Here is a 46,667-nt window from a genome sequence, read left to right on the forward strand (position 1 = left end):
ATAGCAGACGATAAAAATAATCTATTAAAAAAGGTTCCAAGCAAAATTTTATTGCTTGGAACCTTTTTGAGACTGGTTATGTCCCAGCCTCTTTTCGCAAGTGTATCGTTATTGAGCTGCAGGATATACGCTCACTTTCTTCTTGTCACGACCTAAGCGTTCGAAACGAACAACGCCGTCAACTTTTGCGAATAAAGTGTCGTCACCACCGCGTCCAACGTTTTCACCAGGGAAGATTTTTGTTCCACGTTGACGATAAAGGATAGAACCGCCAGTTACGAACTGACCATCTGCACGCTTTGCTCCAAGACGCTTGGCTTCAGAGTCACGGCCGTTCTTTGTAGAACCAACCCCTTTTTTGGATGCGAAAAATTGAAGGTCTAATCTTAGCATGAGTGTCACCTCCTATGAATGAAAATTAATGCTAATGTATTTGCTATATTCCCGTTCAATCGTCTGCAAGGAAATGACCATTCCTTCGAGAAGAAGCTGTACTTTCTCGTCAATGCCTTCCGGAAGATCTTCCGGCACATAGCAGCGGAGAAAGCCGCCCTCCTCCTCCTGTTCGATGCCAATTCTAGCTTCAGTTAAGGATAGAATGGCATTGAGAGTACCGAAGGAAACAGCCGTTGCTCCTGCACACACGAGATCTTTTCCATGTTCAGCAAATTCTGCGTGTCCATCCATTGTGAAAGAAGAGATTCTTCCGGATGGCTCTCTTACTATATCTACCTGAATCATGAGATCATCGCCTTATGCGTTGATTTTTTCGATAACCACTTTAGTGTATGGTTGACGATGGCCTTGCTTTCTGCGGTAGTTTTTCTTAGCTTTGAATTTGAAAACAGTAATTTTCTTTTGACGGCCTTGCTTTTCAACTTTACCTGTAACTGTAGCGCCTTCTACGATTGGGCTTCCTACTTTTACATTGTCACCGCCAACAAACAATACTTGATCAAATGTAACAGAATCGCCTTCTGCTGCATCCAATTTCTCAATGTAAATTGCTTGTCCTTCTTCTACTTTCACTTGCTTTCCGCCAGTTTCAATAATTGCGTACATTTCTGCACCTCCTTGATTACTAAGACTCGCCATTTCAGGTGGTTCATTGAACACTTAAAAACCTGGTATGTGCGGTTGTAGCACGGGTGCTACAAACAATAACATTAAAATCTTATCACCTACACTTGCACCTGTCAACTTCTTTTTTCTAGCTGATTACTTTCCAATTCTTTAGAGGAACCTGCTCGGACTACTCGTCCTCTTGGTATATCTGACTGTATGACCCGATAGATCATCCTTTTACTGATAAGGGCTTCAAGCTTATTATGATATTCTCTCTGTTCACCTGCAAAGATCTCAATGACCTCGGGGGTCGCTTCAATCAAAATCGCTTCTTCACTGCTTCGTTCATATGCTAACACTTCTCTCTCTAAACGGAATGCAGCAGTCTCGGGACTCACCATCCGGCCTGTCCCGCCACATGTCTGACACGGTACCGTTAACGTTTCTAGCAGGGACGTTTTTGTTTTCTTGCGCGTGATTTCCATAAGTCCTAAAGCTGTAAATCCCCGAATAGAGAGCTGCTTTACATCTTTTTTCGCTTCCTGTACAAGAAGTGCCTCGACTTTCCTCCGATCCTCTTCACTGAACATATCAATAAAGTCAATCAAAATAATTCCACTGATGTCTCGGAGCCTCGCTTGCCGCAGACTTTCTATAGCCGCTTCCTTGTTAATCAGCAGCACGGTCTGCCTCTGGCTGCTCTTACCGGTGAATTTCCCTGTGTTCACATCAATCACTGTCATTGCTTCTGTTCGCTGAATGACAATGAACCCCCCGCTTGGAAGCCAAACGACCTGTTTGAGAGCCGTTTGAAGTGCATCTGGCACTTGATAAGCAGCAAACACTTCCTCCCGCCCTGTATAAAGAACAGGGCTCCATCGTTTGCTTTCAAATCGCGGATCTTTTTTTATATCTGAAAGAACCTTTGCTTCATCACACACAAGCTCCCCTTCCTGAAGCTCTTGCATGCGCGTAAAGACGGTCTCCTTTAGAAGCTCTCTCTCTATAAGAAGCGCAGGCGCTTTTTCCTGCCGGGCTTTTTGTAACAAATTTTTATGCTCTTCTCTCAGCTTTTCCCATTCAGCCAAAAACTCCTCTTTTGACTGCTGAAAAGCCGCTGTACGCAGGATCACGCCTTCTCCTTCACTCTTCTGTTCTTCTATCCAGTTTATCCACTCACGCCTTTGTCCTTCATTCGCCACCTTCTTTGAAACAGCCGTATACCCCCCTTGCGGCAAATAAACGAGTCGTTTCCCCGGCCACTCTATGACAGCTGAAAGACGAGCACCTTTCATTTCAGACGCATCCTTCGTTACCTGCACAATCACTTTCTGCCCTTGATGCACCAGTTCACTAATTGACCTATTTTGATGGTTCGGCCAATCGCTACGGTGCAAATACCCCTTTCGTTCTAGTCCAATATCAACAAAGCAAGCATCCATTCCTTTTTCTACTTTTGTCACTACTCCATAATAAATAAAGCCGACACGAGAGAGATGTGACGGCTGAAAAATATGAATCTGGTCCACAGTACCGCTTTTGATCACAGCTAGACGCTGCTCTCTGCCTTTCGAGCTGACAATCAACGCATTCATATAAAACCCGCTTTCTTATTTTTGTTTTCACTTTACTGTGCGTCCGCGTTTTCGTCAATCAATTGGCAGCAGGTCACCTAAGCGGGCATTCGTTCTCTTCTCAGCAAAGTAAGCATACAACAGCTCATTTTCGTCTAATCTAAATTGCCTTTCTCCTGTCACATAAATAATGTGCTTTGCATTCCTCTGAAAGCGTTCCAATACATCTAGTACCGGCTCGCCCGCTAAGGCGGGAAGCGGCTTTAAGGAAGCGGCTTCTCCCTTGTTTCCATAGTGCCTTTCAAGCAAGAAACGCATAAAGGCATACCGCTTTTCTTTCCATGTCCGCCAAAGAGACCAAGCTAAGTAAGCGAATAAGGCCCAGGCTTGCAAATGAAAAGGGAAGAATAGGAAAACAATTGCTTGGAGAAGAATCAGCAGAAAGCCCGAGCACAAAATGGCCCAGCGGAAAGCAAACAAATACGGCTTGCGCCAAGAGAGCAGCAGCAATAAAATCTTTCCGCCATCTAAAGGGTACACAGGCAGCAAGTTAAAAAGCAGAATGGCGGCATTCAACTCAAAGAACAGTGTATATAAGTGATCAGGAACCCATCCTGCAAGGCTTAACAGCCAGGCGACAGCAAACAGCCAAACATGCTGCAGTGGACCAGCGAGAACAACAAAGACCTCTTCCTTTATCGGCCGGTTTCCATGCTCATCCATCTCGGCTACTCCTCCAAAGGGCAGGAAGGAGATTTTTCGAATGCGCCAATCAAAAAACTTTGCCGCCAGAACATGTCCGAATTCATGAATCGCAATAATCAAAAAAACAAGAAGCAGGTGCAGAAAAAAGCCGGTTAAGAGACAAACGGCTACAACTGTCCACATCAACGGATGAATATGAACCTTCCTCATCAAGCTAGTCAAATGGAATCACCTGGTTTGGATCGATAAATACACCATCCTGTTTAATCGCGAGATAAAACTGACCTTCCTCCGACTGATCGACCATTTTTGCTTCTGCCAGGGTATCTCCAGCTTTCACCTTGGTATATGGGAGGACACTGACAGAAGCAAGGTGCCCATACCACGATTCACTGTTATCAGCATGCTGCACGACCACCGTTTTCCCGATGCCTTCTTTCTCCCCATTGAAAATAACCGTTCCATCCTTAACAGCCCTTACCTTCTCACCTGCTCCTATTTCTACAAGGATCCCCCGGCCGTTTGTTTGAAAATCCTCTAAAATATGGCCGGATGCCGGCAGGGCAACTTGTGGCATGTCCTGTGCCTGTTCATCCGCTGGTGACCAGTTCTCTGCCGTAAAAGGCAGCGGAGCGCCAAGGGCGTTCTCATACCATTCTGCCGCCTTAGCAAAAGGAAACTCCCTTTCCATCGTTTCCCTTACCCACCTCTCTCCCTCTTCCAAAGCAGGTGATGGCTGCTTAAATATAATAGCAATAATTAATACGAGACTAATAGACGCCAGGCACTTGAACAGGAAACGGTTCCAGTTGAACAAGGGATGTAATTCTTTTTTCTCCTCTATCAGCGGGCTTAGCTCCTTCTCTTCTTTCACCGACCTTCCCTCCTCAACACAGGTTTGTACACTATATGTCAGACAAGCTTAATTAAGAAGAGAAATTACCAAAGAAATGTGATTCTCCTCTCCTTCAGAATTAAAAAGAAAAAAGCAACAAGCCCTGTGAGGAGAGCTTGCTGCTTTTTCTTGCTGATTAAGATGAACGAGCACCGAAGAACTTCTTCAGCTTCGTTAAAAATCCGTCCTTTGGGTCTTCTAAGTGCTGAAGGGGAACAGATTCGCCTAATATTCTTCTAGCGATATTCCTATAAGCAATAGACACTTTGCTATTTGGATTATGCGCGATCGGATGTCCTTGATGAGAGGATTTGATTACCTCGTCATCATCTGCTACAATCCCTATCAATTCAATAGATAAGTGAGTAGCTACTTCATCGACATCGAGCATATCTCCCTCTTTCATCATATGATTGCGAATACGGTTAACGATGAGCTTAGGAGGCTCCACACCTTCCTCTTTCTCTAAAAGCCCGATAACACGGTCCGCATCACGTACCGCCGACCTTTCAGGCGTTGTTACTACAATTGCCTTATCTGCTCCTGCTACGGCATTTTTATAACCTTGCTCAATGCCGGCCGGGCTATCAATTAAAATATAATCAAAGTCTTGTTTCAGTTCATCAACCAGCTTCTTCATCTGCTCTGGATGAACGGCTGATTTATCTGTTGTCTGGGCCGCCGGCAATAAATACAATAAATCATTAAAGCGCTTGTCCTTTACAAGTGCTTGATGAATTTTGCACCGGCCTTCGACTACATCTACCAGGTCATAAATAATGCGATTTTCAAGACCCATTACCACATCTAAATTTCTAAGGCCTATGTCAGTGTCTACTAGACAGACCTTCTTTTCCTGCAATGCAAGTGCGGTACCTAAATTGGCTGAAGTCGTTGTTTTTCCGACTCCTCCTTTTCCTGATGTAATGACTATAGCCTCACCCACTGTAGTTTCCCCCTTTAAACGTAGAAATATCCGGTCTTAGATGCTGCAATACTTGCAAACGATCAATAACGATCTGGTTGGATGCATCTATATAAGCACACTCTGCTTCATAGCTCTCCTCTTCCTCATAACGGTCGGGTGCCCGGTTCAAGTAATGGGCAATGCGAAGCTGAGAAGGCATCATACGGCCAGCCGCTATTACCGCCTGCTCATCTCCATAACAGCCGGCGTGGGCAATCCCTTTTAGAAGGCCTACTATAAAAATGTTCCTCCCAGCCTTTACCGTCCCGCCGGGATTCACATCACCAATAAGCAGCAAGTCCCCCGGAACTTCAAGCACCTGTCCAGAGCGAATCCTGCCAGTGTAAGAAACAATCTCGCCAGCTTCCTTCCAGCGAACCGCTTCTTCCATTGTCATAACGTTGGACTTCACTCCTACTACGATCAAATGCCTGCGCTGACTGATTAAATTTTTTATTACCTCTATATCTTCTTCCAGCAAGTATCGATTTCCTGCCTGAACGGTTACCTTAATGGCTGACCCATGCTCCTGGCCGCCAACTACATCCATCTTCTCAGCCAGCTCGACCAACAGCTCATCAAATGAGCATCTATCATTCAAATGCAGGGTCAGTCCATCTTTGGTTCCTTTAATGACCACATTTTGTTTTGTTCTCATAGCGCGTAATTCACCTCGGTTGTCCAATTAATTCGACAAGTCTTCTCCTGATTCCTCTTTTGCTTATCACAGCTTACTCATTCTATATGCGCGGCAGCTTTTCAAAAGCGTTCTTTAAAGGTACTGCCAGCAGCGCATAAATAACGAAATTCAACAGCAAAGTTGGCCCTAGACGGGTCGTCATGAATTGAGCGGCCGTCATTTCCGTCCGTTCAACAAGCACATTTAATTGGAACATAATCAGCTCCAGCAGAAATACGCTAAACAAAACGATAAAACAGAAAACGAATAGATGGTTTTCCAGCACTTTGACAAGCTTAGAAGAAATGTACACAATGAGCGGCAGAAAAAACATGTAAGCTCCTAATATACCTGTATAAAAAATATCAAAGAAGAACCCAAACAAGAAACTGTATTTGAGTGCTGTATTGCGATCGAGAAAGGCAGCCATAAATAACAAGCCTATTAGAAACAAACGAGAAACAGCCACCTGTTCATCACCAAATAAACTTTCCGGAAAAACAAGGTGAATCACACTATCACTATAGAATAACACAATGACGAGCAGCGGAAGAAGGAGACGCTTCACAGGTCTCCCCCCTCAACAAGAACCTGCCCCTGCTCTTCCTCTTCAGGCAAAACAGTAGTCATTCCACGCTTGGTTACCATGACATGCTCAAAGCCGTCAAAAGAAGCAGCTGGCTCAATGAGAGCGGTCTGCGTTAAGCCGAATTCATCCGGGGTCATCTCCTTGACCTTCCCGATAACCAGTCCTTCCGGGAATACGCCCCCCATTCCGGACGTTGTTACAAGCATGCCTTCTTTGACCTTAGCATCGTACGGAATCTTCGTCATGGATAACGCCTTTTTCTGCTTGTCGTAGCCTTCTATCAAACCAAAAATATTCTCATCACCTTGAATCACTGCCGACACTCTGCTTCTGGAATCGTGTGCACTTAAGAGCTGGACAGTAGAGGTAAATTTCGAAGCTGTCTTTACTTTCCCAACCAACCCTTCAGCCGTAATGACAGCCATATTAGGCTGAACACCAGATGCTTCTCCTTGATCAATTGTAATGACATCGTACCAGCGATCCGGATTACGGGCGATCACCGTTGCCTGTATAGGCTCGTAATCTGCTAAACTCTCTCTTTTTCCGAGTACGGTTCTCAATTCTTCGTTATCTCGCTTAAGACGTTCCACTTCGCTTTCCAGCTGGGCCGTTTGTTGAATGCGCTCCTTTAGCTTCTTGTTTTCTTCATATGTATGGCGCAGGTTCTCAATATCATCAAAAAAACCTGCAACACCTTGAGCAGGTTTAGATACAACTGCTTGTCCTAAACCGATCACATCGTTAATAAATTGCTCAGGCCAGGATAAATGCTCTCTATCACGAAGAGAAAAGCCAATCAAAGCCACAAGAACAATGATGCTTCCTAGAAGAATAATCAGGCGCTTGTTTGTAAAAAGTTGTGGCATATACTCCACCTCTATTTATTTGCATTAAATAACCATCGGGCAGGTTTCCATCTGTCACTGCCGAATGGAACAGAAGCTGAGGGCACTGATACGGCCAGCATAAGCTGACCGTCTTTCTCATTAATTTGCCCGCTGCATGGGCCTTGCCGCCTCTTGCTTCTGATGCCATCAGGTCCCGCCTGAAGCGGCCCGCGTTTCTAACCACCAGAAAAGGATAGAAAACGAACGCATCTGTATCCTGAGTGTTATAGCTTATTTTCTTTTATTTTTGAATAAGTCAATATGGTCAAGAGCCATACCCGTTCCGATAGCCACACAGTCTAGCGGGTTTTCAGCAACAATGACCGGTATATTCGTTTCTTCACTCATGACTTTATCTAAATTGCGAAGCAGCCCGCCGCCGCCTGTCAAAACAATCCCGCGATCCATTACATCAGCCGCAAGCTCTGGCGGTGTACGTTCTAGCGTGCTTCGTACTGTATCGATAATAGCCTCTACTGTATCCTTCAGAGCGCCTGCAATCTCTTCGGAAGAGATTTCTACCGTCTTTGGATAACCTGTTAAAAGATCACGACCGCGAATTTCCATTGTCTTCTCTTCTTCCAAGCCGCCCGCTGAACCAATCTCGACTTTGATTGCTTCCGCAGTCCGGTCACCAATTAACAGGTTGTACTGCTTGCGGACGTAAGTAATGATCGCGGAATCCAACTCGTCACCAGCTACACGCAAGGATTGGCTTGTCACGATATCACCAAGAGAAATGATCGCCACTTCCGTGGTCCCGCCACCTATATCAACTACCATGCTGCCAGTCGGCTCCCATACAGGAAGGTTCGCCCCAATGGCGGCAGCAAAGGGCTCCTCAATTGTAAAGGCATCCTTGGCGCCTGCCTGGCGAGCCGCATCGATTACTGCTCTCTCTTCTACCGCAGTAATGCCTGAAGGGACGCAGATCATGACATAAGGCTTGCTGAAAAGCAGTCCTTTACCATTTTGCTGTGTCGCTTGCTTTAAATAATATTTAATCATGATCGCTGTTGTTTCATAGTCAGCAATGACCCCGTCCTTCATTGGCCGGGTTGCCACTATATTCCCTGGTGTACGGCCGATCATTTTCTTGGCATCGTTCCCTACCGCTATGATTTGCTTCGTATCCGTTTGAAGCGCCACAACCGATGGTTCACGCACCACAATTCCTTTGCCGTTCGCGTACACAAGCGTATTGGCCGTCCCTAGGTCTATTCCGAAATCACGGCTTCTCATTCCAAACATACAAGTATCTCCCTCTCTAGGTCTGTTACTTCTATCGTGATTGATTTAATATTGTTTTTATTATTTCGACAGGGCTTTGTTAATAAAAACCATAACTCATATTATAACCGAATAAAAAAGAAAATCCTAGCGTTATAGATAGCCTTTTTCTTTTAAGCTGACGTATTTCTTCTCGCCGATAATCAAGTGATCAAGCAGTTCAATGCCAAGTATCTTTCCGCACTCGGCGAGCCGTTTGGTTACTTCGATATCTTCCTGGCTTGGCCTGGGGTCTCCACTGGGGTGATTATGGATGCATATGAGGGAAGCCGCTGAGCGGCGAAGAGCTTCCTTGAACACTTCGCGAGGGTGGACAATGGAGGCATTTAGGCTGCCAATGAAAATGGTCTGTTTATGCAGCACCTGGTTTTTCGTGTTTAAATAAAGGGCGACAAAATGCTCCTGTGTAAGAAATCTCATTTCCTCCATGACATAATTCGCGCCGTCTTCTGGTGAACGGATCACATAGCGATTGCAGAATGTCAGCTGGTTCACTCGCCGGCCAAGCTCTAAGGCTGACATGATCTGAACTGCTTTGGCCTTGCCGATTCCTTTCACAGAGGTAAGTTCTTCAAGAGAGGCATCCTTTAGCAGACTTAGGCCCTCGAAGGTCGTTAAGAGGCGAGCAGCTAGCTGAAGGACCGATTCATCTTTCGTTCCGTTGCGAAGAAGAATAGCGAGGAGTTCATGATTGGATAAACTGGATGCCCCTCTGGCAATCAGCCGCTCCCGCGGACGGTCTTCTAGCGGAACATCATGGATCATCAAGACGTCTTTGTTCATTTTTTCTCTCCTTTTCCACTTTTTTAAGAGAGGGAAGAGAAAATAGCACCTGGCCAGCCGAGCTGTTTGAGATGTCTATACAGAGAAGAGACAGGCAGTCCGACCACTGAGAAGTAATCGCCTTCAAGGTGCTTTACGAAAACGGCTCCAGCTCCTTGAATGCCATAGGCACCTGCTTTATCAAACGGCTCGCCTAAGTCCACGTACCGATCAATTTCCTCTTCTGAGAGCTCCCAAAAAGTAACGTTCGTTTTTTCAACAAAAGTGTGTTCTTTTTCTCCACGCCGAATGGCTACACCTGTGTATACAGCATGGGTGCGTCCAGAAAGACGCTGAAGCATAGATTTCGCTTCCTGTTGATCGCTCGGCTTGCCTAAAATTTGTTCACCAAGCGCAACAACGGTATCAGCACCAATCACAAAATCAGCCGGGTAATCCCTGGCGACAGCAGCCGCTTTAACAGAGGCTAAGTGACTGACTGCTTCTGCCGGAGAAAGCTCCAAGGGAATGGTTTCATCAGCGTGGCTGACAACTACAGTAAAGCTTAAACCAATTTGTTCAAGAAGTTCTTTTCTACGAGGAGAGCCAGAGGCCAAAATCAGCTTTGTCAAGATCAATCACCTTTCCTTTGAGAAATACGGGAGATACGAGAATATCTTACCAGAAACAAGAACAGGCGACAATCTTCTCTAAGAAAGCAGCAAATAAGCCTGCTCTGTCTATGCGGAGCAGGCTTATTCAGCAGTTACTGACTATAAATCGATAAAAAGGCCAAAAGTTTTTCTTGCGCAGCTTTAGCATCCTGCGGCTGATTGCCTTTTAATTCATCCAAGGATGCCGTTAACAGCTGTTTTAACTCTGCGGCAGCCTGATCACCTTCAGGCACCTTCACTTCCCTCAGCTCCTTCTCTAAGGCTGACAGCTCAGCCGAGTCTACATCTCTGCCTGCTGCTCTCCTGCCGCTTGCTTCTGCAACTTTCGGAAATAGACTAGCCAGCTCAGCCGCAGAAGACTGAAGTTCAGATGAAGGAGAGATGGAGGCCTGCTTAGCGTAGACCGCTGCTCCACCTTCCTCGTAAGCTTCTCCAATCATTTTTGCCGTATCTAAAGTAGCGGCAACAGCGAGCCAGACGATATACTGTCCGTCCTGAAGAATAACTTCAGCTGGTATATCTTTTGCGGTTATTTCGCTTTTCATGGCGGCAGCCGCTTCTTCTGTAGAAAATATTCCTCCCTGAACAACTGATGCTTCGATTGGTGACAGAGATTGAGCAGCTGGTTTTTCTGCAGCCGGCACATCGGCAGACGATGAACCGTCTGAGGCATTCTCCTCCTTCAGCACGGCTTGGGGCTGCTCTCCCCTTTCCTGTATCACTACCTTGAGCATCGTATATCCAAGCAACAAACCAATTAGAACAGCGCTAGCTATAATAATGATCCACTTGGCGATTCCGCGTCGGGAACTCGTGCTTTGTTTCGGAACATATTGCGTGATGGCCTCTTCCTTCTGTTCCACCTCTTCGGGAAAAATCCACTCGAATTCATCCTCATCCTTTTCCGGCTCAGCGGCGGCGGCGCTTTCGACAGACCCCTTTTCCCATTCCTTTATCTCGAGCTCTTTCCGTTCCTGTTTTTTCTGTTTGTCGCCAATGGTGACAGAAATGCTTGGTCGTTTTTTTGGCTTGTCCAACTCTATTCACCCTTCCGATTGCGTCCAAGTTGCCTTCATGCTAACATAGCAGCACAGAAAAAGAAGAAGATTCTTGTCGGCCATTTCTAGAAAAATTTCGGCAAATGATGTTCTATTTCGTCTAGCATGATAGAGATTTACTGAAAGAGAGCCAAGTAAGTATGAATAAGAAAATCGCCATAAAATAAGGTTAAAAGGGATGCAACAGCGATGAAGGGGCCAAAGGGAAAAGGTTGTCCCCTCTTTATTTTGCCGGCGGCCAGCCCTATGCTGCCAGCAGCACCAGCCAGCCAGACTGAAAGGGTAAAGAGAAGAAGAAAGCTCTCCCATCCAAATATGAAGCCAAGCAGAAGAAACAGCTTGATATCTCCGCCTCCTATTCCTCCAGCGAAGCATATAGCAACAGGGACAAGCACGAAAGTACTGAGCGCTGCCCCAGCTAAAGCATCTGCTTTAAGCGGGCCCGGAAGGAAAAACCAAATAGCTATGTAAACACCCCCAAATGCGATCAATACTTTATTTGGAATGACCATATAAGCTATATCAGAAACAATAATGATCATGAGCAAAGCAATAGTTATCCAAGCAGTAATAAGGGATAGAAGGTCATTGAAGATCGAGAAAGCAGCGGCAAATAAGAGGGCCGTAGAAAGCTCAATGAGGGGATAGAGGGGAGAAATAGGTGTGTGGCAGGTTCTGCAGGTCCCCTTCAAGCAGATGTAGGAAATAACAGGGATAAGCTCTAGAAGCGATAATGGACGAGAGCAGACAGAGCATTGGCTTCTCGGCACAATAATAGACTGCCTGGCCGGCACGCGGAGGCCAACAACATTTAAAAAAGAACCAATGACGAGTCCAAAAATAAAAACAGTCCCGCTCATTATATTCCTCCTTTGCAAAGCATGCATATATTTGTTTTTGATTGTCTCATTCTCTTTCCTCCTTTTGTTTGGTATATACAACCTTTTCCAATGTACCATGTTTTCGATCCCAAAAAAACCGTTCTTTTTTAAGAACGGTTCAAGTAGGCTTTCACTTCAGAAATAAAGTAAAGTGAGCCTGTCACAACCAGCATATCGTCTTCCTTTGCAGAATGCTTGAATTCATTAATGGCCTTTCTCCAATCCTCTTCCCATTGACAGCCGTCAGGCAGGATAGCAAACTCTTCCTTTCCAGCCGCTCTCGGATAGTCGAACGTAGTAAAGATAATAGAGTCTACTGCTGTTTTCATTAAATCTGCCATAGTATTCAACTGCTTATCCCTCATGCCTGCAAATAGAGCTGTAATGTTTTTATCCTGATGACGGGCATTTAAAGAAGTGACTAGCGCTTCCATCCCTTCTGGGTTATGGGCTCCGTCAAGCAGAATAAGCGGCTGGTCCGATACTTTTTCCATTCTTCCCGGCCAGCTTACACTCTTCAGCCCCTTTCGGATATGCTCCTCATCTACAAGAAACGCATAAAAGGCACGTAAATACAGAATAGACATAACCGCTAATGCAGCATTATCCGCTTGATGCAGCCCATTTAAGCGGACATGAAGGTCATCGATGGAGGCAAAAACCGAATTGAAGCTGAATACTTCTCCTTCCCCATGAGAAGCCTTCCACTCTGCCTCAAACTGATCACCGAGCTGATAGATGGAAGAACGCATCTCCTTCACGCGGTCATGAATAATGCGCTGGGCGTTCTTTTGCTTTACGCCTGAGACAACCGGCACACCGCTTTTAATGATGCCTGCCTTCTCTGCAGCAATATCTTCGAGCGTATCTCCGAGAAGATCCATATGATCCATTCCCAGCATGGTAATGACCGAAAGAAGCGGGTGCACGATGTTAGTGGAATCAAGACGTCCGCCAAGACCTGTTTCTACTAACAAAACATCAACGGGATGAAGGTAGGCGAAATAATAGAATGCCATCGCTGTGATGACTTCGAACTCTGACGGTCCGCCAAGCTCGGTCTTCTCCAGCTCTTCTGCGAGCGGCCGGATAATCCGGACAAGTTCGGCAATCACCTCATCGCTGGCGGCCTCTCCATTCACACTGATCCGCTCATTAAATTGTTCAATATAAGGAGAAGTAAAAGTGCCTACCTCATACCCAGCCTCCTGCAAAATGGCACGCATGCAGGCAATAGTAGAACCTTTTCCATTCGTGCCTGCTACATGTACGACTCTTAAGTGACGCTCAGGGTGATCCATCTTCTCCATTAGCCACTCCATCCGTTTCAGACCCGGCTTGATTCCTAATCGAAGGCGGCTATGTATCCAATTGACGGCTTCTTCATAGTTTATTGTCATGATTGTCCCTCCTGGTGAATCTTTTTTACATTTTCTATTTCAACCCATAAGGCTGGATAGGTGCAGGTCCTATTTAAAGGATAGCATCTGCCATTCTTACCTTGAAAAAGACGAATCTGCTGAATGCAGACTCGTCTTTCTCTATTTAGCCTTTCAGCTCATCGATTCGCGCTTTTACGGCATCTCGCTTCTCTAAATAATCCTTTTCCTTCGCTCGCTCTCCTTCGACGACTTCCTGAGGAGCTTTGCTGACAAAGCGCTCGTTGCTTAACTTTTTCTGAACGCGTTCTACTTCGCTATTCCACTTATCCCACTCTTTTTGCAGGCGGGTAAGCTCTTCTTCGATGTTAATTAGGCCAGCCAGCGGCAAGAAGAGTTCGGCACCTGTCACAACCGCTGTCATCGCCTTTTCTGGTGCCGGCACATCGGTTGCCAATACCAGCTCTTCAGGATTACAGAACCGTTCGATATACGCCTGGTTGTTCTTAAGAGTTTGAAGAACGCTGTCATCCTTCGCTTTAATTAGAAGCTTAATTGGCTTGCTGAGCGGTGTATTCACTTCTGCCCGGACATTTCGTACGGAGCGGATAATGTCAACAAGAAGCTTCATTTCTTCTGCTGCCTGCTGATCGGACAGCTCTTCCTTCACTTCTGGCCATGCAGCAGTTACAATAGTTTCACCCTTATGCGGCAGGTTTTGCCAGATCTCCTCCGTAATAAATGGCATAAATGGATGCAGAAGACGCATCGTGTTATCGAGCACGTACGCCAAAATAGAGCGAGTCGTCTTCTTCGCGGCTTCATCCTCGCCGTACAGTGGAAGCTTAGCCATTTCAATATACCAGTCGCAGAAATCATCCCAGATGAAATTATACAGCACACGTCCAACCTCACCAAATTCATAGCGGTCAGCCAGCTTCGTCACTGTCGCGATCGTATCGTTTAAGCGTGTTAAAATCCACTTGTCTGCTACAGATTTTTCGCCGCTTAAATCGATTTCTTCATACTTCAGCCCATCCATATTCATTAATGCGAAACGGGAAGCATTCCAGATCTTGTTCGCAAAGTTCCAGATTGACTCAACTTTCTCTACAGAGAAGCGGAGGTCTTGTCCCGGCGAGCTGCCTGTTGATAAGAAATAACGAAGCGAATCGGCTCCGTACTTTTCAATTACTTCCATCGGATCTACACCGTTTCCAAGTGACTTACTCATTTTGCGCCCTTCAGCATCGCGGACAAGGCCATGGATCAATACGTCTTTAAAAGGTCGTTCTCCAGTGAACTCCAGCCCTTGGAAGATCATGCGGGATACCCAGAAGAATATAATGTCATAGCCCGTTACAAGAACGTTCGTCGGATAATAACGCTTGAAGTCAGGGGCTTCTTCGTCCGGCCAGCCCATTGTAGAGAACGGCCATAAAGCGGAGCTGAACCACGTATCAAGCACATCTGGATCCTGTTCCCAATTCTCCGCATCTTTTGGCTCTTCAAGACCCACATATACTTCTCCCGTTTCTTTATGGTACCAGGCAGGAATACGGTGGCCCCACCACAGCTGACGAGAAATGCACCAGTCGCGGATATTTTCCATCCAATGAAGATATGTTTTTTCGAAACGGTCAGGAACAAAGTGTACCTTGTCTTCCTTGTCTTGCTGCTCAACCGCCTGGTCAGCAAGCGGCTGCATTTTCACAAACCACTGTGTGGATAAGTACGGCTCCACTACCGCCCCGCTCCGTTCAGAATGTCCGACTGAATGCAAGTGCTCTTCAATTTCGAATAAAACGCCTTCTTCCTGAAGATCTTTTACAATTTGTTTCCGACACTCGAAGCGGTCCATTCCTTGATACTTACCGGCCTTCTCATTCATGGTACCGTCTTCATTCATCACAAGGATGCGCTCTAAATTATGACGGTTGCCCACTTCAAAGTCATTCGGGTCATGGGCCGGAGTAATTTTCACGGCGCCGGATCCGAATTCCATATCGACGTAGTCATCACCAACGATCGGAATTTCACGGCCAACAATTGGCAGAATCACATTTTTTCCAATCAAGTGCTTATAGCGTTCATCTTCCGGATGAACCGCTACAGCCGTATCTCCGAGCATTGTCTCCGGACGGGTCGTAGCTATTTCAATATGGCCGCTGCCATCCGCTAGCGGGTACTTCATGTGATAGAAAGCACCTTGAACATCCTTATAGATTACCTCAATATCAGATAAAGCCGTTTTCGTTGCCGGGTCCCAGTTAATGATATACTCGCCCCGATAAATCAAACCTTTTTCGTACAAGGAAACGAAGACTTCCCGCACAGCTTTTGAGAGACCCTCATCAAGCGTGAAGCGCTCGCGGCTGTAGTCGAGACCGAGACCAAGCTTTGCCCATTGCTGGCGGATAAAGCTCGCATATTCGTCCTTCCACTTCCATGCTTCCTCTAAAAACTTCTCACGGCCGAGATCATAGCGGCTTTTGCCTTCTTCACGCAGCTTCTGCTCTACCTTTGCCTGTGTAGCAATGCCGGCATGATCCATCCCCGGCAGCCAAAGCACATCGTATCCCTGCATGCGCTTCATTCTTGTTAAAATATCTTGAAGTGTTGTATCCCAAGCATGCCCCAAGTGCAATTTTCCAGTCACATTAGGCGGCGGGATGACGATCGTATAAGGGGGCTTCGTTTCATCACCTGTTGCTTCAAAATACTTGCCGTTTACCCACTTGTCATACCTTCCTTTTTCTATGGCCTGCGGATCATACTTAGTCGGCATGGATAATTCATTATTTTCCATTGCGGAGTTCCTCCTTTTTTATCAAACCAATACTTTCATGATTGCCTTAAAGCTGGACGCGAACCTTTTGCCAGGATACAAATTCTGCTTATTCTGCAGGCTCAGGCAATAAAAAAACTCCTATCGCCAAAAGGACGAAGGAGTTGTTCGCGGTACCACCTTTTTTCACGAGCAGCTGCATACAGCAAACTACTCGGCTCTCAATCCATTAACGGCTGGCAACCGGCTTCTGCTACTATTTATTCGCAGAAGCAGCTCACGGGCGACCTTCCAAAGGGGCATTGCAGAAAACCTTACAGCCGAGGGTTTTCCTCTCTTAAGCAAGCAGAGCCTTTGTACTCTTCCCGATCTTGGCTTTTCTCTCTTTAACATCCATATATTATCGAAAAACATACATAATCGTCAATCTTTCCAATGATTATTTTTTTATAAACCCTCTCGACTGTAGAAATTCAAGCATATACGGCCGGCGAGGCTTAGATAAAAAGGCCGCCATGCCTCCAGTCCAGGAAGCGTTTTTTTGGTTTGTGGCACGTGTAGAGTAATACTCCTCCATCTTCTCGTCATAAGATGAAAGGAGTTCATCATATTTCTCTTCATCATAGCTGTTTTCGTGAACAATAGCTTGTACCGGCAGACGAGGCTTCACTTCATTCCTTTCTGCAGGTACGCCAACAGTCAATCCAAACAGCGGTACCACGTAGTCAGGAAGCTCTAGCAGCTCGCTGATAGCCTCAGGATTGTTGCGTACGCCGCCAATATAGCAAATTCCATATCCTTTAGATTCAGCAGCCACTACAAAGTTTTGAGCCAGCAAGGCTGTATCAATCACGGCGACGAGCAGGTTCTCCGCTGTGCTTCCTTCAATCTGCTTGCCATGAAGAGCTACTGCCTTTTCCAGACGCTTTAAATCCGCACAGAAAACGAGCGGCAGGGCAGCAGACTCAAATTGCGGTTCGTTCTTCGACAGCTCTCCTAATTTTTTGCGCTTTTCCTCATCCTTTATGCGGATCACTGAGTAGGCTTGAACAAAGTGAGAGCTCGCTGCATGCTGGGCAGTTTCCATAAGCTCTAAAAATGTTTCATCAGAAATCGGTTCATCCGTATATTTTCGGACAGATGCATGTGATTTTAATAAGTCTAACATATAGCCATCCTCCCTTTGATATGATTGATCATACACCATATGTACTCTTCTTCAAGCTAAACAAGCTTTCTCAATCTGTCAACTATTGTCTCCTCACCCCCGTCCCTATTTATTCATATAGTAAAAGAAAAACTCTTTTACTGACAGCGAGGTGCACATATGAAAAGAAGATACAATCCGTACTCTCTGCCTCCTTGGCTGCGTACCGTACGCAAAGTCTGCTGCCAGCTCGCCATTCCTTTCTGTATTTTCCAGGGTATTCGCACCATCTTCCTTCCAACCACCTTCGATGTGATTGTCCTATTCCTGCTCATTTTAATAGCGACCGCTCTTCACTTAGAATGGATTTAAAAAAGACGTCGGCGAGACGTCTTTTTTAATCCAGCTGTGTAACAAAGTATTCAATATTCTTCATTTGCCAATAAGCCTGCTGCAGCTTGTGGACCATCTCATATTCACTTTGTCTCCCCTGTCCTGAAAAGTAAGAAGCTACAGCTTGATAGACCTGTCCCGGGTAGGCTAAATAGCTTTGGAACAGCAGCTTTTCCCCTTTCTTTAACGAAAAGAATTGAGTATAGTGCTGAAAGCTCTCTACCTCTTGCTTGGATTCTTTCGGATAACCCGCAAATAAGCGGTTAAAATACGGAACTAAATCATGGATAGGCGTAGCACGCCTGGACTGTTCTAAATTAATGAAATATCCCCGGCTCTGTGCGTCTGTTACATAATGACCAGGCTCCAGCTGCCCGTGAATCTGAACGGTTCGTTCTTTCTCTGATTCCGCTGTTTCCTCCTTCCACGCTTCTAGTTTCTCCTTAGCATAGCGATAAGCTAGCCTTGTCTCTTCATAATAGGAACAAAACAGCAAGTGAAATGGTGACATATATACCTCTTCTTCTGCCAGAAAAACCAGCTGCTCAAGCTCTTCTTCCTGCCTTTCCCATCTGCTCTTCGTCTTTTCAAATTGCCTTAGCCGTTCTTCCTTAGACACGCGGACTTCTACCGCGGACAGCAGGTGCAGCCTGGCCGCCTCGCGAAGCAGGCTTCTCTCCACTTGTCGAGCATTCTCGTGCTGTCCTTCGATCCAGGGCATTAGGTAATAAAGAGAAGAGCCCTCTAGTACACTATATCGTCCATCCAGCGTCGGATAGACTGGAACAAAGTGATGGTAGCCTGCCTGATACAAGCTTTGCATATGAAGCAAAAAATCGATCCCTCGCTCGGCAGGAATCTTTTTTAAAGCAAATGTCCCTTGTTCTGTCCATATTCTCTGAACCTGGCCGAACGAATCTACACGTACGGGTATCAGTCCATATTGTTTACAAACCGCTTCATAAGATGGTGCCATTCCCTCACCTGCTTTAAAAGGCTGTCCCAACTTCAGTTAGGAACAGCCGATTGATTACTCATTGACCGGGATGTAGAGTGCCTGCCCTTCCTCAAGGCCCCCGCTTGGATCCAGTTGATTTTCCCTCAGTATATCTGTCACACTTAAATTATATCGCTCAGCTACTGATTGAAGCGTATCGTCTTTCTGAACAAGGCACACCTTCCAAGTAACAGATCTCTCCTGACCTCTGCGAGCAAAAAAGTCTGCTAAGGACATAGACTCCATTTTTTTCAATTGAAAGCTTTTTTTCTTTTTCTCTTGTTTCTCCTGGTTTTCTTGATTTTCCTGAACTTCCTCTAATTGATCGGCTGGAGACTCAATAAGGTCCATGTTCTCATTATCTTCTGCTCCTTCTACCTCTTCTAATATAACCTCTGGCACTATCTCAGGGCTTTCGTTTTCAAGGATAGGTGTATCACTCTCTGGAGACGGGGAAGACTCCTCTGCTGGCTCTCCTCTTTCTTCTGCTTCCTCAGGCTCACCAAAGGCTGGCTCCTTTCTCTGTTCCTGCACAGGCTCTTGAGGTGTTTTCTTTAATTCGATCGAGAAGTCTGTCTGTTCTTCTTCCGGGGCAGGCATAGGTATGTCTTCTAGCTTAAGAATGGAGAATGGCGGCTCTTCATTTTCTTTATTGCTCTCTTCTTCAGAAATATTTTTATTCTCGGCTTCTGGTACTCTGTTCTGCGCTTCTTTCTTCTCTCCTTCCTCCTCTAATACTCCGGAAATAGATAAATCGACCGTTAACTTAAGCTGCGGATTTTCAGGAAATTCATAATCAAATGAGTCAATATATATCTCCACGTCTTCCATTTTTGTGATACGCGATTTAGGAATGGTAATATCCACTGGAAATTGATGAAAGAATTCACACTCGCTATTGTCTCGCTGTAATACTTGCTGTACTTGCTTCTGCCCTGTCTGTCTAGGCGCTGCTTCTCCAGCTTCCTTCGAAGGAGCGTATTCACCGGAAAGCTCCAGAAATCCATGCATTCTGACAAATCCTTTATCCTCTTCTGTTTGCACTTGCGGATCAAGAGAAATAGAGTAAAGCTCTCCTACCTGCTGTCCACTCGCAAACCATACAGTCTCTTCTAATGAAAATCGTAAATACGATAGCTCTTGAGATGACATTACTTTTCCTCCTTCCAGCTCCATAGCTTTGCTCGATCTGTTGTATGGATCGTTACATGCCATTCATTTTCACAGTTTATATGTATGAGGAAGAAGAAAAAAATATGTTTTCATAAAAAAATCTGCCTGCGATTTACGCAGACAGATAGACACATTCTTTATTTAGCTAAGCGGCTAAATGCCTTTTCTGCCGCTGAAATCGTATGCTCAATATCTTCATCTGTATGAGCAGCCGATAAAAATAATCCTTCAAATTGAGACGGAGGCAAGAACACGCCTTCATTAGCCATTTCACGGTAATAGTCAGCAAATAGCTCAAGGTCTGAAGTCTTCGCTGTTTCGTAATTGACCACATCCTCATTCGTGAAGAACAGCCCAATCATAGAACCTGCCCGATTGAAAGTAATTGGAATGTTATACTTCTTCGCAGCAGCTGTGAAGCCTTCCTCTAGGCGATCGGCTTTGCGGCCAAACTCCTCATATACTTCCGGCGTCAGCTGACGCAATGTTTCCAGCCCGGCAGTCATAGCCATCGGATTGCCGGAAAGCGTACCTGCCTGATAAATCGGACCGCTTGGGGCGATCTGATTCATAATGTCAGCTCGTCCGCCATAAGCGCCAACTGGAAGACCGCCTCCAATAACCTTTCCTAAGCATGTGATGTCCGGCGTAATGCCGAAGTATCCTTGCGCACAGTTATAGCCAACACGGAAGCCTGTCATAACCTCGTCAAAAATAAGTAGAGAGCCGTTAGCTTCAGTGATCTCACGAAGACCTTCAAGGAAGCCCGGCTGCGGAGGAACAACACCCATGTTTCCAGCTACCGGCTCAACGATCACGCCGGCGATATCCTCTCCAAACTGTTCGAAGGCGTACTTAACACCATCCAAGTCATTATAAGCAACGGTAATAGTGTTTTTAGCTATTCCTTCCGGTACCCCTGGACTATCCGGCAGACCGAGCGTAGCTACGCCTGAGCCTGCTTTGATCAGCAAGGAATCCCCGTGGCCATGGTAGCAGCCCTCAAATTTAAGGATTTTGTTGCGTCCAGTGTAGCCGCGGGCAAGGCGAAGCGCACTCATTGTCGCTTCTGTTCCTGAAGACACCATACGTACAACCTCGATGGAAGGAACACGCTCAATCACAAGCTTAGCCAGTTCATTTTCAATTAAAGTGGACGCACCAAAACTTGTTCCCGTTTCTGCTGTCTTCTTTAATGCTTCGACTACTTGATCATTTGAGTGGCCCAGGATTAGCGGTCCCCATGACAGCACGTAGTCAATGTAGTCATTTCCATCAATATCATAGATTTTTGAGCCTTTGCCTCGTTCCATAAAGATCGGATCCATGTTAACGGATTTAAAAGCACGGACTGGGCTGTTCACTCCGCCCGGCATTAATTTTACTGCTTCTTGGAATGCTTGCTTGGATTTTTCATAAGAGCGCACGAGAGAGTCCTCCTTTTATTCACTAAGCCAACGGGCTGCATCTTTCGCAAAGTAAGTGATAATTAAATCAGCACCGGCCCGTTTCATGCTCAAAAGCTTCTCCATTACAATTGCTTTTTCATCGATCCAGCCATTGAGCGCGGCAGCTTTGACCATTGAGTATTCACCGCTTACATTGTAAGCGACAACTGGTGCATTAAATTCATTCCTAACATCACGAATGATATCTAAATAGGATAAAGAAGGCTTAACAATTAAAAAGTCAGCGCCTTCCTCCATGTCTGATTGTGCCTCCCGGAGTGCTTCTAGACGGTTGGCCGGATCCATTTGATAAGACTTGCGGTCTCCGAACTGCGGCGTAGAATCTGCCGCATCGCGGAAGGGACCGTAGAAGGCAGAGGAATACTTAACGGCATAAGACATAATCGGGACATCCGTATAGCCTGCCTCATCCAGTCCTTGGCGGATAGCTGCTACAAAACCGTCCATCATGTTTGAAGGGGCAATAATGTCTGCTCCTGCCTCTGCCTGGCTGACAGCCGTCTTTGCGAGCAAATCGAGCGATGGATCATTTAAGACTTTATCTCCCTCAACTACTCCGCAATGACCATGATCCGTGTATTCACATAGACATGTGTCGGCAATGACCACAACCTCCGGGTATTGACCTTTAATGTATCGAGTCGCCTGCTGAACAATACCATGGTTATGGTAAGCACCCGTGCCCACAGCATCCTTTTCTTTCGGCACTCCAAACAGGATAACGGACTTGATGCCAAGGGAAACGACTTCATCCATTTCCTCTTTGAGCCGATCCAGCGATAAATTATATACTCCTGGCATGGATGGCACTTCGTTCTTTATGTTTTCTCCTTCTGCTACAAACAGGGGGTAAATGAAATCCTCTGTATGAAGATGCGTTTCGCGAACGAGCGCGCGCATACCCGCTGATTGACGAAGCCGGCGGTGACGCTTAAATTGTAGATCCATTGTGATCATCCTTTCTGTAATATCGGATCATTTCTTCGACTAAAGCATCCGTCGTATACACCTCTGGACAAATATCAATTCTTAAGCCGAGTTTCTCCGCTTCTTGCTTTGTAACCGGTCCAATACAAGCAATAAGTGAATGGGAAATACTGCCGTCGCTTACTAATTGTACCGTTTCCATAAAGTGACGAACAGAAGAAGGGCTTGTAAAAGTGATAACATCTAATTTTTCCCGTTGAAGCAAGCGTATTAATCGCTCTTTTTCCCTTTCCGGAAAAAATGTCTCGTAAACAATCCATTCTTCTGCTGTCATCCCCGCTTCTCTTAAAGCTTTTGCAATAACTGCCCGTGCAAGATTTCCTTTTGGGATCAGCACCCTTTGCGTTTTAAAACGCCCTGCTGAAATCTCTTTCACAAACTGGTCAGCGGAAAACTTATCAGGGATATATTCAGCTTTAAACCCGTACTTCTTCAAGGCTGCTTCAGTTTTTGGACCAATGACAGCAAAGCGGGAGCGGATCTCTTTCCATTCGATTCCTGCCCGCTCCAGGTGATCAAAAAAGAAATCCACTCCATTCTTGCTGGTTAATACAATCCAGTCATATGTATGCAGCTGCTTGAGCCGCTCTGCTTTTCGGTCATCCTCAAACGAACGAAAAGCAATAAGGGGAACAAGGTGGACTGTTCCCCCCACTGCTTCTATTCTATCAACAAAGGAGGCTGCTTGTCCTTTTGGGCGTGTTACTAAGATCGATTTGCCAAAGAGCGGCCCACCGGAGCTCATTCGCTGTCCAGCTCAGCTTTCACGGAATCAATCAGCTTCTTCGCTCCTTGTGCACTTAAGCGTTCCGCTGCTTCCATTCCTACCGCCTGCGGGTCGTTGCCTCTCACTATTTCTTTATAAATTGTTTTTCCATCTGGCGATGCTACAAGAGCAGTCAGAACTGTTTCTTGCCCTTCATTTACTGCATAACCAGCAATCGGCACTTGGCAGCCGCCCTCCATCTTATGCAGAAAAGCACGCTCTGCTGTCACGGTTTTTGTCGTGTAGTCATCATTAAAGCGTGCAAGCAATTGGAGTAATTCCTCATCGTCTTCCCTGCACTCAATAGCCAGTGCTCCTTGCCCTACAGCCGGAAGACAAAGGTCAGGATCTAAAAACTCCGTTACGACATCAGACGTCCAGCCCATGCGTGAAAGACCGGCCGCTGCTAAAATAATGGCATCATAGCCCTCTGTTTTCAGCTTAGAAAGGCGTGTATCAATATTGCCTCTAATCCATTTAATCTCTAAATCTGGACGCGCTGCTAGAATTTGCGCACCGCGGCGCAGGCTGCTTGTGCCTACAACCGACCCTGCCGGCAAATCACTTAGCTTCACATGATCATTTGAAATAAATGCATCACGGTGATCTTCTCTTTCCGGAATGCAGCCGATCGTCAACCCTTTTGGCAATTCAGCAGGCATGTCTTTCATGCTATGAACCGCCATATCAATCTCTTTATCATACATGGCTTGCTCAATTTCTTTCACAAACAAGCCTTTCCCGCCGACCTTGGATAATGTCACGTCTAGAATGCGGTCACCCTTCGTTACGATTTCCTTCACTTCAAAGTCGTACTCCGGGCTTAGCTTTTTCAACTGATCAATGACCCAATTCGTTTGTGTTAAAGCAAGGTTGCTTCGGCGCGAACCGACAATAATTTTACGCATAATGTCCTCCTACTGTGTACTATTAAGAATACCAAAAGTGAAACGATGAAAACCGGCTCACCAGGAAAAAGTTAATGAAAAGTACAAGAAAGGCCGCTGTATTTAAAAGCGCCAACGGCTTGCCGTACATTTCTCTTCGAATTTTCAAATATAAATACACCCCGTATATAATCAGCAAAATAAAGGATGCGACAATCTTCACATCAAACCAGCTGACATCCGGGAGAGTGATAACCTTCCAAATAAGGCCAAGGATTAAGCTTAATAACAGCATTGGCACACCAACTGCATTAAATACATAAGAAAAGCGCTCAAGCTTCTCTAAATCTCCTAAGCGCCATAAACGCTGATTCCACTTCTTCATTTTTAAAAGACGATGCTGAAGCAAATATAGCAGCGAAAAAATAAAGGAAAAGGAAAAAGCCGCATAGGATAAAATCGCCATCGTAATATGAATGAGCAAAAGCTCTGAAATAAGCCGCTCAGCCATGGCCTCGGATTCGATCTGCACAGGGGTAAAAGTATGAATAGCCATGATTGAGAACCCTATCACATTGACGAAGAAGACCGTAAAGTCCATTCGGAGCAGACGGTTAATAACGAGTGAAAAGGTAATTAATACCCATGCATAAAAATAAAGTCCTTCAAAAAGAGTGAGGACTGGAAAACGCCTCGTCTCTAGCATGTAGAGAAACAAAAAAATTGTTTGAAGAGCCCAAACAATTGATAAAATCGAGAAGGCGATTTTATTCGCCTTCCGGTTTTGGTTTAAAAAGTCGATAAAGTACAGCATAATGGCCAATGCGTACAAAATAATCATCAATTCATGAATCCTCGTCATTCCTTGTTCAAACATTAAGTAACCTCACTTACGCTTGAAATAACGGCTTTGTCTGAACTGGCTGACTTTGTCGTTTATCTGTCGTTAATGCCTGCTTCTGTGTATTAACTTCCTCTTCAATATTGAAAATCTTCATAAACAGGGCTAACTTCTCAGCAGAGTTCTTATCCCCTGCCAATTCTTTCGCCTGCAAAATCGGATCTTTCAATAATTGATTAATGATGCTTTTCGTATGTTTGTTGAGCACTTTCCGTTCGCGTTCAGTCAAGTTAGGCATTTTCCGTTCAATGCTTTGCATTGTTTCAGCCTGCACAGAAAGGGCCTTTTGACGAAGCGCGGAAATGACCGGCACAACGCCAAGCATATTCAACCATTCATTAAAAGCAACAATTTCAGCTTCGATCATTAATTCAATCTTTTCTGCTGCTTTTTGCCGTTCAGCCAGATTTGCCTCTACAATTCCCTCTAAATCATCGATATCATATAAGAAGATGCTTTCTAAGTCAGCAATCGCTGGATCTAAATCCCGCGGAACAGCAATATCCACCATGAACAACGGCTTGCCTTTACGCATCTTTTCAACCGCTGCCATTCTTTCCTTTGTCACGATGTATTCACTCGAACCCGTAGAGCTGATAAGAATATCTGCTTCAACAATCGCACATTGAAGCTCTTCTAATGTCTTAGCGCGGCCATCAAATTTCTCAGCGAGGGCAACAGCCTTATCAAATGTCCGGTTCACGACAGTTACTTTCGTCGCTCCGCTTCCATGTAAATTCTGAATGGCTAGCTCACCCATTTTTCCTGCACCCACGACCAACACATGCTTGCCTGAAAGATCCCCGAAAATCTTTTTCGCAAGCTCTACCGCCGCATAGCTGACGGAAACTGCATTAGCCCCAATCTCTGTTTCTGCATGGGCTTTCTTTGCTAAGGTAACGGCTTGCTTGAACAGCTGATTGAAGACGGTTCCTGTTGCACCAATCTCCTGTGCACTTAAGAAGCTTGAACGCACTTGTCCTAAAATCTGTGTTTCCCCAAGTACCATGGAGTTCAATCCGCTCGTTACTTTAAAAAGATGTTCCACTGCCGCCTCTTCTTCATAAATGAATAAAAACGGTGTGAATTCTTCTTTGTCTATTTCAAACCATTTGGCTAAAAAGTCTTTAATATAATAACGCCCGGTATGGAGTTGATCGACAACGGCGTAAATCTCAGTCCGGTTGCACGTAGATACAATCACATTTTCTAAAATGCTTTTTTGACTTTGAAGCGTTGACATCGCTTTTTCCAAATCAGTTTCCTGAAAAGAAAGTCGTTCGCGTATCTCCACCGGGGCTGTTTTATAGTTTAGTCCCACTGCAATGATATGCACGTCTCACGGCACCCCCGTTAATATCTGTTAGTTCCATTATACCATGGAACATATTTTCCTTATTCACAAATTGTGAACATATGCTAACATTAAATGCGTGAATATTAAGCAATCCCTTTGTATAATACCACTAGCTAGCGTATCAAAACGCAGACTATTATTCAAGTTCGGAGACAAAGAAAGCAGGTAATTACATATGAAGCAGCAACGCATTTTTCCAGGCGTCATCTTAATCGGGTTCGGCCTGTATTTTTTCTTGCAGCAATCCACCTTTACATGGCTGCATCCTTTCCTAAACTGGCCTACCCTCTTCCTGATCATTGGCTTAGCCTTCCTGGCAGAATCTTATAGCGGCAGAGAAGGAAATGCCATTTTGCCCGGTGTGATTCTTACAGGATTCGGCCTTCACTTCCATGTCGTGAACTACTTGAACATTTGGCCAAACGATACTGGGGTCTTTATCTTAATTATTGCATTAGGTTTTTTACTGCAGTATACAAAAACAAAGAACGGACTATTTCAAGGATTACTATTCCTTACTTTGGCTATTATTATGTTATTTTATGACACGATTATCACTTGGCTCGGCCTTCTAGAGGGCCAGGCATTCTCCCTATGGCAGTTTTGGCCGATTGTCCTCATTGTAGTCGGCGGCTACTTGCTATTTATTAAAAAAAAATAAACAAGCAGGCTGTTTTCAGCCTGCTTGTTTTATGACTTCATTCGCTTTCGCAAAATGCTCCATGCTTCATCCTTCCCTTGTCCTGTTTCCGAAGAAAAAACCACAATATCATCGGAAGGGTCAAACTGAAGCTCTTCTTTGATGACCTTTAAGTGTTTTTGCCATTTACCCTTTGGAATTTTGTCTGCTTTCGTAGCGATTACTACAGCGGGAATATCGTAATGCTTTAAGAAGTCGTACATTAGCACATCATCCTCGGAAGGCGGGTGTCTTAAATCAACGATTAATACACAAGCCTTCAGCTGCTCTCTTGATGTCAAGTACGTCTCAATCATCCGCCCCCACGATTCCCGTTCTTTCTTCGATACTTTTGCAAATCCATATCCAGGCACATCCACAAAATATAAAGCATCTTCAATTTTATAGAAGTTAAGCGTTTGTGTTTTTCCTGGCTTGGAAGATACTCGAGCCATGCTTTTTCTGTGGATCATTTTATTAATGAAGGAAGACTTTCCAACATTTGAGCGTCCGGCAAGCGCAAATTCCGGCAGGTTACCCTCCGGGTATTGAGCAGGCTTGACGGCACTGATAACTAATTCTACCTGGTTAACCTTCATGCCGGTCACCTGCTGCTAAGGCTACGTCTAGTACCTCATCCATGTGAGAAGCGAGTACAAACTTTAGATCATTGCGCACACTTTCCGGAATGTCATCAATATCCTTTTCATTATCCTTTGGAAGAATAATCGTTTTTAGGCCAGCACGATGAGCGCCGAGAGACTTTTCTTTCAGTCCGCCAATTGGCAATACCCGGCCGCGGAGAGTGATTTCGCCCGTCATTCCCACTTCGCGGCGAATTGGACGCGCAGTTAAGGCTGAAACAAGTGCAGTAGCCATTGTAATACCGGCAGATGGCCCATCCTTTGGTACCGCTCCTTCTGGCACATGGATATGGATATCATATTTCTCATGGAAATCTTCTTCGATATTCAGATCCTTTGCTTTTGAGCGAACATAACTGAATGCTGCTTGGGCCGACTCTTTCATCACATCCCCAAGCTTACCTGTTAAGATGAGCTTCCCCTTACCCGGAGACAAGGAGACTTCAATCTGCAGCGTGTCGCCCCCAACTGCTGTATAAGCCAGACCATTAGCGACACCTACTTGATCGACAGTATCAGCTTGACCATAGCGGAACTTCTTCTTGCCTAGGAAGTCCTCCAGGTTGTCGCTTGTCACTACGATGCTTTCCTGCTCGCCTGATACGATGATTTTGGCTGATTTTCGGCAAACTGCCGCCAGAGTCCGTTCAAGACTGCGCACCCCTGCTTCTCTCGTATAGTAGCGAACAATATCCTGGATTGCATCCTCTTTGAGCTGAAGCTGGGTCTCAGATAGCCCATGCTCTTCAACCTGTTTCGGGAGCAAGTGAGATTTCGCTATATGAATCTTCTCTATTTCTGTATAGCCGGCAATTGTAATGACTTCCATGCGGTCGCGGAGAGGCCCTGGAATCGCCGCTAAGTCATTGGCTGTAGCGATAAACATCACCTTTGACAGGTCGTATGTCTCTTCAATGTAATGGTCGCTGAAGTTCGCATTTTGCTCCGGATCCAGTACTTCCAGCATGGCGGAAGATGGATCTCCTCTGAAATCACTGGACATCTTATCAATCTCATCAAGCAAAAATACCGGGTTAACGGTCTCCGCCTTTCTCATTCCTTGAATAATCCGTCCCGGCATCGCTCCTACATACGTACGGCGGTGTCCGCGGATTTCCGACTCATCCCTGACTCCCCCTAAAGAGATGCGAACAAAGTTTCGGCCGAGGGATTCAGCGATGGAACGAGCTAAAGATGTTTTTCCTACTCCAGGAGGTCCAGCCAAACAAAGAATAGGCCCTTTGATCGATTTAGTAAGCTGCTGCACCGCTAAATATTCGAGCACCCGCTCTTTTACTTTTTCAAGCCCGTAATGATCCCTGTCTAATATGGCTTCCGCGTTATTGATGTCAAGATCATCTTTAGTTGCTTTCGTCCACGGAAGAGAAATCAGCCACTCAAGATAATTACGGATTACAGCACTTTCCGCTGCGCTTGAAGGGATTTTTTCAAAGCGGCTTAGTTCTTTAAGAGCTGTTTTCTTCACCTGTTCAGGCATGTCCGCCTCTTCAATCCGACCCATCAGCTCTTCCACTTCTCCGGTTTTCCCTTCCTTGTCTCCAAGCTCCTGCTGGATCGCCTTCATTTGCTCACGCAGGAAGTACTCCTTCTGTGTCCGCTCCATGGATGTTTTTACACGCTGGCCGATTTTCTTCTCTAGATTTAATACTTGTTTCTCATTATTCAGTATATCGATCAGCTTATTCAGCCGATCTTTTATATCGAGTATCTCAAGAACATCTTGCTTTTCCTTGATTTTAATCGGCAGGTGAGAAGCAATGATATCAGCCAGGCGCCCCGGCTCCTCTATATCCGTTACAGTAGAATATGTTTCTGAAGACACCTTTTTAGACAGCTTAATGTACTGCTCAAAATATTGGAGCAATGTACGCATCAGTGCCTCTGTTTCTGCATCCTTGATGTGCCGGTCCTCATGCACTTCCACTGCAGCTAAATAAAATGTCTCTTTATCTTCTATTTGCTGAATACCCGCTCGGTGAAGCCCCTCTACCAGCACCCGAATGGTCCCATTTGGAAGCTTTAACATTTGTTTTACTTTTGTTAATGTTCCCGTCTGAAAAAGGTCCTCTTCCGTTGGGTCATCTATTTCAGCCTCTTTTTGAGTGGCCAAAAAGATGAGATGATTATCCATCATGGCCTGCTCTAACGCTTCTATTGAACGGTCTCTTCCAACGTCTAGATGTAATACCATTGTCGGATACACTAGTAATCCGCGAAGCGGCAGGAGGGGAACATTATATACCTTCTGATCGCTCATCCATATAACCTCCATTTCCTCAAACATCAGGCAGTATACTGCCCGGTTCTCTGCTCTGCTTATTCATTGCAAATCTGGCATTTTGTTCTATCTTATCTTATTCAATTCTAGGTGTCCATTTTAAACAAAGGCCCTCGTCTTTTTACCTATTCCTCACTTACACCGAACACAAACAATTCCGCTCCTTTTCTATGCCCCAGACAGGATAGAATTCATTTTGTTCATGGGGCGTTATTGATTGCGTTACCGATTAAACGGACAATTTACACCTTTTTCAGTATCTCCTTGAAGGATGGTCTGTAAACAGTCTTTTGAATGAATGCTTTATGACGGAAAAAACAGGACAGCTGATTGATCGCCGCTGTCCTGTTTCCTTTTTTTATTCAGTTAGCCGACAAGGTCCTCATCCCATCTCACCAGGTCTGGATTAGGCGGATGTTTTGGTTAGATGAATTCTTTCACCGTCTTCCCCTAATAATTTAGGTGAGGCATTCTCTAGAACAGTTTCTTTTGTAATGATGCACTTCTTGATGTCTTCACGCGAAGGCAAATCATACATTACATCAAGCATAATACCTTCGATAATAGAGCGAAGTCCACGGGCACCTGTTTTGCGTTCGATAGCTTTCTTCGCAATTTCCCTCAGGGCCTCTTCTTCAAACTCAAGCTCTACGTCATCAAGCTCCATCATTTTTGTATACTGCTTAACAAGAGCGTTTTTCGGCTTTGTTAGAATTTCAATCAACGCATCCTCGTCAAGCTGCTCAAGGCTGGCAATAACAGGGAGACGACCGATGAATTCAGGAATTAAACCGAATTTCAGCATATCTTCCGGCACTAGTTGAGAAAGCAGAGAACCATCAGCCTTCTCCTCTTGCTTTGGTCCGGACCCAAAGCCGATTACTTTCTGGCCAAGGCGGCGTTTAATGATTTGCTCGATGCCATCGAAGGCGCCTCCGCAAATGAATAGAATATTCGTTGTATCGATTTGTATAAATTCTTGATGAGGGTGTTTACGCCCTCCTTGTGGCGGCACACTCGCAACTGTGCCTTCTAATATTTTTAGAAGCGCCTGCTGTACACCTTCACCAGAAACGTCCCTCGTAATAGAAGGGTTCTCAGATTTACGAGCTACTTTATCGATCTCGTCAATGTAAATAATCCCCTTCTCTGCTTTTTCAACATCATAGTCAGCAGCCTGGATCAACTTCAAGAGAATGTTCTCTACGTCTTCACCAACATAACCTGCCTCTGTTAAAGATGTCGCATCCGCAATAGCGAACGGCACATTTAAAATACGCGCAAGCGTTTGAGCGAGAAGGGTTTTCCCGCTTCCTGTTGGGCCGATTAAACAAATATTACTCTTGGCCAGCTCTACGTCGTCTACTTTGCTGTTGGATTTGATACGTTTATAGTGGTTGTAGACAGCCACGGCCAGAGACTTTTTGGCCCGCTCCTGTCCAATAACGTATTCACCTAAAATATCGCGGATTTCCGCTGGTTTCGGTACGTCTTTAAACTCTACTTCCTCTTCTGTACCGAGCTCCTCTTCAACGATTTCTGTGCACAGTTCGATGCACTCGTCACATATATATACACCTGGACCAGCTACAAGCTTGCGGACCTGATCCTGTGTTTTTCCGCAGAAAGAACATTTAAGCTGCCCTTTTTCATCGTTAAACTTGAACAATGATTTTCACCCCTTATGATAATTAATCGCTTGTCCAGCCCGCTACGACAGCGGCCATTTTTCACTTTAACGGCCGGCAGCCTGCTGCGCTGCTGGTCAAACGCTCGTTTGTCCCCTTAAAGAAGTTATGTATTGCATTGTACCACAGATTCGGCATTTCAAAAAACAAAAGGCCTTGCATCTATATATTTATATTACCTACTTAATCATAGTAATAAAACCTTATTTGTATAAATGGTAGAAAACAAGGCACGAGTAGTTCGTGCCTTGTTTCAGTTGGTACAATATTAGGCGTTAGCCTTGCTATTATCTACAAGAAATTCCACTGCCTTGCGGATTTTCAAGTCTGATTTCATGCCATCGAGGTTACCCAATGCTTTCTTAATGTCTTCTACCGGCAAATTGAATTGCTCTGACATTTTGCTTAACTCTTCTTCAAGATCCTCATCTGTTGCTTCAAGGTTTTCAGTGTCTGCGATCGCTTCTAAAGTTAAGCTTGTACGAACACGAGTTTCAGCATTCTCTTTCATTTGGCTGCGCAGGTCAGCTTCACTTTGTCCAGAGAATTGATAGTAAAGGTCCAGGTTCATGCCTTGAGCTGCAAGGTTTTGTGTAAATTCTTGAAGCATACGGTCGATTTCATTCTCAACCATTACTTCAGGAATGTCGATTTCAGCGTTTTCCGCAGCTTTCTCAACAAGGCTGTCACGAAGAGTTTGCTCTGCTTCGCTCTGACGGCGTTCCTCTAAACGAGTACGGATTTTTTCTTTTAACTCATCAAGTGTTTCCGCTTCTTCGTCTGTTTCCTTCGCAAATTCGTCATTCAGTTCAGGAAGCTCCTGGTACTTGATCTCATTGATCTTTACTTTGAAGACAGCCGGCTTTCCAGCAAGCTCTTCTGCATGGTACTCCTCAGGGAAAGTTACTTCTACATCTTTCTCTTCTCCAGTTTCCATGCCGATAAGCTGCTCTTCAAATCCAGGGATGAATGTATTTGAGCCGACAACTAGGGAATAATTCTCAGCAGTGCCGCCTTCGAATACTTCACCGTTTACTGAACCTTCAAAGTCAAGGACAACTGTGTCGCCATCTTCTACTTTGCCGTCTTCCTTGACAACTAGTTCTGCATGTCCTTTTTGAAGAGATGTTAATTCTTCCTGAACATCCTCATCTGTTACTTCTGTATCCATCTTCTCAACTTCAAGGCCTTTATATTCGCCAAGCTTCACTTCAGGCTTTACAGTAACCTTCGCTGTGAAGATCAGCTCCTTGCCTTTTTCCATTTGCTCAATATCAATTTCCGGACGGTCTACAGGCTCAATTCCTGTTTCTTCAACCGCTTTTCCGTATGCTTCTGGAAGAATAACATCCAATGCATCTTGATAAAGAGATTCGACGCCGAAGCGCTGTTCAAAAATTACGCGAGGCACTTTTCCTTTACGGAAGCCTGGTACGTTTAAGTTTTTTACTACCTTCTTGAATGCGGCATCCAAACCATTTTTTACTGTTTCCGCATCTACTTCTACTGTAAGAACCCCTTGGTTCCCCTCTTGTTTTTCCCATTTAGCAGACATAAAGTTCCCTCCAAAAATCTATAAATTGATCATCGTGAACAGTATAAGTTGTTCCGCCCTATGTATGTCGTTTTGTACACAAAAAGGACACATTATGACCTTTACATTATAACATACGTTTTTTCACTTTCAACCAAAAGGCTACATGAACGTTAAAGAAATTTCGTCCAGCCTGCGAATAAAGGCGAGCCCCGAATAAACAGACGGATTGACACCTTCAGGCTCCAAGTCCCGCCCTTCATAATACGTATCAAGCAGCAATAGAACCGCCTCCGTCCAATCAGGCATTGAGATGTGAGCCGGTTCAAATGGATAGAGAAGAGAAAAGTGCCGTTTCGTCATTTCAACAGCCTGCTCCAGCAAGACCGGATTCGTATCGGCGAGCTCGGTTTCAAGCTGGCGGATGACTCCTTTAAAATACCCTTTCTCAAATGCATCGGGAAGCTCAGCTGGTATTACTGTCTCCTTAAACTGAAATTTTCTTACCTCCACCGGCTTTTCAACCCCATGCTCCTTTAATACATTTAGCGCAAGAGTTTGCAGGAAAGGGTGTGCCTCCTGGTCTCTTAAGAAGGCTGTTAATTCCCCCATATACGGCTGAATATTCACATGGGTGAGCTCCATCAATTTAAGCATTTGCTCCCGTATATCCTCTTTTCCTGAAAATAGCGGCTGCCACTCTTTTTCTGGAGACATGTTCATCTTATTGCTTAACGACAGCAAGCTCTCAAAGTACTCCTTTTTCTTATCTGGAAACTCCTTCTCTTCCATTAGAGCTGTGAGCATGGAAGACATCTCTTCATACTTCTTCTGGTGCATTAAGATCAGCATGTAAATATCGAGCACATCATAGTAATCCCCTAGCCCTTGATGGAGCATATCCATACAAAGCTCCAGGGCTGGGTCGTGCTGGCCGCTTTCATACAGCGCCAGCAAAAGAGCCATCTTTATATCGCCTTCCTGGTCGGCGGCATATTCCAGCGCTTCGGATAAAAAGATCACCGCCTGGTCATAATTCTTTTCTTCAAGAGCCGCTCTTCCTTTTTGAATGAGCGCTTCACTGGTGCCGGGGAAAATAAATATATTCCCTTTTCTATCCCACTTCTTTCTTTTCATTTATAAGTCACCCGATCATTTCTGTCTTATTCCTGCCGCACCTTCATTCACTGTGAATCACATTACCGTTTCTGTCAGTGTAGCATGTCTGTTTTGAAAAAAAAAGCAGGACAAGCCAACACCCTTCAAGACGAGAAATGAGAAATAATAAAGAAAACCTTCCGGGCCATAATCCGGAAGGTTGGATGTTTATGTATGGCGTCCCAGGAGAGATTCGAACTCCCGACCGACGGCTTAGAAGGCCGTTGCTCTATCCTGCTGAGCTACTGGGACATTATGCTTTACTTTACACGATGTTTGCAAGTTTCAAACAAGCTATGTAAGACATTTATTATATTAACAAGCTCTGCCTATATTGTCAACCCGTTCTTTTATAACTTTTTCTTTTCGAAAGAAGCATTGAAGAAAGAGCCATCTAAAGCTCTTTCTTCAATAGAGGAATGTGCAACTGAGGTGGGGCAGTTCCTTATGGCTGTCATCAAAGAAGCGGATGCTGACTTCTCGCTTATTATCTTCTATCAGGGCATACGTCTTCTTATCACTGCCACGCGGTACAGCAATGCTTCCCGGATTCAGAAAAATGGTTTCACCAATTTTTTCTGCTCCGGGTATATGAGAGTGACCAAAGAACACAAAATCTGCGCCATACTCCTCTGCTTTGTAACTCAAGTTCATCAACGTCATCTTTACATTGTAGCGATGGCCGTGAGTAATAAAGATGCGCCTGCCGCCTACTCCTTCAATGACATCATAAGGAAATTCATCTTCAGCATCACAGTTTCCCCTGACGACCAGATACCCGTTAATAGCCGGGTGATCATCTGATAACTCTGAGTCCCCGCAGTGGATAAGTACATCGGCCTCATCGGCATAGCGCCCTTTCAAATCCTCTAAAATATCTGTCTCACTATGGCTGTCGCTAACGATTAATGCCTTCACTGCGCCTTGCCTCCCAGGAGATCAGGGAGCACGGCCTTTAGCTTTTTGATCGCTTCTCCACGGTGACTAATGCTGTTTTTCTCATCTGACTTTAACTCTGCCAGCGTTTTGTTTAAGTCATCGACAAAAAAGATAGGGTCATAACCAAAACCGTTAGTCCCTCTTTTAGACGCAATTATCCTCCCTTCACATGTGCCGAAAACTGTCACAGTTTCTTTTCCAGGCATTGCCACAGCGAGGGCACAATAGAAACGAGCTGTTCGCTTTTCATCCGGCACTCCTTTCAATTCTGTGAGCACCTTTTGGATATTGGCTTCGTCATCCTTCTGTTCTCCAGCATAGCGCGCAGAGTACACACCCGGACGCCCCGACAGCGCATCAACGACTAAGCCCGAATCATCTGCAATCACAAGTGTGCCCGTCTGCTTAGAGATTGTTTCCGCCTTAAGAACGGCATTCTCCTCGAACGTTTCTCCCGTCTCCTCTACATCCGGCAAAGACGGATAGTCGAGTAACGTTTTCGTTTCAATGCCATATTCCGAAAAAATTGCGGCAAATTCGCTTGCTTTTCCTTTGTTTTTCGTTGCAATAATAACTGTATTCATGTCTACTCTCCTTCTTGTTACTTACCAATTCGTTCCACGATTTCACCAAGCGCAGTTGACTGGATGGCAAACAGGCTGGTCATCCCTAATTGAGCAAGCTCTAACAGCTCATGCAAGTCATTAATAGAGAAAGTAGCCTCCTCGCCTGTTCCTTGCAGTTCTACAAATTCATTTGCACCAGTCATAACAACATTCATATCTACTTCTGCCTGGCTATCCTCTATGTAGTTTAAGTCTAACACCGTTCCATGCTCTGGAACTACTCCTACGCTTGTTGCTGCTAGAAAATCCTTTACTGGAAACGAGGAAAGATCCTTCTCTTCATATAATTTGTTAACCGCTATCGTCAGAGCAACAAACGCACCAGTAATGGAAGCCGTGCGTGTACCTCCATCCGCCTGAATAACATCACAGTCCACCCAGATGGTCCGCTCACCAATCAATTCCAAATCCACGACTGCCCGTAAGGTTCGGCCGATCAAACGCTGAATTTCCATTGTTCTGCCTGATACCTTTCCTCTTGAGGATTCACGAATATTTCGTTGTTCGGTCGCACGCGGCAGCATAGAATACTCTGCAGAAATCCAGCCCTTTCCGCTTCCTCTCATGAAGGGAGGCACTCTATCCTCAATGCTTGCTGTGCAAATAACTTTTGTGTCCCCGACCTGTATAAGCACCGAGCCTTCTGGATGCTTTAAATAATTCGTTTCAATTTGAACATCTCTTAGTTCATTGGCCTCTCTGCCATCAAACCGCATGCTTGATCCCTCCATAGTTAACATGTTTTTCGCATCTTTTTATAGTAGCACTTTTTCTCTTTCATCAAAAGAAAGCAATTCCCTGCAGACGTCTTAAGCAGAAAGAAACATTCCTTTTAAAAGGAATGTTCTAGAGGTCAACCGGGTTAACAACATCCGGACGTGTAACCGAGCTTGTCAACGGCTTGCCCTGTTCGTCGGTCAACTCTTTGCTGCCGCCCACTTCAATACTCAAACTTTCAACCTCGCTATTTTCAGTTAGTGATAAAGCGAGCGATTTGAGCACATGCTCGGAAATCATTTTATCTTCAAAACTTCCAAGAATCGCTTCGTTAAAGTTAAGCTTTACTCGTCCATCTTTTACTACCGGCTTCTCCAACAGATCCGCACTCGGCAGAAATTCCGTTACTAATCCGGAATCTGGTTTCGGTCCTTTAGCAAGCTCCTTCACTACTGCAGTAATTTCATCTTTCTCTTCATTACTTACACGCTTTGTTACCGGGACATAGTAATAGCCAGCTTCCTCCTGTGCCATATAATAAACGGTTACAGGACGTGTACTCGAAAGGTCAGTCAGGTTGGAGGCATCAATGTTAATACCGTCGTCTCTTGAGACACCCTCTTCATTAAGAGCCATTTTTCCAACCGGCATTTCTGTGAGCGGGTGGCCATTCACTTGCATCTTTACCCGGTCAATAGAGTCAAACTGGGTTAACGTCCATGTAATAGATTGGACAATTCTAGCCTCGTCCTCCTTCTCATATTCTTTAAATTCTGGAGAGAAGTCAACGGTGGCTGTGCCATCTTTCACATCTACACTCTTCACTTGGGTGCCAGCGGGCAACACAGCCCGAAAATCATTCGGCAGCATATTAGAGATCGGTCCTCCCGCCACTAGATGTTCGAGTGCCTGCTTGGCCAAACTTTTTGTATTCGAAAGAGGCATCGTTTTGGAGACAACATAGCCATTTTTATCAATTAAATACAGCTCCGTCATTACCGTATTTTCATTTTGTGCTGCACTTGATTCTCCTTCCTCAGCTAGGTTGTCCGTATAAACAACTGACTGCGGAGGATCAATATTCTCTTTCTTCTCTTCACCAGGCAATAAGCCGCAGCCAGCAGTATAAATGGATAAACTTAAAATAACGAGCATCACTGCTTTCTTTTTCCCCATCGCTACCCCTCCTACCATTGTTTGTACTAAATATACGAGAGTTATACAAACTTAGAACTAAGTTGGACAATTCTCTTCGCTCGCTGTTCTTTATCGCTATGTAGGTACAGTGCCCTGTATACTGTTCTATACATAGAAAAACCCGCTTATTTACCTAAGCGGATTGATTCTACATGTATAGACTTGTCCTGCAGCCAGTCAGAAGCAATCTGATAAAATAATCTTTCTGATCCTGTAGTATAAAATAAATGAGAAGGAGGTGGATTCTCAGAAGCCAACAGGTGCTGATAATCAAGAATCGCACTCACTTCCCGGGCCGTCTCCTCGCCGGAGCTGATAATTTGAACAGCCGAGCCCATGGCACGAGCGATGACCGGTTCCAGCAATGGATAATGTGTGCATCCCAGAATCAATGTATCGATCGCTGTCTCCTTTAGAGGATTAAGGGTTTCCATCACTATTTTCTCAGCCATTGCCCCTTTGTATTCGCCGCTTTCCACAAGAGGAACAAACTTCGGGCAAGCTAAAGTTGTTACTTTTACCTGCTTATTAATTGACTTAAGCGCTGTCTCATACGCGCGGCTTTTAATGGTTCCAATCGTGCCCAAGACACCGATTTGATCACTTCTCGTTTGCTTAATGGCTGCCCGTGCTCCCGGATGAATGACTCCAATAACCGGTATAGCAAGTGCCGACCGAATTTCCTCTAAAACAACGGCTGTAGCGGTGTTACAAGCAATAACAAGCATTTTAATGTCGCTTCTTAGTAAGAACCGGGTCATTTCCCATGTAAAGGATTTTACCTCTTCTACCGGCCTTGGGCCGTATGGACAGCGGGCCGTATCTCCCACATAATAAATCGTTTCGTTCGGCAGCTGACGAATAATCTCTTTCGCTACTGTTAAACCGCCTACCCCCGAATCAATGACTCCAATTGGTCTATTCACTTCTCTCGCCTCGTTTTGTTCTCATTTCTCAATATGTCCTTCCCGCATTACCTCTCAGGGATGGAGTTTTCTCTCTCCTGAAGCTTTCTAGCAATCACTGAACCTAAAGCTGTTATTTCCTTATAATCTTATAATATCTGAAGCCTTCTTGCTCAATAATACCATTTATGTACCGAAGTTCTTTTTCAACATCTGTAATATATGCATTGGTTCGTTCATCGCCTTCTATCATTTTTCGTCTTTTTCGTCTCATCAGAGCAAAATAAGAAAAAGGCTGGCAAGCGGGGAAACTGTCTATGAAAAATACAGCTAGAAAGCCAACACTTATTTTCGCCTTTTTCTATAGAAAATGCAAGGAGAAGCAGAGGGACTTTCGCTCCCACTGTCAAAAAACAAAACAGATGGCACTCCGTGAGTACCACCTGTTGGTTTTACAACTTTAATTCCCCCATTCTCAGCAATTCGACAATGGCTTGAGATCGCCCCTTGACTCCCAGCTTTTGAATGGAATTAGAAATATGATTTCGAACTGTTTTTTCACTGATAAACAGCTCTTCCGCGATTTCCCTAGTTGTCTTGTCTTGGACCAGCAGCTCAAATACTTCTTTCTCTCTTTTCGTTAATAATGGTTTACGATCAAAGCGATGCTCCCTCACTGAAACCAGTTACCTCCTCGCATTCGCAGGCCTTGAAAGGGCCAGCAAAGCAGCTGTTACGGTATCATATGTGAGAGAGCACAAAGTTGACAATATATGAATACGTTTCTTGTTACTTTAATTTTGCAGGCTTTTTTTAGCTTGTTCCAATCTGCCTTTCACATCGCCTGCCAGCGGGAGGGCTTTACCCGTCTTAGAAGAAATTTGGACAAGAGAACCCCTTCCAATAAAGCAAACACGCCCGTCCTCTGCTACTCCCTTATAATGCAAATCACAAGAAGAGGTTCCCAGTTTATCAACTTTTACACCAATTGCTAGCTTTTCATCAAAAAATACTTGCTGAAGGAAATCGCACTGTAAATCGGCTACAACTGGAATAGCTTCATTTTTCTTGTCAAGCCATTCTCTATCCAGCCCGATACTTTTAAAAAACTCCATTCGCGCCTCTTCAAAATAGACAAAAGGCACCGTGTTATTTAAATGGCCAAACATATCCGTTTCGGAAAAGCGGACTTTTACAGGATGGAAAAAGGTAAATTCCTGTTCCCATTCTTCAAAATTATGAACGTATGAGTATTTTTTCATTTTCTCTTCCCCTTTGTTCTATATAAATATAAAAAGGCCTTCAGTTGAATAACTGAAGGCCTTTTTTTCGATCTATTAATCTACATGATGGTCGCTTCCGAAGAAGTTACGGAAGGACTGAACAGTAGAAGCACGGTTCATCGCTGCGATAGATGTTGTTAAAGGAATACCTTTTGGACATGCTTGTACGCAGTTTTGTGAGTTACCGCAGTCTTGCAGACCTCCATCGCCCATCAATGCATTAAGACGTTCGTCTTTATTCATTGCACCTGTCGGATGTGAATTGTACAAACGAACAAGTGAAATGAACGCAGGTCCCATGAAATCAGATTTGCTGTTCACGTTTGGACAAGCTTCGAGACAAACACCACAAGTCATACACTTAGAAAGCTCATACGCCCATTGGCGCTTTCTTTCCGGCATACGTGGACCAGGTCCAAGCTCATATGTTCCATCGATCGGAATCCATGCTTTGATACGCTTCAGGGAATCAAACATGCGGTTACGATCAACCTGAAGATCACGAATAACCGGGAACGTGCTCATTGGCGCCAAGCGAATTGGCTGCTCAAGCTTATCAACAAGAGCTGCACAAGATTGGCGAGGCTTACCGTTGATAACCATTGAACAAGCGCCACATACTTCTTCCAAACAGTTCATATCCCAAGTGATAGGTGTTGTTTTTTCACCTTTAGCGTTCACTGGGTTACGCTGAATTTCCATCAATGCAGAAATAACGTTCATGTTTGGACGATATGGAATGACAAACTCCTCTTCGTACGGAGCTGAATCCATATTTTCCTGACGAGTAACGATAATACGAACGGTTTTATTCTCACTCATCTTTATTTTTCCTCCTTCTTCTTAGAGTAATCGCGCTTACGAGGAGGGATTAAGGAGATATCCACATCTTCGTAATGGAAGGCTGGCGCCTCATTCTCTCCTTTGAATGTTGCCATTGTTGTTTTCAAGAACTCTTCGTCATTACGCTCCGGAAAGTCCGGTTTGTAATGGGCGCCACGGCTCTCATTACGGTTAAGCGCACCGATTGTAATGACGCGCGCTAAATGAAGCATGTTGTTCAATTGACGCGTGAATGTTGCCCCTTGGTTGCTCCACTTTGCTGTATCATTGATGTTAATATTCTTGTAGCGTTCCATTAACTCAATGATTTTATTATCTGTTTCTTTTAATTTATCGTTGTAGCGAACAACTGTTACATTATCAGTCATCCACTCACCTAGCTCTTTATGAAGCAGGTAAGCATTCTCTTTGCCATCCATAGACATGATATTATTCCACTTTGTTTCTTCTTGTTTAACATAGCGATCAAACACAGAAGAAGAGATAGCATCAGAGGATTTCTCAAGGCCATTGATGTACTTAACCGCGTTTGGTCCTGCAACCATACCACCATAGATGGCAGAAAGCAGAGAGTTTGCTCCTAAGCGGTTGGCACCGTGCTGAGAATAATCACACTCACCAGCAGCAAATAGACCAGGAATATTTGTTTGCTGTTCATAGTCGACCCAAAGTCCACCCATAGAGTAGTGAACAGCAGGGAAAATCTTCATAGGTACTTTGCGTGGGTCATCACCCATGAACTTCTCATAAATTTCAATGATACCGCCGAGTTTAACGTCTAACTCATGAGGATCTTTATGAGACAAGTCTAAGTATACCATGTTCTCGCCATTGACACCAAGCTTTTGGTTTACACACACATCAAAGATTTCGCGAGTTGCGATGTCACGAGGCACAAGGTTTCCGTACGCTGGGTATTTCTCTTCAAGGAAGTACCAAGGTTTTCCATCCTTGTATGTCCATACACGTCCACCTTCCCCACGTGCTGACTCACTCATAAGGCGCAGCTTGTCATCTCCCGGGATTGCAGTCGGGTGAATTTGGATGAATTCACCGTTTGCATAATGAACCCCTTGCTGATACACAATAGAGGCTGCTGAACCTGTATTGATAACAGAGTTTGTAGATTTTCCGAAGATAATCCCTGGTCCTCCGGAAGCCATAATTACTGCATCGCCGGCAAATGATTGGATTTCCATTGTACGCAGATCCTGAGCCACAACGCCGCGGCAGATGTTTTCATCGTCCAGAACCACTCCGAGGAATTCCCAACCTTCGTACTTTGTAACAAGACCTGCTACTTCATAACGGCGCACTTGTTCATCAAGTGCATATAAAAGCTGCTGGCCAGTTGTCGCACCAGCAAACGCTGTACGGTGATGCTGTGTGCCTCCGAAACGACGGAAGTCAAGCAATCCTTCAGGTGTACGGTTGAACATAACACCCATACGGTCCATTAAATTGATGATCCCAGGAGCCGCTTCTGTCATTGCTTTAACCGGTGGCTGGTTTGCTAAGAAGTCGCCACCATAAATTGTGTCGTCAAAGTGAATGTAAGGCGAGTCGCCTTCACCTTTTGTATTTACGGCGCCGTTGATACCGCCCTGTGCGCACACAGAGTGAGAACGCTTAACCGGAACTAATGAAAACAAGTCAACTGGCGTACCTGCTTCTGCTGCTTTAATTGTAGCCATTAAGCCAGCCAAGCCGCCGCCAACTACGATGATTTTTCCTTTACTCATTTGAGACTCACTCCTTTTCTCCCGAATCCTAACTTACTACTTTTCTCTTATAACTATAAGACCATTATTATACGAACGCGAAGATCGCGCGAAGACCAACGATAGAAAGGGCAACGAAAACAAGCATTGTAACGTATGTCATAATGCGTTGTGAGCGTGGAGAAACTGTAATACCCCAAGTCACAAAGAAAGACCATAAACCATTAGCAAAATGGAATACAGCGGAAAGAACACCTACTATGTAAAAAACAACCATTAATGGATTAGATAAAATCTCTTCCATCATTTGATAATTTACTTCGGTGCCAAGCAATGCTTGAATTCTTGTTTCCCATACATGCCATGCAATAAACACGAGCGTAATGACACCTGTAACACGCTGAAGGAAGAACATTACATTACGGAAGTAACCGAAACGTCCCAGGTTATTTTTTGCTGTGAAAGCAATATATAAACCATAAATACCATGGAACAGTAATGGCAGGAAAATGATGAATGCTTCCAGTAAATAAACAAATGGTAAGCTTCCCATAAATCCAGCTGCCGTGTTAAATGCTTCCTCTCCTTGTGTTGCAAAGTGGTTGACGATCAAGTGTTGCGTTAAAAACAGACCTACAGGTATAACACCAAGCAATGAGTGTAGCCTGCGATAAAAAAACTCTCGGTTGTCAGCCATATTTTTACCCCCCTTAATCTTGAAGTTTCCGACAAATTACGCAAAATTTCGGCAAACTTCACTTTCTAACAGTTATGTGACATGTTCATTTTACTCTTATCCACAAAAAGCGTCAAGAACACTTCTTGATCTTTTTACGTAGAAAAAAACGCCTAGATGTCTGTATTTTCCTGCTTTCTGTTTATTCTTTGTCCTTTAATACGTCATAAATTTTCTTTTTTCTCTTTTAGGTGTTGTATATAATAAATAAAGGAAAGTAGGGATGATAGTGACTAATCAACTTGAACACCAAACGAAAGAAGAAAAAAGCCTCATGGTGCCGATATTCGGATATGAATTAATCAGGGACACATTGTTAACAGATATACTTGGAAAAGAAACGAGCTTCATCTTATATTGGGCAGGAAAATCACTAGCTAGGAAGTTCCCTTGCTCAACTGACGAAGATCTCTGCTCTTTTTTTGAAGAGGCTGGCTGGGGAGCGCTTCGTCTTTTGAAGGAAGACAAACGAGAAAAAGTATTTGAGCTGACCGGGCCGCTCATCAAACGACGCCTGTCTATCAAAGAGAATTCAGCCTTCACTCTAGAAAGCGGCTTTCTTGCTGAACAACTGACAACCCAGAGTCACAAGGAGGCTGAAGCGGTCGTTGAAACAGCCAAACGGGCAGAGGATACTGTAACAATTACTGTTAAGTGGACATAACCTGTAAGAAAAAACGACATGATCTTCCCTCAACGGGTAATCATGTCGTTTCTCTTTTTTCTTCACTTTAATCAGCTTCCTGATTTTGCAGCCTTGTCTGAATCTCAATAGCCGTCTTTTCTGGAATTCCGACGGACCTTAATTCCTCTAATGTCGCTTCCCTGAGCTTCTTTACTGATCCAAAATGCTTAAGCAGCAGTCTTTTACGTTTAGGCCCAACCCCAGCAATTTCATCCAGAACCGACTGAAATGCCCCTTTCCCGCGAAGCTGGCGGTGGAAGGTAATAGCAAATCTGTGCACTTCATCCTGGATACGTTGAAGCAGGTAAAACTCCTGACTATTGTGCTTTAGCGGGATAACCTCGAGCGGATCTCCGTACAGTAACTGAGAAGTCCGATGCTTTTCATCCTTTGCTAGACCAGCTACAGGGATCTCTAAGCTCAATTCATTTACCAGTACATCCTTTGCTGCCTCAATCTGTCCTTTACCTCCATCAATAACAATTAAATCTGGAAGCGGCAGACCATCTTTAAGCACCCGGCTGTAGCGGCGGCGAATGACCTCTCTCATAGATCCATAGTCGTCGGGACCTTTTACGGTTTTAATTTTATACTTACGGTATTCTTTCTTTTCCGGCTTTCCATTAATAAATACGACCATGGCAGACACCGGATCGGTCCCTTGAATGTTGGAGTTATCGAAGGCCTCAATACGGAGAGGAGGGTAAATGTTCATGGCTTCTCCAAGCTTTTCAACTGCCTTAACAGTTCTTTCCTCATCTTTTTCAATAAGCGCGAATTTCTCCGTCAGAGCTACAGCCGCATTTTTCTCCGCAAGCTTTACAAGCTCCTTCTTCTTTCCTTTTTGCGGCTTTACGATCTTTACCTCTAATAGCTTTTCAGCAACAACTTCATCTGCTTCAGATGGCAGCAGCACCTCTTTTGGCTTAAAATGATTCGGCTGATCATAGAAGCGGCCGAGATACGTAAGAAACTCTTGCTCTGGTTCATCATAAATCGGAAATAAAGAAACATCCCGCTCAATCAGCTTGCCTTGACGGACAAAAAAGACCTGTACACACATCCAGCCCTTATCAACAGCATAGCCAAACACATCGCGGTCCGTGAAGTCCGTCATATGGATCTTCTGCTTTTCCATTGTTGCTTCTATGTGGGAAATTTGATCCCGGTACTCTTTCGCCCGCTCAAACTCAAGCTTCTCAGCCGCTTCGTTCATTTTTGCTCTGAGCTGCTCCTTCACCCGCTGATGCCCGCCATTTAAGAATCGGGTGATTTCACTGATCATCTCCCGGTACGTCTCTTCAGCTACCTCATTTACACAAGGAGCCAAACACTGACCCATGTGATAATAAAGACAAACTTTATCAGGCAGATTGATGCACTTGCGCAGTGGATAAAGACGATCTAACAGCTTCTTCGTTTCGTTAGCCGCATGCGCATTCGGATAAGGACCAAAATACTTTGCCTTATCCTTCTTGACCTTCCTTGTAATAATTAGGCGCGGGTGGCGTTCGGCTGTCAACTTAATGAATGGATAGCTCTTGTCGTCCTTCAGCATAATGTTGTATTTAGGATCATGCTTTTTAATTAAGTTAAGTTCCAGGATCAGCGCTTCCAAGTTAGAAGACGTAATAATATACTCAAAGTCTTCTATCTCAGCCACAAGGCGCTGTGTTTTAGCATCGTGCGACCCAGTAAAATAAGAACGCACCCTATTTCTCAGTACTTTCGCTTTTCCAACATAAATAATCGTTCCCTGTCGGTCCTTCATTAAATAACAGCCTGACTGATCCGGCAACAGCGCAAGCTTATTTTTTATCTTTTCATTCATTTCTCCACCTCCCTGCTCCGCAGTCATATTCTTCTATTTAAAAAAACCGTCTTCCGCTCACAGAAGACGGTTCCTATTATCCAATTAAGCGTGCTTGTTTACTAAATCAGCTAGAGCTTCTTTTGGTTGAAAGCCAATCACTTTATCTACAGGCTCGCCATTTTTGAACAGGATGAGCGTTGGGATACTCATTACCCCGTATTTTCCTGCAGTCTCTTGATTTTCATCAACATCAAGCTTCACGATTTTTACTTTATCGCTTAACTCTGAATCAAGCTCTTCTAACACTGGAGCAATCATCTTACAAGGTCCGCACCATGGAGCCCAAAAATCAGCAAGCACAAGGCCTTCAGCCGTTTCGTTAGAGAAGTTTTGATCAGTCGCTTTTACAATTGCCATTTAGATAACCTCCTAATAGTTACATATACTATGGTCAGTATAGCACCAACCATTCCTATGTGCTATTTTTTTGCTTCACACTTTACTTTTCCCACCCAGCATAAATTTACTCTCGAAAACTGAAAATCCTCTTCATTTCTCATTACGGGCCCAGCCCTTCTTATGTAAAGATGATAAAAGGTGTTTCTAAGAAAGCTATCTTAGAAACACCTTTTCAGACAAAGAAGCGGGTTATACTATTTTTACCTTCTAGAATACAACTGCTTTTCGGTAAAGCCCTTCACCTTTCTCTTTATGAAGAGGCCACTTTCAGCTTTTTGAACTCCTCTGTTAAGAGCGGCACGACTTCAAACAAGTCTCCGACAATGCCATAGTCTGCTACTTTAAAAATTTCCGCCTCTGGATCCTTGTTGATGGCCACAATCACTTTGGAGTTGGACATTCCCGCCAAGTGCTGGATCGCGCCCGAAATACCGCAGGCAATGTATAAGTCCGGTGTAACGACTTTTC

The 46,667-nt window shown here is 44.6% G+C and carries 47 protein-coding genes, 1 tRNA gene and 2 other annotated features; of the genes, 3 read left to right on the forward strand and 45 right to left on the reverse strand.

Going from position 1 to position 46,667, the window contains the following annotated elements:
* Nucleotides 1–108 precede the first annotated feature (108 nt).
* From rpmA to nfsA, 18 genes are all read right to left on the reverse strand, one after another.
* The gene (rpmA, locus tag QY97_RS12505; RefSeq protein ID WP_039236920.1) at nt 109–393 is read right to left on the reverse strand and encodes a 50S ribosomal protein L27; all 285 of its coding nucleotides are present in this window, start codon (nt 391–393) and stop codon (nt 109–111) included.
* Nucleotides 394–405: 12 nt separating this feature from the next.
* A complete protein-coding gene (locus QY97_RS12510) occupies nt 406–741 on the reverse strand; it encodes a ribosomal-processing cysteine protease Prp (protein ID WP_039236923.1) in 336 nt (111 codons plus the stop codon).
* Nucleotides 742–753: 12 nt separating this feature from the next.
* Nucleotides 754–1,062 carry a 50S ribosomal protein L21 gene (rplU, locus tag QY97_RS12515; RefSeq protein WP_039236926.1) on the reverse strand — a complete coding sequence of 103 codons (309 nt, stop codon included), beginning with the start codon at nt 1,060–1,062 and terminating at the stop codon, nt 754–756.
* A 12-nt stretch (nt 1,063–1,074) separates the two neighbouring features.
* Nucleotides 1,075–1,149, reverse strand: a sequence feature (ribosomal protein L21 leader region).
* A 47-nt stretch (nt 1,150–1,196) separates the two neighbouring features.
* On the reverse strand, nt 1,197–2,660 hold the full coding sequence (locus tag QY97_RS12520) for an Rne/Rng family ribonuclease (RefSeq protein WP_039236929.1): 1,464 nt from the start codon (nt 2,658–2,660) through the stop codon (nt 1,197–1,199).
* A gap of 54 nt (nt 2,661–2,714) precedes the next feature.
* Nucleotides 2,715–3,566 (reverse strand): M50 family metallopeptidase, encoded by an 852-nt coding sequence (locus QY97_RS12525; RefSeq protein ID WP_232506299.1) that lies wholly within the window; start codon nt 3,564–3,566, stop codon nt 2,715–2,717.
* The gene (locus tag QY97_RS12530; protein ID WP_046128742.1) at nt 3,559–4,218 is read right to left on the reverse strand and encodes a M23 family metallopeptidase; all 660 of its coding nucleotides are present in this window, start codon (nt 4,216–4,218) and stop codon (nt 3,559–3,561) included. Before QY97_RS12530 ends, QY97_RS12525 begins: the two co-directional genes overlap by 8 nt.
* A 157-nt stretch (nt 4,219–4,375) precedes the next feature.
* Complete coding sequence (minD, locus tag QY97_RS12535; RefSeq protein WP_039236932.1) at nt 4,376–5,185, reverse strand: septum site-determining protein MinD; 810 nt, start codon at nt 5,183–5,185, stop codon at nt 4,376–4,378.
* The gene (gene minC, locus QY97_RS12540; RefSeq protein WP_039236936.1) at nt 5,178–5,864 is read right to left on the reverse strand and encodes a septum site-determining protein MinC; all 687 of its coding nucleotides are present in this window, start codon (nt 5,862–5,864) and stop codon (nt 5,178–5,180) included. Before minC ends, minD begins: the two co-directional genes overlap by 8 nt.
* A gap of 82 nt (nt 5,865–5,946) precedes the next feature.
* Nucleotides 5,947–6,453 (reverse strand): rod shape-determining protein MreD, encoded by a 507-nt coding sequence (gene mreD, locus QY97_RS12545; RefSeq protein WP_039236939.1) that lies wholly within the window; start codon nt 6,451–6,453, stop codon nt 5,947–5,949.
* Nucleotides 6,450–7,343, reverse strand: a complete 894-nt coding sequence (gene mreC, locus QY97_RS12550; protein WP_039236942.1) for a rod shape-determining protein MreC — start codon at nt 7,341–7,343, stop codon at nt 6,450–6,452. The genes mreD and mreC overlap by 4 nt, the downstream gene beginning before the upstream one ends.
* A 252-nt stretch (nt 7,344–7,595) precedes the next feature.
* Complete coding sequence (locus QY97_RS12555; protein ID WP_039236945.1) at nt 7,596–8,615, reverse strand: rod shape-determining protein; 1,020 nt, start codon at nt 8,613–8,615, stop codon at nt 7,596–7,598.
* A gap of 132 nt (nt 8,616–8,747) precedes the next feature.
* Nucleotides 8,748–9,437, reverse strand: coding sequence for a RadC family protein (gene radC, locus QY97_RS12560; RefSeq protein WP_039236947.1), 690 nt, complete (start codon nt 9,435–9,437; stop codon nt 8,748–8,750).
* Between the two features lie 23 nt (nt 9,438–9,460).
* Entirely contained in the window at nt 9,461–10,048 is a 588-nt protein-coding gene (locus QY97_RS12565; protein ID WP_039236950.1) for a Maf family protein, read from the reverse strand.
* Nucleotides 10,049–10,182: 134 nt separating this feature from the next.
* Entirely contained in the window at nt 10,183–11,127 is a 945-nt protein-coding gene (locus tag QY97_RS12570) for a hypothetical protein (RefSeq protein ID WP_039236953.1), read from the reverse strand.
* Nucleotides 11,128–11,264: 137 nt separating this feature from the next.
* The gene (locus QY97_RS12575; RefSeq protein ID WP_039236956.1) at nt 11,265–12,008 is read right to left on the reverse strand and encodes a prepilin peptidase; all 744 of its coding nucleotides are present in this window, start codon (nt 12,006–12,008) and stop codon (nt 11,265–11,267) included.
* Nucleotides 12,009–12,136: 128 nt separating this feature from the next.
* Nucleotides 12,137–13,429 (reverse strand): bifunctional folylpolyglutamate synthase/dihydrofolate synthase, encoded by a 1,293-nt coding sequence (locus tag QY97_RS12580; protein ID WP_039236959.1) that lies wholly within the window; start codon nt 13,427–13,429, stop codon nt 12,137–12,139.
* A 145-nt stretch (nt 13,430–13,574) separates the two neighbouring features.
* Nucleotides 13,575–16,217 (reverse strand): valine--tRNA ligase, encoded by a 2,643-nt coding sequence (locus tag QY97_RS12585; RefSeq protein ID WP_039236961.1) that lies wholly within the window; start codon nt 16,215–16,217, stop codon nt 13,575–13,577.
* 127 nt (nt 16,218–16,344) lie between these two features.
* Nucleotides 16,345–16,578: a binding site (T-box leader), on the reverse strand.
* A gap of 57 nt (nt 16,579–16,635) precedes the next feature.
* The gene (gene nfsA / locus QY97_RS12590) at nt 16,636–17,364 is read right to left on the reverse strand and encodes an oxygen-insensitive NADPH nitroreductase (protein WP_039236964.1); all 729 of its coding nucleotides are present in this window, start codon (nt 17,362–17,364) and stop codon (nt 16,636–16,638) included.
* A gap of 159 nt (nt 17,365–17,523) precedes the next feature.
* On the opposite strand from nfsA, the gene QY97_RS19985 reads away from it, so the two are divergent.
* Nucleotides 17,524–17,715, forward strand: a complete 192-nt coding sequence (locus QY97_RS19985) for a hypothetical protein (protein ID WP_082090020.1) — start codon at nt 17,524–17,526, stop codon at nt 17,713–17,715.
* Nucleotides 17,716–17,740: 25 nt separating this feature from the next.
* Here the strand turns inward: QY97_RS19985 and ysxE are convergent, their stop codons facing one another.
* The 8 genes from ysxE to hemA form a co-directional block, all read right to left on the reverse strand.
* Nucleotides 17,741–18,712: a spore coat protein YsxE gene (gene ysxE, locus QY97_RS12595; protein WP_039236968.1), complete on the reverse strand. Its 972-nt coding sequence runs from the start codon at nt 18,710–18,712 to the stop codon at nt 17,741–17,743.
* A gap of 54 nt (nt 18,713–18,766) precedes the next feature.
* Nucleotides 18,767–19,885 carry a stage VI sporulation protein D gene (gene spoVID, locus QY97_RS12600; RefSeq protein ID WP_039236971.1) on the reverse strand — a complete coding sequence of 373 codons (1,119 nt, stop codon included), beginning with the start codon at nt 19,883–19,885 and terminating at the stop codon, nt 18,767–18,769.
* Between the two features lie 158 nt (nt 19,886–20,043).
* Nucleotides 20,044–21,333: a glutamate-1-semialdehyde 2,1-aminomutase gene (hemL, locus tag QY97_RS12605; protein ID WP_039236973.1), complete on the reverse strand. Its 1,290-nt coding sequence runs from the start codon at nt 21,331–21,333 to the stop codon at nt 20,044–20,046.
* 15 nt (nt 21,334–21,348) lie between these two features.
* Nucleotides 21,349–22,323, reverse strand: a complete 975-nt coding sequence (gene hemB, locus QY97_RS12610; protein WP_039236976.1) for a porphobilinogen synthase — start codon at nt 22,321–22,323, stop codon at nt 21,349–21,351.
* Nucleotides 22,307–23,107 carry a uroporphyrinogen-III synthase gene (locus QY97_RS12615; protein ID WP_039236979.1) on the reverse strand — a complete coding sequence of 267 codons (801 nt, stop codon included), beginning with the start codon at nt 23,105–23,107 and terminating at the stop codon, nt 22,307–22,309. The genes hemB and QY97_RS12615 overlap by 17 nt, the downstream gene beginning before the upstream one ends.
* Entirely contained in the window at nt 23,104–24,036 is a 933-nt protein-coding gene (hemC, locus tag QY97_RS12620) for a hydroxymethylbilane synthase (protein WP_039236982.1), read from the reverse strand. Before hemC ends, QY97_RS12615 begins: the two co-directional genes overlap by 4 nt.
* 22 nt (nt 24,037–24,058) lie before the next feature.
* Nucleotides 24,059–24,892 (reverse strand): cytochrome c biogenesis protein CcsA, encoded by an 834-nt coding sequence (gene ccsA, locus QY97_RS12625; protein WP_039236985.1) that lies wholly within the window; start codon nt 24,890–24,892, stop codon nt 24,059–24,061.
* Nucleotides 24,893–24,905: 13 nt separating this feature from the next.
* Nucleotides 24,906–26,252 carry a glutamyl-tRNA reductase gene (hemA, locus tag QY97_RS12630; RefSeq protein ID WP_039236986.1) on the reverse strand — a complete coding sequence of 449 codons (1,347 nt, stop codon included), beginning with the start codon at nt 26,250–26,252 and terminating at the stop codon, nt 24,906–24,908.
* Nucleotides 26,253–26,448: 196 nt separating this feature from the next.
* On the opposite strand from hemA, the gene QY97_RS12635 reads away from it, so the two are divergent.
* Nucleotides 26,449–26,934 (forward strand): LiaI-LiaF-like domain-containing protein, encoded by a 486-nt coding sequence (locus QY97_RS12635; protein ID WP_039236988.1) that lies wholly within the window; start codon nt 26,449–26,451, stop codon nt 26,932–26,934.
* A gap of 29 nt (nt 26,935–26,963) precedes the next feature.
* Here QY97_RS12635 and yihA read toward each other — a convergent pair whose 3' ends face one another.
* The 16 genes from yihA to QY97_RS12715 all read right to left on the reverse strand — a co-directional run bounded on the left by yihA (nt 26,964) and on the right by QY97_RS12715 (nt 43,203).
* Nucleotides 26,964–27,551 carry a ribosome biogenesis GTP-binding protein YihA/YsxC gene (gene yihA, locus QY97_RS12640; protein ID WP_039236991.1) on the reverse strand — a complete coding sequence of 196 codons (588 nt, stop codon included), beginning with the start codon at nt 27,549–27,551 and terminating at the stop codon, nt 26,964–26,966.
* Nucleotides 27,541–29,874, reverse strand: coding sequence for an endopeptidase La (lon, locus tag QY97_RS12645; protein WP_039236993.1), 2,334 nt, complete (start codon nt 29,872–29,874; stop codon nt 27,541–27,543). Before lon ends, yihA begins: the two co-directional genes overlap by 11 nt.
* A gap of 427 nt (nt 29,875–30,301) precedes the next feature.
* On the reverse strand, nt 30,302–31,564 hold the full coding sequence (clpX, locus tag QY97_RS12650; protein WP_039236996.1) for an ATP-dependent protease ATP-binding subunit ClpX: 1,263 nt from the start codon (nt 31,562–31,564) through the stop codon (nt 30,302–30,304).
* Nucleotides 31,565–31,851: 287 nt separating this feature from the next.
* Nucleotides 31,852–33,138: a trigger factor gene (tig, locus tag QY97_RS12655; protein ID WP_039236999.1), complete on the reverse strand. Its 1,287-nt coding sequence runs from the start codon at nt 33,136–33,138 to the stop codon at nt 31,852–31,854.
* A gap of 141 nt (nt 33,139–33,279) precedes the next feature.
* On the reverse strand, nt 33,280–34,254 hold the full coding sequence (locus tag QY97_RS12660) for a tetratricopeptide repeat protein (protein ID WP_039237002.1): 975 nt from the start codon (nt 34,252–34,254) through the stop codon (nt 33,280–33,282).
* Between the two features lie 196 nt (nt 34,255–34,450).
* Nucleotides 34,451–34,527: transfer RNA gene (locus tag QY97_RS12665), tRNA-Arg, on the reverse strand.
* A 156-nt stretch (nt 34,528–34,683) separates the two neighbouring features.
* The gene (locus QY97_RS12670) at nt 34,684–35,193 is read right to left on the reverse strand and encodes a metallophosphoesterase (protein WP_039237005.1); all 510 of its coding nucleotides are present in this window, start codon (nt 35,191–35,193) and stop codon (nt 34,684–34,686) included.
* Nucleotides 35,190–35,798, reverse strand: coding sequence for an XTP/dITP diphosphatase (locus QY97_RS12675; protein WP_039237008.1), 609 nt, complete (start codon nt 35,796–35,798; stop codon nt 35,190–35,192). The genes QY97_RS12670 and QY97_RS12675 overlap by 4 nt, the downstream gene beginning before the upstream one ends.
* 17 nt (nt 35,799–35,815) lie before the next feature.
* The gene (gene rph, locus QY97_RS12680) at nt 35,816–36,556 is read right to left on the reverse strand and encodes a ribonuclease PH (RefSeq protein ID WP_039237009.1); all 741 of its coding nucleotides are present in this window, start codon (nt 36,554–36,556) and stop codon (nt 35,816–35,818) included.
* A 130-nt stretch (nt 36,557–36,686) separates the two neighbouring features.
* Nucleotides 36,687–37,733 carry a GerMN domain-containing protein gene (locus QY97_RS12685; protein ID WP_039237012.1) on the reverse strand — a complete coding sequence of 349 codons (1,047 nt, stop codon included), beginning with the start codon at nt 37,731–37,733 and terminating at the stop codon, nt 36,687–36,689.
* A gap of 146 nt (nt 37,734–37,879) precedes the next feature.
* A complete protein-coding gene (racE, locus tag QY97_RS12690; RefSeq protein WP_039237014.1) occupies nt 37,880–38,680 on the reverse strand; it encodes a glutamate racemase in 801 nt (266 codons plus the stop codon).
* A gap of 431 nt (nt 38,681–39,111) precedes the next feature.
* On the reverse strand, nt 39,112–39,336 hold the full coding sequence (locus QY97_RS12695; protein WP_039237017.1) for a helix-turn-helix domain-containing protein: 225 nt from the start codon (nt 39,334–39,336) through the stop codon (nt 39,112–39,114).
* A gap of 117 nt (nt 39,337–39,453) precedes the next feature.
* Nucleotides 39,454–39,921 carry an acyl-CoA thioesterase gene (locus QY97_RS12700; RefSeq protein WP_039237020.1) on the reverse strand — a complete coding sequence of 156 codons (468 nt, stop codon included), beginning with the start codon at nt 39,919–39,921 and terminating at the stop codon, nt 39,454–39,456.
* Between the two features lie 75 nt (nt 39,922–39,996).
* Entirely contained in the window at nt 39,997–40,764 is a 768-nt protein-coding gene (sdhB, locus tag QY97_RS12705) for a succinate dehydrogenase iron-sulfur subunit (RefSeq protein WP_039237025.1), read from the reverse strand.
* Nucleotides 40,765–40,766: 2 nt separating this feature from the next.
* Nucleotides 40,767–42,527, reverse strand: coding sequence for a succinate dehydrogenase flavoprotein subunit (gene sdhA, locus QY97_RS12710; RefSeq protein WP_039237028.1), 1,761 nt, complete (start codon nt 42,525–42,527; stop codon nt 40,767–40,769).
* 67 nt (nt 42,528–42,594) lie between these two features.
* The gene (locus tag QY97_RS12715; protein ID WP_039237031.1) at nt 42,595–43,203 is read right to left on the reverse strand and encodes a succinate dehydrogenase cytochrome b558 subunit; all 609 of its coding nucleotides are present in this window, start codon (nt 43,201–43,203) and stop codon (nt 42,595–42,597) included.
* A 268-nt stretch (nt 43,204–43,471) separates the two neighbouring features.
* Between QY97_RS12715 and QY97_RS12720 the strand changes: the two genes are divergently transcribed.
* Nucleotides 43,472–43,906 carry a YslB family protein gene (locus QY97_RS12720; protein ID WP_315849904.1) on the forward strand — a complete coding sequence of 145 codons (435 nt, stop codon included), beginning with the start codon at nt 43,472–43,474 and terminating at the stop codon, nt 43,904–43,906.
* A 67-nt stretch (nt 43,907–43,973) separates the two neighbouring features.
* On the opposite strand, the gene uvrC is transcribed toward QY97_RS12720, so the two are convergent.
* The 3 genes from uvrC to QY97_RS12735 all read right to left on the reverse strand — a co-directional run.
* Nucleotides 43,974–45,758 carry an excinuclease ABC subunit UvrC gene (uvrC, locus tag QY97_RS12725; protein WP_039237037.1) on the reverse strand — a complete coding sequence of 595 codons (1,785 nt, stop codon included), beginning with the start codon at nt 45,756–45,758 and terminating at the stop codon, nt 43,974–43,976.
* Between the two features lie 84 nt (nt 45,759–45,842).
* The gene (gene trxA, locus QY97_RS12730) at nt 45,843–46,157 is read right to left on the reverse strand and encodes a thioredoxin (protein WP_039237040.1); all 315 of its coding nucleotides are present in this window, start codon (nt 46,155–46,157) and stop codon (nt 45,843–45,845) included.
* A gap of 292 nt (nt 46,158–46,449) precedes the next feature.
* On the reverse strand, nt 46,450–46,667 hold a 218-nt coding region (locus QY97_RS12735), incomplete at its 5' end, for an electron transfer flavoprotein subunit alpha/FixB family protein (protein WP_039237044.1).

Source organism: Bacillus thermotolerans (assembly GCF_000812025.2).
GTDB lineage: Bacteria > Bacillota > Bacilli > Bacillales > Domibacillaceae > Quasibacillus > Quasibacillus thermotolerans.

Bases quoted from the DNA above. Each gene is read 5' to 3' on its own strand.
- rpmA (WP_039236920.1), bottom strand. From the start codon at position 393: ATGCTAAGATTAGACCTTCAATTTTTCGCATCCAAAAAAGGGGTTGGT.
- QY97_RS12510 (WP_039236923.1), bottom strand. From the start codon at position 741: ATGATTCAGGTAGATATAGTAAGAGAGCCATCCGGAAGAATCTCTTCT.
- rplU (WP_039236926.1), bottom strand. From the start codon at position 1,062: ATGTACGCAATTATTGAAACTGGCGGAAAGCAAGTGAAAGTAGAAGAA.
- QY97_RS12520 (WP_039236929.1), bottom strand. From the start codon at position 2,660: ATGAATGCGTTGATTGTCAGCTCGAAAGGCAGAGAGCAGCGTCTAGCT.
- minC (WP_039236936.1), bottom strand. From the start codon at position 5,864: ATGAGAACAAAACAAAATGTGGTCATTAAAGGAACCAAAGATGGACTG.
- mreC (WP_039236942.1), bottom strand. From the start codon at position 7,343: ATGCCACAACTTTTTACAAACAAGCGCCTGATTATTCTTCTAGGAAGC.
- QY97_RS12555 (WP_039236945.1), bottom strand. From the start codon at position 8,615: ATGTTTGGAATGAGAAGCCGTGATTTCGGAATAGACCTAGGGACGGCC.
- radC (WP_039236947.1), bottom strand. From the start codon at position 9,437: ATGAACAAAGACGTCTTGATGATCCATGATGTTCCGCTAGAAGACCGT.
- QY97_RS12575 (WP_039236956.1), bottom strand. From the start codon at position 12,008: ATGAGCGGGACTGTTTTTATTTTTGGACTCGTCATTGGTTCTTTTTTA.
- QY97_RS12580 (WP_039236959.1), bottom strand. From the start codon at position 13,429: ATGACAATAAACTATGAAGAAGCCGTCAATTGGATACATAGCCGCCTT.
- QY97_RS12585 (WP_039236961.1), bottom strand. From the start codon at position 16,217: ATGGAAAATAATGAATTATCCATGCCGACTAAGTATGATCCGCAGGCC.
- nfsA (WP_039236964.1), bottom strand. From the start codon at position 17,364: ATGTTAGACTTATTAAAATCACATGCATCTGTCCGAAAATATACGGAT.
- QY97_RS19985 (WP_082090020.1), top strand. From the start codon at position 17,524: ATGAAAAGAAGATACAATCCGTACTCTCTGCCTCCTTGGCTGCGTACC.
- ysxE (WP_039236968.1), bottom strand. From the start codon at position 18,712: ATGGCACCATCTTATGAAGCGGTTTGTAAACAATATGGACTGATACCC.
- spoVID (WP_039236971.1), bottom strand. From the start codon at position 19,885: ATGTCATCTCAAGAGCTATCGTATTTACGATTTTCATTAGAAGAGACT.
- hemB (WP_039236976.1), bottom strand. From the start codon at position 22,323: ATGGATCTACAATTTAAGCGTCACCGCCGGCTTCGTCAATCAGCGGGT.
- QY97_RS12615 (WP_039236979.1), bottom strand. From the start codon at position 23,107: ATGAGCTCCGGTGGGCCGCTCTTTGGCAAATCGATCTTAGTAACACGC.
- hemC (WP_039236982.1), bottom strand. From the start codon at position 24,036: ATGCGTAAAATTATTGTCGGTTCGCGCCGAAGCAACCTTGCTTTAACA.
- ccsA (WP_039236985.1), bottom strand. From the start codon at position 24,892: ATGTTTGAACAAGGAATGACGAGGATTCATGAATTGATGATTATTTTG.
- QY97_RS12635 (WP_039236988.1), top strand. From the start codon at position 26,449: ATGAAGCAGCAACGCATTTTTCCAGGCGTCATCTTAATCGGGTTCGGC.
- yihA (WP_039236991.1), bottom strand. From the start codon at position 27,551: ATGAAGGTTAACCAGGTAGAATTAGTTATCAGTGCCGTCAAGCCTGCT.
- lon (WP_039236993.1), bottom strand. From the start codon at position 29,874: ATGAGCGATCAGAAGGTATATAATGTTCCCCTCCTGCCGCTTCGCGGA.
- tig (WP_039236999.1), bottom strand. From the start codon at position 33,138: ATGTCTGCTAAATGGGAAAAACAAGAGGGGAACCAAGGGGTTCTTACA.
- QY97_RS12660 (WP_039237002.1), bottom strand. From the start codon at position 34,254: ATGAAAAGAAAGAAGTGGGATAGAAAAGGGAATATATTTATTTTCCCC.
- QY97_RS12675 (WP_039237008.1), bottom strand. From the start codon at position 35,798: ATGAATACAGTTATTATTGCAACGAAAAACAAAGGAAAAGCAAGCGAA.
- rph (WP_039237009.1), bottom strand. From the start codon at position 36,556: ATGCGGTTTGATGGCAGAGAGGCCAATGAACTAAGAGATGTTCAAATT.
- QY97_RS12685 (WP_039237012.1), bottom strand. From the start codon at position 37,733: ATGGGGAAAAAGAAAGCAGTGATGCTCGTTATTTTAAGTTTATCCATT.
- QY97_RS12700 (WP_039237020.1), bottom strand. From the start codon at position 39,921: ATGAAAAAATACTCATACGTTCATAATTTTGAAGAATGGGAACAGGAA.
- sdhB (WP_039237025.1), bottom strand. From the start codon at position 40,764: ATGAGTGAGAATAAAACCGTTCGTATTATCGTTACTCGTCAGGAAAAT.
- sdhA (WP_039237028.1), bottom strand. From the start codon at position 42,527: ATGAGTAAAGGAAAAATCATCGTAGTTGGCGGCGGCTTGGCTGGCTTA.
- QY97_RS12715 (WP_039237031.1), bottom strand. From the start codon at position 43,203: ATGGCTGACAACCGAGAGTTTTTTTATCGCAGGCTACACTCATTGCTT.
- uvrC (WP_039237037.1), bottom strand. From the start codon at position 45,758: ATGAATGAAAAGATAAAAAATAAGCTTGCGCTGTTGCCGGATCAGTCA.
- trxA (WP_039237040.1), bottom strand. From the start codon at position 46,157: ATGGCAATTGTAAAAGCGACTGATCAAAACTTCTCTAACGAAACGGCT.